Source organism: Streptomyces sp. 12E, assembly GCF_055633275.1.
In genome coordinates this window covers 1,129,459-1,184,537 of sequence record NZ_JBVNCJ010000001.1, presented here as the reverse complement: position 1 = coordinate 1,184,537, position 55,079 = coordinate 1,129,459, and the positions used below count along the sequence as shown (strand labels likewise).

Below are 55,079 nucleotides of genomic sequence, written 5' to 3'. Positions count from 1 at the left end.
GCCGTGCAGCCAGAGCGTCAGCATGTAGAGGCCCGGCACCGAGAGCAGCCGGGGCTGGTACGGCTGTGTCATGGCGTCGGCCTGGCGCAGCGCGAGCTCGGTGGAGGTGATGTAGGGGCCTTCGAAGAAGCGGGAGAACGTCCAGCCGTCGGCGGTGAGCACGGTGTCCGCGGCGGCCACCGCGCGGTCACCGGTGCGGATCAGGAAGCGCCAGCCGGTCAGCCGGGTCGTGGTCCCGCTGTCGGGGGTGGTCCGGTCCAGGACGTGCACGGGAAGGGGCAGCTCGGCCGAGGCGGGCCCCTGGGCGACGAGCAGGGAGGGGGTGCGGGCCTCGCGGACCGCGGTCGGCGACGAGAGCGCGGTCAGGACGGAACGCAGTGCGGGCGCGGGAGCCGGAGGGACATGCAGGGGCATGGTGGGTCGCCTCTCATTCGAAGGCACAGTGGCACGAGGGCGGGGCGTGGCGGGGCGGACGGCGCTGTCAGCTCGCGAAGGCCAGAGAGGCAGGGGCCGGGGGCCGAGCCCGGGGGAACGGGGGTGAGGAGTGCCGCACGCCACCTCCCGGCTGGATCACTCGAACCGCGGGCGCCAACCTTCTGCCTTGTGCGCAAAGTTTATACGACGCGTGTTCAGACTGTGTTTCGGCTAGCTGTTTCCGACCGCCGGAACAAGGGTACTTCTGGCCGGTGAAATGCGAAAATCGTCCCGATTCCAGGCGGGGGGCACGCCGATGACCTCGCAGAATGACCGCGAAGTGGTCGGCCAATTCCCGTCGGCGTTTTTCACGAGTTCGCAACCGACCCGTGAGTCGCCTTCTGTGCCATGCCCCGTGAATGTGCCACTGGTCACATCGACCAGACTAGCGGTCGACGGTGCCCTCCGGGGCGTTATCGATCGCATCGGCGGGGCATCCTTGCCTGTGGACCGGGACCCCGGCGGACGATTTTCGGTCCGCCCGTGCGAGGAAGGACGCTCCGATGGGGGAGAAGGTCGTGGCAGGTCAGTTCGACCTGTCCGATCGCCAGCGCTATCGCGAGAAGCTCCGCAGTTGTCTGACGGGCTTGGAGCGACTCCTGGCGGAGAAGCGGTTCGACCGCCCCAAGAACTTCATGGGGCTGGAGATCGAATTGAATCTCGCGGGTGCCGACGGCATGCCGAGAATGTTGAATGCCCAAGTCCTCGAACGGATCGCCAGCAGGGACTTCCAGACGGAACTCGCCATGTTCAATCTGGAAGTGAACATCGCCCCCCACCGATTGGGCGGGCGGGTATTCGACCGGCTCGACGAGGAACTGCGCACTTCGCTCGCGTACGCCGACCGCAAAGCCGGTGAGGTGGACGCGGGGATCGTGATGATCGGCATCCTGCCGACGCTGGACCGGGACGACCTGGTCTCCTCGAATCTTTCCGACGTCGACCGCTACGCATTGCTCAACGAACAGATCGTGGCCGCGCGCGGCGAGGACTTCACCCTCGACATCGACGGCGTCGAGCGCCTCAGCTGCACCTCCAAGTCCATCGCCCCGGAGGCCGCCTGCACCTCGGTGCAACTGCACCTCCAGGTCACCCCGGAGCGCTTCGCCAGTGTGTGGAACGCGGCCCAGGCCGTCGCCGCCGCCCAGATCGCCGTCGGCGCCAACTCGCCTTTCCTGTTCGGCCGCGAACTGTGGCGCGAGTCCCGGCCCCCGCTGTTCCAGCAGTCCACCGACACCCGCCCGCCCGAGCTCCAGGCCCAGGGCGTCCGGCCGCGTACCTGGTTCGGGGAGCGCTGGGTGACCTCGGCGTTCGACCTGTTCGAGGAGAACCTGCGTTACTACCCGGCCCTCCTGCCCATCTGCGACGACGAGGACCCGCACGAGGTGCTGGACCGGGGCGGAGTCCCCACGCTGGCCGAACTCGTCCTGCACAACGGCACCGTCTACCGCTGGAACCGTCCCGTCTACGGCGTCGTCGACGGCGTCCCCCACCTGCGCGTGGAGAACCGCGTGCTGCCCGCAGGCCCCACCGTCACCGACGTCGTCGCCAACGCGGCCTTCTACTACGGCGTGGTCCGCGCCCTCGCCGAGGACAGCCGGCCGGTGTGGACCCGGCTGCCGTTCGAGGCCGCGGCCGCCAACTTCGACGCCGCCTGCAAGGACGGCATCGACGCCCGCCTCACCTGGCCCCGGCGCGGCCGCCTCGGCGGTCTGGGCGAGGTGGACGCGGTCACCCTCGTACGGGACGAACTGCTGCCGCTCGCCGAGGCCGGGCTGGACGCGTGGGGGATCGAACCCGCCGACCGCGACCGGTACCTCGGGGTGATCGAGGAGCGGTGCCGGCGGAGGGTGAACGGCGCGACCTGGCAGGCCGCGACCTTCCACCGGGCCCTCGACCTGGGCCTCGGCCGGGAGGCCGCCCTGGCCGCCACCACCCTCCGCTACCGGGAGCTGATGCAGCAGGGCGATCCGGTGCACAGCTGGCCGGTGGGACTGCCGGAACCGGTGCCGACGGCCTGACCCCCTCACGGCCCGCCCCCGCACGGCCCCCCGGCCGGGCGTGCGGCCGCTGCCCTCATACTGATCGGACCGATCGGTGATGTGGAGGCAGGCGTGCAGGCGGAGGCGGGCCCGGGGGCCGATTCGTATCCTGAGCGGGGACCCTCGCGGACGACGCTCCGCGACGAGACACTGCTCGTGCTCGCGCTGTCGCTCGGCGCGAGCGGGGTGTCGGCCCTGATCAGCTTCGTCGGCTCGGTCACCGAACCGGGCGGCCTGAAGGACCAGGCGGCCACCCTCAACGCCTCGGCGGCGCCGGGCCGCCCCTGGCTGGACCTGGCCTGGCAGCTCTTCGGGATCACCACGGCTCTCGTCCCCGTCGCGCTGGTCGCGCACTTCCTGCTGCGTGAGGGCGCGGGGCTGCGCACTCTCGGCTTCGACCGCACCCGGCCCTGGTCGGACCTCGGCCGCGGAGCGGCGGTCGCGGCGGTCATCGGCAGCAGCGGCATCGCCTTCTACCTGGCCGCGCGCGGCTTCGGCTTCAACCTCACCGTGGTGCCGGAGGCGCTGCCCGAGGTGTGGTGGAAGTACCCCGTGCTGATCCTCTCGGCGCTGCAGAACTCGATCGTCGAGGAGGTCATCGTCCTCGCCTACCTGCTGCGCCGGCTCGACCGGCTGGGCTGGTCCCCGGGTGCCGCGATGGCGGGCAGCTCGGTGCTGCGCGGTTCGTACCACCTCTACCAGGGCATCGGCGGCTTCATCGGGAACATGGTGATGGGCGTGGTGTTCGTGTACCTCTACCGGCGCTGGGGGCGCGTCGGGCCGTTGGTGGTCGCGCACACGCTGCTCGACATCGGCGCGTTCGTGGGATACGCGCTGCTGGCCGGCAAGGTGGACTGGCTGCCGACGGCGTGAGGCAGCGGCACAGGGGGTCGGACCAGCAGGTCACCCTCGATGACCGTCACGGCCCGGCCGCTCAGCAGGGTGCGCTCGCCGCGCACTTCGGTGCGGACGCGGCCGGAGCGCGGTGAGGCCTGCAGGCCGGTGAGGCCCGAGCGGCCGAGGCGCTCGGACCAGTAGGGAGCCAGAGCGGCGTGCGCGCTGCCGGTGACCGGGTCCTCGTCGATACCGACGTTCGGGAAGAAGCAGCGGGAGACGAAGTCGTAGCCGAGGGCGGGGTTCTCGGCGCGGGCGGTGGCGATGACGCCGCGCTCGGAGTGGGCGGCCAGGACCTTGATGTCGGGCCGCAGGGCGTGGACGGTCCGCTCGTCGGCGACCTCGACGAGCAGGTCCCCGATGTCCGGGCCGGTGTCGAACGCCGTGAGCGGCCGGGCGCCCAGCGCCTCGGCGACGCCCTCGGGAACGTCGACCGCGGTGAGCGGGGCGGTGGGGAGGTCCAGGGTGATGGCGCCGTCCTCACCGGGCGTGGCGATGAGGACGCCGCTGCGGGTGGCGAACCGCACCGGGCCCCGGTGCGCGCCGGTGGTGCGCAGGACGTGCGCGGTGGCCAGCGTCGCGTGGCCGCACATCGCGACCTCGGTGACGGGCGTGAACCAGCGCAGTGCCCAGTCGGCCTCGCCGCCCGCCGGGAGCGGGTGGGCGAAGGCCGTCTCGGCGTGATTGACCTCCAGGGCGACGTTCTGCAGCCAGGGGTCGTCCGGGAAGGCGTCGAGCAGCAGCACTCCGGCGGGGTTGCCGGCGAAGGGCCGGTCGGTGAAGGCGTCGACGATTCGAATCCGCATGGCCTGACCGTACGGGCAGGGTGAGGCCGCGGGCCAATGCCCACGCGCGTGCGGTGGCCTGGTCGCCGGGGCCGCCGGTGGCCAGGCCAGGCGAGGAGCGCGCGAAGGCATCGGCGGCCGGCCGGCCGCGACCCCGAGGGTCCGTGATCGGCCGTGGGTGCCGAAGCCGCTGCGCCCTCGTGCCGTCCGGATCCGGCTGAGCCACTCCGTGCCCGGCAGGCGCCCGTCCGGGAACCGGTCGTCCCGGTCCCGGCGCCACGCTGTGATCATCGCCGGCGCGAGGATCCGGCGCGCGGTACGTCCCGATCGGCATCCGGGTGGTGCTCGCCGACTCCTTCGGGGCGTGGGCGAGGTCGAATGCGGCACCTCGGTGCGCTCGTCGGACGCGCTCCGCGACCGCCGTCCGCACGGAGGGCTCGTCATCGATCACACCGGCACGCTGTCCGTCGGCTGTCCGCGGCAGCAGGTGAACTCAGCCGGGCGCGGGTCCTGCCCGGCCGGACGAGGGATTGCCGGACGAACGGTCACGATATATCGTTGAAGCATCGCGACAGGTCAATGACGGAACGGAGTGGTTGCGATGCGCGCTCATGGTCACGAGCACGGACACGGTCACGGCGGCCCGTACGGCGGCCGGGGCGACTTCGAGCGGCTGCGGGCGGCCTTCGGGCCCTTCGGGCCGGGGGGTCCGGGTGGTCCCGGCGGTCTCTTCGGTCCGGGTTTCGGGCACGGCGGCCCCTGGGGCGGGCGGGGGCGTGGCGGGCCGAGGGGGAGGGCGCGGCGCGGCGACGTACGGGCCTCGATCCTGGCCCTGCTGAAGGACCGTCCGATGCACGGCTACGAGATGATCCAGGAGATCGCCGAGCGCAGCGGCGGGGCGTGGAAGCCCAGCCCCGGCTCGATGTACCCCACCCTTCAGCTGCTGGAGGACGAGGGGCTGATCGTCAGCGAGTCCGAGGGCGGGAAGAAGCTGTTCTCACTCACCGACGCCGGCCGCTCGGCGGCCGGGGAAGGCCCCGAGGCTCCCTGGGAGGAGGCCTCGCGCGGGGTCGACTGGGAGGCGCTGAACGAGATCCGGCAGGCCGGTTTCGGTCTGATGGAGGCCTTCGGGCAGGTCTGGAAGACGGGCAGCGAGGAGCAGCGGGAGAAGGCTCTCGCCGTCATCAACGAGACCCGCAAGAAGCTGTACCTGATCCTCGCGGACGAGGACTGACGGAGTCGGTGAGGACAGGTGGGGGCGCGGCGCGAACCGGCGCGCGCCCCTCGAATGAAAACACCCTGATCTCCTTCGCGAGGAGGAGATTCCGGCCCGGGGCGTCCACTTCCCGCGGGACGCCGGGATGCTTCCCGCCGGGGACGCCCCGGGCCCGCGGGACTGATGGGATGGGGACGTGCAACCCCGTATCCCCCGGCAACAGGCCCAGGAACTCCAGGAGCAGGGCGTCCACCGCGCGGAGAACGATGTCGGGCTCGGCGCCGAGCTGGCAGCGGTGGTGACCGGTGCCCGGCGCAGGGCGGTCCGGGACGGGGACCGCCAGATCGACACCGCCCATCTGCTGCACTCGCTCCTGGAGTCCGACGCAGAGGTGAGAGCCGTCTTCGGCGAAGGGCCCCGGATCGTCCGGCTGCTCGGCTACCTGGTCCAGCGCAGCATCGGCTACGGCCTGCGCTGGCAGGGAGCGGTCGAGGACTCCGGAGGCGTCCCCGTGACGGCCGAGGCCGCGGGCCTCTCGCCGCTGGCCGCGGGCTGCATGGAGGCCGCCCGCGAGCGCGCCGCCCGTCGCGGCCACGGCCCGGCGTGCGGTACGGACCTGCTCGCGGCGATCGTCGTGGACCCGCGGGCGCGTGCCGTCGAGGTCCTCGAACGCGCCGGAATCGATCCCCGTGCACTGTCCGCCCGGCTCGAGGCGCCGTCCAGTCGTTGAGACAGGTGTCATGAGGGGTGACGCTCCTGTCAGGGCCTGACATCATGTGCCGGTGCCTACCTCTGTGATGACCCCGAGCGACCACCGGAAGGGCGTCGGACTCGGCCTCGCGCTGCTGTCCGCGCTGGCCTTCGGGGGGTCCGGTGTGGCGGCCAAGCCGCTGATCGAGGCGGGTCTCGACCCGCTCCACGTCGTGTGGCTGCGGGTGGCGGGCGCGGCGCTCGTCATGCTGCCGCTGGCGGTGCGCCACCGGGGACTCCTGCGCCGCAGGCCCGGACTGCTCGCCGGGTTCGGCCTGTTCGCCGTGGCCGGTGTCCAGGCCTGCTACTTCGCAGCGATCTCCCGCATCCCCGTCGGGGTCGCGCTGTTGGTCGAGTACCTGGCGCCCGCGCTCGTGCTCGGCTGGGTGCGGTTCGTGCAGCGGCGGCCGGTGACCCGGGCCGCCGCGGTCGGCGTGGTCCTGGCGGTGGGCGGACTCGCCTGTGTCGTGGAGGTGTGGGCGGGCCTCGGCTTCGACGCGCTCGGTCTGCTGCTCGCGCTCGGCGCGGCCTGTTGCCAGGTCGGCTACTTCGTCCTGTCCGACCAGGGCAGCGACGGCGAGGAGGTCCCCGATCCGCTCGGGGTGATCGCCTACGGGCTGCTGATCGGCGCCGCCGTCCTGACCGTCGTCGCCCGCCCCTGGTCCATGGAGTGGGCCGTGCTCACCGGCAGCGCGGAGATGGACGGCACCCCGGTCGCCGCCTTCGTGCTGCTGGCCTGGATCGTCCTCGTCGCCACGGTGGCCGCGTACGTCACCGGGGTGGTGTCGGTGCGCCGGCTCTCGCCGCAGGTCGCCGGCGTCGTGGCCTGTCTGGAGGCGGTCATCGCCACCGTCCTCGCCTGGATCCTGCTCGGCGAGCACCTGTCGGCACCGCAGATCGTGGGCGGCGCGGTGGTCCTGACGGGCGCTTTCATCGCCCAGTCATCGGCACCGGCGACGGGCTCGGGGAAGCCCGTGGCGAGCGGCGGACCCGAAAAGGAGTTGTCCACGCCGGGAACGGCCGCCTAGGGTGCCGGTCATGCCTGCGCGCGCACGTGTTCTTCCGCCTCCGGCCGCCTGAGGCGGGCCCTCCGGTACATCCGCCCGGCCGGTCGCCGGGCGGATCGGCGCCGCCCGCGGACGAAGTCCGCGGATCCTGCCGGTCAGGCCCCGCAGGGGCCTGATCCGGGATCCCTTCCCGAACTCCCGCGCCCGCGCAGACGCGCGTGGTGCGCGCATCTGCGGAGAGAACACGTGTCGAACGCCGCCTTGGGCCTGCCCGTCGGGCGAGGCCTCCTCTACCTGATCGTCGCCGGTGCCGCCTGGGGCACCGCGGGGGCCGTCGCGTCACTGGTCTACCGGACCAGCGACATGGGCCCCGTCGCCCTGTCCTTCTGGCGCTGCGCGGCCGGCCTGGTGCTGCTGCTCGCCGCCCGGCCGCTGTCGCGGCGCGCCCGGATCGCCGCCCCCGAGCCGTTCGGCCGGCGCGCGCTGCGGGCCGGAGCCACCGGCATCGGGCTCGCGGTCTTCCAGACCGCCTACTTCGCGGCCGTCTCCGCCACCGGACTCGCCGTGGCCACCGTCGTCACCCTCGGCGCCGGCCCCGTACTGATCGCGCTCGGCGCGCGACTGACCCTGGGGGAGCGCCTCGGGCGCGGCGGACTGGCCGCCGTCGTGGGCGCGCTCGCCGGACTCGTCGTGCTCGTCCTCGGCGGCGGGGGCGCGACCGTGGATCCGCGGGGTGTGCTGCTCGCCCTGCTGTCCGCGGCCGGCTACTCGGCGATGACCCTGCTCACCCGGTGGTGGGGGCGCGGCGGCGCCGTGGACTCCTCAGGCACCACGGTGGGGGCGTTCGCCGTCACCAGCCTGGTGCTGCTGCCCTTCGCCGCGGTCGAAGGGCTGGTGCCGCACACCGACACCCCCGGCGCGCTGCTGTGCCTGCTGGCATATGTCGCCTCCGTGCCGACGGCGCTCGCGTACGGCCTCTACTTCGCCGGCGCGGCCGTCGTGCGGTCGGCCACCGTGTCCGTGATCATGCTGTTGGAGCCGGTGAGCGCGGCGGTGCTCGCGGTCGCCCTGCTCGGGGAGCGGCTCACGACGGCCACCCTGGCCGGCACCCTGCTGATGCTCGGCTCGGTCGCGGGGCTCGCGATGGGCGAGGTGCGGGGCGCGCGGGCCCGTGAGGAGGAGCCGGACACGGTGCCGGTGTGAGGGCGCGGTGACCCGTCCACGAAGGGGGCCCCGGTCCCGGGTCGGACCGGCTGCCGGCGCAGGACGTGCGCGCGTGCCGCCGCGTCATGTGCGCCGTCCCGGTCCGCCGGTCCGGCCGCGATGCGCTCCCGTACCGCTTGCCCGCGTGCGTGGACTTCGCCCGTACACCCGTCACTTCGAGCCGGAGTCCGCGGATCCCGGGCAGCAGCCCGCCGTGCGGGGCCCCGCCCGTCGCCGCCCGCGCGGAGTCGTCCTCCGGCTGGAAGCGGCCGGCCTGGCGGTCGAGGAGCGCGGCCTTCTGCTCCGGGTCGTCCACGAGAGGGGCGCGGCAGCACAGTCGGACGGAGGCGCAGAGGCTCGTCGGGGCACCGGGCTCGGGCGGGGCGCCGGGCCAGGCGGGTGAGCACCTCGCCCCGCGTCGTGGGTGAAGTGCGGGGCTGGACGTGCGGCGGTCCCCCGGCGGACCGCTGACCGCGAGCCGTCCGAAGTCGTGCACGGCCGGCTACCGCTGCCACTCCTCGTCGTCGCGGGGCGCGTCCCGGGGGGTGGACCGGCATCACAGCACCGCCAGGTAGCCGGGCAGTTCGGTGCCGGGCGCCAGGCCCGGGTCGGCGAGCGGGGTGTCGTAGCCCTTGCGCAGCGGGACGACGCCGGCCCAGTGGGGGAGGGAGAGGTCCTCGGGCTCGTCGTTGACGCCGCCGGTGCGGAGCTTGGCGGAGACCTCGTTCAGGTCGAGGCGGATCACCGCCGTGGCGGCCAACTCCTTCTTGCTGGCCGGCCGGGAGTCGGAGGCGCGGCCCGGTACGACGTGATCGACCAGGGCGTCGAGGGCCTGCCGCTTCTCCTCGGGGTCGGTCACGTCGTACGCCGTGCCGTGCACCACCACGGAGCGGTAGTTGATCGAGTGGTGGAAGGCCGAGCGGGCCAGTACCAGCCCGTCGACGTGGGTGACGGTCAGGCAGACCGGGAGGCCGGGGTCGGCCTGGCCCGCCGCGCGCAGCGGGCGCGAGCCGGTCGAGCCGTGGACGTAGAGGCGCTCGCCGACCCGGCCGTACAGCGTGGGCAGCACCACCGGCGCACCGTCCCGGACGAAGCCGAGATGGCACACGTAGCCCTCGTCGAGTATCGCGTGCACCAGCTCCTTGTCGTACGCGGCACGGTCGGGGGAGCGGGTGGGGACGGTGCGCTCGGTGGGCGGGTAGGTGGCGGCGGGCCGCTGCTGCGGGTTCCCCTGCATGGCGCTCTCCATTGTACTAGTGCATAATTGGCTTTGTGCTAGGAGAGTATCGGATCAGTGGACGGCGCGCAGCGGAGATTTCCGCGAGCATCGAGCGCGCGGTGGGGGACGGGGCGTTGCGGCCGGGTGAACCACTGCCGCCCATGCGGGAGTTGGCGGAGCGGCTCGGAGTGAACCCGAACACCGTGGCCGCCGCGTACCGGACCCTGCGCGAGCGCGGGGTCATCGAGACCGCGGGTCGGCGGGGAAGCCGGGTGCGGTCCAAGCCGGCCACCACCACGCGTGAACTCATCCGGGTGGAGGTCCCGCCGGGCGTGCGGAACCTGTCCGAGGGCAACCCGGATCCCGCGCTGCTGCCCGCCCTGGCCGGGGTGTTCGCGGCGGCGGCCGGGGCGGGCGACCGGGAGCCGGTGCTGTACGGGCACGCGCCCGTGGAGCCCGAGCTGGTGCGGCTGGCGCGGGCCGGGCTGGACGCCGACGGCGTTCCCGACGGGCCCGTCGCCGTCACCTCGGGCGCGCTGGACGCGATGGAACGGGTGCTCGTGGCGCACCTCAGACCCGGGGACGCGGTCGCGGTGGAGGATCCGGGGTGGGGGAGTCTGCTGGATCTGGTCCCGGCGCTGGGACTGAGGACCGTCCCCGTCGGGGTCGACGACGAGGGCCCGTCGCCCGACGACGTACGCAAGGCGCTGGCGGACGGGGCGCGGGCCCTGATCGTCACGGACCGGGCGCAGAACCCGACCGGCGCCGCGCTGAGCGCCGCACGCGCGCGTGCGCTGCGCACGGTGCTCGCCGGTCACCCGGAGACGCTGCTCGTCGAGGACGACCACGGGCACCACATCGTCGACCTCCCGCTGCACGCCTTGGCGGGTGCCACCCGTAGCTGGGCCTTCGTGCGCTCGGCGGCCAAGGCGTACGGCCCCGACCTGCGGCTCGCGGTGCTCACCGGGGACGCGGTCACCCTCGACCGGGTGCGCGGACGGCAACGGCTCGGACCGGGCTGGGTGAGCAGGATCGTCCAGCGCGCGGTGGTGCGGCTGTGGAGCGAGGGCGCGGTGGACCCGGCGGCCGTGGCCGCGCGGTACGGGCGGCGCCGGGACGCGCTGATCGGGGCGCTGGCCCGGCGCGGGATCGCGGCGCACGGACGCAGCGGCATGAACGTGTGGGTGCCGGTCCCCGACGAGACCGGCGTCGTCGCCCGCCTGCTGCACGCCGGCTGGGCGGTTGCCCCCGGCGCCCGTTTCCGCATGAACGCGCCGCCGGGCATCCGCGTCACGGTCTCGACGCTCGCCGAGGACGAGATCGAGCCCCTGGCCGAGACGGTCGCGGCGGCGCTCGGCCCGGCCGGGGAGCCGGTGCGGACATATGCCTGAGGCGGGGCGGGCCGCCGGGTGGTGCGGGTGAGGGCCGGGCGGGGTGCTCCGCAGCCCGGCGCCGGCGGGATGCCTCCCCCCTTTCGGCTTCGCTCGAGCGGGAGGTACCCCCACCGCCCGCCCGGGCCGCCCCAGCGGCACGGGCGGGCGCGGTCACGTGGGTCGCCGCCGGGGCTGCGCCGGCTTTCTCGGCCTCACCTGGGTGAGTGCCGCGCCCGCCAGGACGATCGCCGCGCCCACCGGTGTCGACCAGGTCAGCGTCTCGCCGAGGAGGACGATGCCGGCCGCGGCGGCGATCACCGGGACGAAGTAGGTGACCATCTGACCGGTCGTCGGGCCGACCTCGGCGACCAGACCGTACTGGATGAGCACGGCCAGCCCCGTGCCCAGCGTGCCCAACGCGGCGATCGCCAGCAGCGGGCCGACGGCGAGACGGGTCGGCGGGGTGGTGAACAACGGGGTGACGACGGCCAGTTGGGCCGTGGCCAACAGCAGTTGGCCGCCGGTCAGGGACAGGTTCGAGTGGCTGCTGCCCGCCAGGGTGCGGCGGACGTAGATCCAGCCGACGGGGTAGCTCAGCGAGGCCAGCAGGGCCAGCGTCGTGCCGCGCGCGTCCAGGCCCTCGAAGCCCTGCCAGGCGCCCAGCACGGTCAGCACCCCGAGGAAACCGGCGCCGAGCCCCGCCACCCGCACCCGGGTCGGCCGGTCCTCGGACAGTGCCACGAGGGACAGGGCCATGCCCCACAGCGGCGAGGTCGCGTTGCAGATGCCGGCCAGCGTGGACGGGATGGTCAGCTCCGCGAAGGCGAACAGCGAGAACGGCAGGGCGTTCAGCAGGAACCCCGCGACCGCGAGATGACCCCAGGTGCGCGCACCGCGCGGCAGCCCCTCCCGCCGCACCACCATCGCCACCGCCAGGACGGCGGTGCCGAAGGCCAGCCGGCCGAGGGTGACCTGGAAGGGCGCGTAGCCCTGGGTGCCGACCTTGATGAGGAGGAAACTGAACCCCCAGATCAGGGAGAGCGCGCCGAAACGCAGCCGCCAGTCCAGGCGGGGGCGGATGCGTTCCGGCGCAGGGCCGGTCGGGGCCGGCGTGGTGGTGGTCGTGGTGACGCTGCTCATGGACGCAACGATGCGGGACGTCCATCTCGTAGCACAATCGAGATTTCGCACGCGGTATCTCGTAGCATCGCTTACATGTTGAACCTGGAGCGCCTGCGCACCCTCGATGCCCTCGCCCGGCACGGCTCGGTCAGCGGCGCGGCCGAGGGCCTGCACATCACGACCTCGGCCGTCTCGCAGCAGATGTCCAAGCTGGAGCGCGAGGTCGGTCAGCGGCTGCTGGCCAGGAACGGACGCGGGGTCCGGCTCACGGACGCGGGCCGGCTGCTCGCCGAGCACGCGGCGCGCATCCTCTCCCAGGTCGAGCTGGCCCAGTCCGACCTGGAGGCGCAGCGCGGACAGGTCGCCGGCGAACTGCGGGTCTCGGCGTTCCCGACCGCCGCGCGGGGACTGTTCCCGGTGGCCCTGCGGGCCCTGCGCGAGCGGCATCCCGCGCTGCGGGTGCGCTCCCGAGAGCAGGAGCCGGAGCAGGGCGTCCGGGGAGTGGTGCGCGGGGACCTCGATCTCGCGGTGCTGCTCGACTGGTACAACAAGCCGATGCCGCTGCCCGACGGCCTGGTCAAGGCGCCCCTGCTGGACGACCCGGCCGATGTGGCGCTTCCGGCCGGCCACCGGTTCGCCGACCGCGACGAGGTGGACCTCGCCGACTTCGCCGAGGACGAGTGGATCACCTGGGGCGAGGGCGAGTTCTGCCACGAGTGGCTGATGTTCACCCTGCGCTCCAAGGGCATCGAGCCGGTCATCGGCCACCGCGCCGCCGAGAGCCACACCCAGCTGGGCCTGGTCGCCGCGGGGCTCGGCGTCTGCATCGCCCCGCTGCTCGGCCGCGACCCGCTGCCCGACGGGGTGGTGACCGTCCCGCTCCGGCAGCGCGTACGACGGCACGTCTTCGTCGTCTGGCGCGCGGACGCCGACCGCCGCCCGTCGATCCGGGCGGCGGTGCAGGCGCTGCGGGCGGCGGGGGAGCGGGTCGGGGAAGGCACGGAGAACGCAGAGACCGCAGAGAACGCAGAGAACGCAGAGAACTAGGACAGCGTCGACAGCTTCCTGAAGTCCCAGGACACGACCTTCTCCGGGGTCAGGCGCAGCCAGGCGTGCCGGCCGTCGTGCGGCATCTCGTCCAGGCCGAAGTTCTTGCGGGCGAACAAGGTCTCCGGCACGTCGAGTTCCGCGTGCGGTTCGCCGGTGCGCGGGATCTCGCCCACGCATTCCACCCGCCCGGACAGCTCCGCGCCGCGCAGCTCGTCGTACTCCTCGCCCGTGTCGACCACGATCGCCACCCGCGGGTCCCGCCGCAGATCCGCCCAGCGTCTGCTGCGCACCACGGAGTACAGCCACAGCGAGGTGCCGTCCCAGGCGAACCAGAGCGTGCTGACGTGCGGTGCGCCGTCGGCGGACACCGTGGCGACCCGGCAGGTGCGCTGGACGGTGAGGAAGTCGTCCAGCTCACCGGGCGTCATCATGATCTTCCGGCCCCGGCGCTGCGTGGCGGTCATACGGCCCTTTCGTCTCTCGTGTCGTGCCCGGTGCCGGCGGCTCAGGCGAGGGTGATCGAGTCCCCGCTCACCGTGATCTCCACGGCGGGCAGCGGCTTGGTCGCCGGACCGCTCTGCACACTGCCGTCGGTGATGGAGAAGTTGCTGTTGTGACAGGGGCAGTTGATGACCCCGTCGGCGATGCTCTTCACCGCGCACCCCTGGTGGGTGCAGGTCGCCGAGAACGCCTTGAACTCGCCCGCCGTCGGCTGGGTGACGACCACTTCACGGTCGGCGAAGACCTTTCCGCCGCCCTCGGGGATGTCGGCGGTCGAGGCGAGCGGGTCGGCCCCGGCGTTGTCACCGCCGCCCGGCCCTCCGCCGCTGGTGCCGCCCTCGTCCGACGGGCCGCCGGCGGAGCCGGAGCCCACGGAGGAGCCCGGCGCGTCGTCGTCGGAGCCTCCGCACGCGGTCAGCGCGACGGCGAGGCCCGCCGCTCCGGCCGCCGCCACGACGGTCCGGCGGGTGGGTCCCGTAGGGGAGGACGTGAACGATGCGCTGGTCATACCGGTGTTCCTTCCGGGGATGTGTGATCTGTCGAGAGGTACGGTCAGCGGGCCCGCGCCGTTCATGCGATGCCGAGAGCCTGACCTGTCCGCGGTCGGACGGGCGTAAACCACGGCTGTCGTTTCGCTGTCGGCCGCGGGCCGTCCCTCCCGGGCCGCCTCCGACGCGCAAAGACGCGCCAGTAGCCTGGTGCGATGCTCAAGGAAGTCACCGCGACCCGTTTCATCGCGCCGCTGCGCGAGGGCGGCTCGCTGCCGGGACTGATCGAGGCCGACGACCTCGACACCTACGTGCTGAAGTTCACCGGCGCCGGACAGGGGCGCAAGACGCTGGTCGCCGAGGTCGTCTGCGGGGAGCTCGCCCGCCGGCTGGGACTGAGGGTTCCCCGCCTGGTCACCGTCGAGCTCGACCCCGTGCTGGGGCTCGGCGAGCCCGAGCAGGAGGTGCAGCAGCTGCTGAAGTCCAGCGGTGGCACCAACCTCGGCATGGGCTTCCTCTCCGGCGCCCTCGGCTTCGACCCGCTCGCCTTCGAAGTGAGCCCCGAGGAGGCCGGGAGGATCGTCTGGTTCGACGCGCTGGTGAACAACGTCGACCGCTCCTGGCGCAACCCCAACATGCTGCGCCGGCACGGCGAACTGTGGCTCATCGACCACGGCGCGACCATGATCTGGCATCACCACTGGCCCGGCGCGGCGGCCTCCGCCGCCCGCCCCTACGACGCCTCCGACCACGCCCTGAAGCCGTTCGCGCCGGACATCGCGTCCGCCGCGGCCCGGCTCGCGCCTCAGGTCACCGAGGAACTGCTCGCCGAGGTCACCGCGGAGATCCCCGACCCCTGGCTGACCGGCGAGCCCGGTTTCGACACCCCGGACGCACTCCGGTCGGCCTACGCGCGGCCGCTGATCGCCCGCGCGGCCACCGTCCACCAGCACATCCAGGGCCTCCAGGGGGACCAGTGAGCGACCGGCACGTCTTCGAGTACGCGCTGCTGCGGGTCGTACCGCGCATCGAACGAGGTGAGTGCGTCAACGCCGGGGTGCTCGTGTACTGCCGCCCCAAGTCGTTCGTCGCGGCCCGCACCCATCTCGACGAGGCGCGGCTGCTGGCCCTCGACCCGGAGGCCGACCTGCCCGGCGTGCGGGCCGCGCTGCGCGCCGTCGAAGGCGTCTGTGCGGGCGGGGACGCGGCCGGGCAGGCGGCGAGGGACGACGCCGGGCGGCGCTTCCGCTGGCTGATCGCTCCCCGGTCCACCATCGTCCAGCCCGGCCCCGTGCACACCGGGCTCACCGCCGATCCGGCGGCGGAGGTGGAACGACTGCTCGACCTGCTCGTGCGCTGACGGCCGCCGGACCTGACACGGGCGTGGGCGGCTGCGGGCGGTCCGCGGCCGCGACCGGCCGCCCGCAGCCGCCCACGCCCGTCAGGCCCGGCGGCGTTTCACCAGGTAACCGGCCGCGGCCACGGCACCCGTCGCGAACGTCGCGCCGATGCCCAGGTCCCAGCCGCTGGGCCCGGACCCCGACGAGCCGCCCAGGCCGCCCTGCACGCCGCGCGTCGGCGCGACGGAGGTGGGGGCCGCGGGCACGGTCCGTGCCGTCGGCGCGGAGGTGGGGGTCGCGGTCCGGGTGGGCGCGAGGGCCGTGGGCGCCGGTGACCGGGTGGGCGGAGCGGTCGACGGCGACGGCGGCCGGGCCGGCGCCGGGGCGGAGGGGGCCGGACGGAAGGTGGGCGAGATGAGACCGCGCCTGGGCAGCGCCTCGCAGGCCACTCCGTCGTCCGGGCCCGGGTCCTCGTCGAGCCGGTGCGGATCGTTCCGGTCCGTGTCGAAGAAAGCCTGCGCGTCCTCCTGGTAGGTGAAGTCGCCGCAGTCCAGGTCCTGGGCGTGAGCGGGATCGGCCAGCGGCACGATCGCGGCGAGCGCGATCAGCGTGCCCATGACACCGGTGCGACGGTGCACGGAGGGCCTCCTTTCCGGTCGCGGGTGGCTCGTGCTTCGACGCTAGGGGCCGTCCGGCGCGAGGGCGCGCAGCACTGATCCGATCGGGTGCTCCACGCGGGCGCCGGGCGCGAGAGGGCCACGGCAGGCGGAAGGGGCCCCGGCGCGGGGAATGGATCACACGCGTGCGATGTGCCGTTGACACCGGGTGCCAGGGCTTCTAGCGTCACGTCTGCTGAAGGTACTAAGCGGTCGCTCACCGATTCCGGTCCGGCCGCAGGAGCCGCATCCCAAGCGCGAGGAGAAGCAGCAATGTCCACCACTGAGCAGCGGGTCGCGGTCGTCACCGGCGCCGCGCGCGGCATCGGCGCCGCCACCGCCGTACGACTGGCCGCCGAGGGCCGCGCGGTCGCCGTGCTCGACCTCGACGAGGCCGCCTGCAAGGACACCGTCGAGAAGATCACCGCCGCCGGCGGCAAGGCGATCGCAGTCGGCTGCGACGTTTCCGACGAGGCGCAGGTCGAAGCGGCCGTCGCGCGGATCGCCGAGGAGCTGGGCGCGCCCACGATCCTCGTCAACAACGCGGGCGTGCTGCGTGACAACCTGCTGTTCAAGATGAGCGTCTCCGACTGGGACACCGTCATGAACGTGCATCTGCGCGGCGCCTTCCTGATGTCCAGGGCCTGCCAGAAGCACATGGTGGATGCGGGCTTCGGCCGCATCGTCAACCTGTCCTCCTCCTCCGCGCTCGGCAACCGGGGCCAGGTCAACTACTCGGCGGCCAAGGCCGGCCTCCAGGGCTTCACCAAGACCCTCGCCAAGGAGCTCGGCAAGTTCGGCGTGACCGCCAACGCCGTCGCCCCCGGCTTCATCGCCACCGAGATGACCAAGGCCACCGCCGACCGCGTCGGCATGGGCTTCGACGACTTCAAGGCCGCCGCCGCCACCCAGATCCCGGTCGCCCGCGTCGGCGAGCCCGAGGACATCGCCAACGCGATCGCCTTCTTCACCGGCGAGGCGGCCGGCTTCGTCTCCGGCCAGGTGCTGTACGTCGCCGGCGGACCGCTCGACTAGGAAGACCGGGAACATGACTGCTGTGGAACTCTCGGGCAAGGTCGCCCTGATCACCGGCGCCAGCCGCGGCATCGGCTACGGCGTCGCCGAGGCCCTCGTCGCGCGCGGCGACCGGGTCTGCATCACCGGCCGGGGCGAGGACGCCCTCAAGGAGGCCGTCGAGAAGCTCGGTCCCGACCGGGCCGTGTACGTCGCCGGCAAGGCGCACGACGAGGCCCACCAGGCCCTCGCCGTCGAGCGTGCCATGGAGGCCTTCGGCCGCGTCGACTACCTGGTCAACAACGCCGGCACCAACCCGGTGTTCGGGCCGATCGCCGATCTCGACCTGAACGTGGCGCGCAAGGTGTTCGAGACCAACGTGATCTCGGCGCTGGGCTTCGCGCAGAAGACCTGGCACGCCTGGCAGAAGGACAACGGCGGCGCCATCGTCAACATCGCCTCCGTCGCGGGCCTCGCGCCCTCGCCGTTCATCGCCGCCTACGGCGTCAGCAAGGCCGCGCTGATCAACCTGACCCAGCAGCTGGCGCACGAGTTCGCGCCCGGGGTGCGGGTCAACGCCATCGCCCCGGCCGTGGTGAAGACCAAGTTCGCGCAGGCGCTGTACGAGGGCCGGGAGGCGGAGGCCGCCGCGGGCTACCCGCTGGGCCGGCTCGGCGTGCCCTCCGACATCGGCGGTGCCGCCGCGTTCCTCACCTCGGACCAGTCGGACTGGGTCACCGGCCAGACCCTGGTCGTCGACGGCGGCGTCTTCCTGAACGCCGGCGTCAGCTGACCCGCGGTGCGACGGGAGCGCCGCGAGGGACGGTCCCGCGTGCCGCGCGGGTGACGTGATCGTCCGCGCGGGGCCTCCGTTCCGGCGATCCGACACGGGCGTCCGTTGACGAAAACGGCGCCCGTGTCGGCGTATCGGGGCCGCGACGGTGCGTGACAACGTAGTCATCGGGGAGTTGATCTCAAGGGCCGCACAGAGGGGGGTCAACGGGGCGAGCACTGCGGTATGGTCTGCCGACTCTTGGGACGGCGGATCGAGGAGCGTGCGCGTGTTCAACCGGAACCGATGCCTGCGGCGGGTGGCGGCCATCGCGTCCATATCGTCCTTGGTGACCGGATGCGGCATCCTGTCGTCCGACGCCTCGGACGACGAGGGCCCCATCGTCGTGGGAACCACCAGCTCGCCCAGCACGCTGGATCCCGCCGCCTCCTGGGACAGCTCCTGGGAGCTCTTCCGCAACATCTACCAGACCCTGCTGAGTTACCCGGTCGGCGCGTCCACCCCCCAGCCGGACGCCGCCAGGAGCTGCGGGTTCTCCGACGGTTCCAACCAGGTGTTCCGCTGCGAGCTGCGCGAGGGGATGACGTTCTCCGACGGCAGCACCCTCGACGCCGAGGCCGTCAAGCACTCCATCGACCGGATCCGGCGGATCAACGTCAACGGCGGTCCGGCCGGTCTGCTGGGCAGCCTCGAACGGGTGCAGGCGCCCAGTGAGCGCGAGGTCGTCTTCCACCTCAACAAGCCGGACGCCACCTTCCCGTTCGTGCTCGCCACCCCTGCGATGTCCATCGTCGCCCCCGGCGCCTACCCGGCCGACGCCCTGCGCGAGGACGACGGCGTCGTCGGCTCGGGCCCCTACGCCCTCCGGTCGTACAAGGAGGGCGAGGAGGCCGAACTCACCCGCAACGACCGCTACGAGGGCTTCGCCGAACGCCGGAACGACGCGGTGACCATCCGCTACTTCCAGGACTCCGGCACCATGGTCAAGGCGTTGCGGGACGACCGGATCGACCTGACCTACCGCGGTCTGGCGGCGGGCGACATCATCGGTCTGCAGGGCAGGACCTCCAAGGAGGAGGAGCTCCAGCTGATCGACGGCACCGGGACGGACATCAACTACCTGGTGTTCAACCCGAAGGACCCGTGGGCCGGCAAGAAGGAGGTGCGCCGGGCCGTCGCCCAGGTCGTCGACCGCGCGGCGATCGCGCACAAGGTCTACAAGGACACCGTCGACCCGCTGTACTCCATGGTCCCCAAGGGCCTGACCGGGCACACCACCGGCTTCTTCGACGACTACGGCGAGCCCAGCGCGTCCAAGGCCCGGCGGATCCTCACCGGGGCCGGGATCACCGAGCCGGTCCCGCTGACCCTCTGGTACACCACGGACCGCTACGGCTCCGAGACCGCGCTGGAGTTCAAGGAGCTCGAGCGGCAGCTGGAGGCGTCGAAGCTGTTCGACATCACGCTCAAGAGCCGCCCCTGGAAGACGTACGTCGAGGGCTACCAGAAGGGCGAGTACCCGGTGTTCGGGCGCGGCTGGTTCCCCGACTTCCCGGACGCGGACAACTTCATCGCCCCGTTCGTCGGCAAGCAGAACGCGCTCGGCACGCCCTACGAGGCGACCGAGATCACGACCGAGCTGCTGCCCAGCTCCCGCCGGGAGAGCGACCGCGGCAACGTGGTGAAGCAGTTCGAGGAGGCCCAACGGATCCTCGTCGACGACGCGCGGCTGCTGCCGCTGTGGCAGGGCCGGCAGCACGTGGCGGCGAGCCGGGACATCTCGGGCGCGGAGCGGGCGCTGGACCCGTCCACGATCATGATGGTCTGGGAACTCTCCCGGAAGACCAGCTGGTAGAACCGGACACGACCGTCCGCCGTCCGCCGGGCCGGTTGTCAGTGGCCGCCTGTAGGTTCTGTGTCCTGGAAGCGACCGCACACGTAAGGACATCGACGTGACCGACATCGCCATGCTGCCCGAGTCCTGGCGCGGGGTTCTGGGCGACGAGCTGCAGCAGCCCTACTTCGAGGAGCTGACCGCGTTCGTCGAGGAGGAGCGGGCGAACGGTCCGGTCTACCCGCCCCGCGAGGAGGTCTTCGCGGCGCTGGACGCCACGCCGTACGACAAGGTGAAGGTCCTGATCCTGGGTCAGGACCCCTACCACGGCGAGGGCCAGGGACACGGCCTGTGCTTCTCCGTCCGCCCGGGAGTGAGGATCCCCCCGTCCCTGCGCAACATCTACAAGGAGATGCACGCCGAGCTGGGCACGCCCGTCCCGGACAACGGCTATCTGATGCCGTGGGCCGAACAGGGCGTGCTGCTGCTCAACGCGGTGCTCACGGTCCGCGCCGGTGAGGCCAACTCCCACAAGGGCCGCGGCTGGGAGCGCTTCACCGACGCGGTGATCCGCGCGGTGGCGGACCGCCCCGACCCGGCGGTCTTCGTGCTGTGGGGCAACTACGCGCAGAAGAAGCTGCCGCTGATCGACGAGAGCCGGCACGTGGTGGTCAAGGGGGCGCACCCCTCGCCGCTGTCCGCGAAGAAGTTCTTCGGGTCCAGGCCGTTCACACAGATCAACGAGGCGGTGGCCGCGCAGGGCCACGAGCCGATCGACTGGACCGTCCCGAACCTGGGGTGACGCCGCCCCGCCGGGTGCGGGGCCGTTCCACCGGCCCCGCGCCCGGCCCGCTCGAGGTACCACGGAGCGGCTTGCCCCGTATCGCCCCGGCCTGCGATTAGCGTCGGGGGTGACAGCCGGCGAGCGGTGCGGAGGACGTGGTGACGGAGGCACGGGAGCAGTCGGCGTCGAACGCCGTGCTCACACGGATCGGCCAGGTCGTGATGCTGCACCACGCGGGGGACCGCGAGGAGGCCCGGCACCGGCTGCTCGGCCTGTGGGCGGAGGTCGGCGAGCACGGGGACCCGCTGCACCGCTGCACGCTGGCCCACTACCTCGCCGACACGCAGGACGACCCCGAGGACGAACTGGCCTGGGACCTGCGGGCGCTGACGGCGGCCGAGGAGGTCGCGGACCGCGTCGGCGCGTACGGGGAATCCCTCGCCGTGCGCGCGCTCTACCCGTCCCCGCAGCTGAACCTGGCCGCCGACTACGCCCGCCTCGGCCGCCCCGACGCCGCCCGCGCCCACCTCCACCGGGCCCGGGGCGCGGCCCGCGCGCTGGCCGACGACCGCTACGGCGAGGGCGTACGGTCCGCCATCCGGCGGCTGGAGATCCGGCTGGACGAGGACCAGGCGCCCGAGGGCTGGGGGCCGCCGGGACCACGTTCCTAGGAGCCCGGCGTCCGTGACGCTCGGGAACGCTCGGGCCGGTTCACCCCCCGTACGTCTTCCTGCAGATGACCGCCTCCGGGCTGCCCGGGCGCCAGCCGCCGTACTGTCTGCCCAGCGCGCACACGTCCGCTCCGCCCGAGGCGCCACGGCGCATCGACTCCGCGATGTCGGGGAGGTCCGTCGCGGGAGGCCGCGGCCGGCCGCTCCCGCCGGTCCCCGGGCGGGCCGGCCGGGCCTGCCCGTTCCGGTCGTCGGGCGGTGTCCTTTGCTCCGGCGTGGCCCCGGGAGCGGCACGGTGCGACGGAGGCGCGGGCGTCTTCTTCGGGGGCCGGGACGGGCCGATCATCTCCAGGGCCTCGCGTGCCGGCGCCTGGACGACCTCCGTCTCGTCCCCTCCGACCCGATGGGGATCCGATCCCCGGGACGGTGCCGTCGCCGGTCCGGGCGCGAGGGGACGGTGGACCGTCACACAGCCCGAGAGGGCCGAGACGGCCACGGTCACCAGAAGCGTTGCTGCGGTCGTCGTTCGATGCACCCGCGCCACTCTGCTGGCTCCGGCCGCCCGGAGGGGGCCGGACGGGCACAGCATGCCCCGCACGAGTGATCCCCCGCCCCGTACGGAGGCCCCGGCGGTGCCGTGGGTGACGTCATTCGCCGGTGGCTCCGTCGATCCGTTCGCGGATCAGATCGGCGTGGCCGTTGTGACGCGCGTACTCCTCGATCATGTGGGTGTAGATCCAGCGCAGGCTGTACGGGTCCGCGCTGAACCGATGACGGCCCCGGGACGGATCGTCGAGGGCGAAGCCGGCCGCGTTGCTCCGCGCGGCGGCGATCTCGGCCTGCCAGGTGCCGTACGCCTCCTCCCAGGTGTCCGTCCCCGTCGGGTGGAACTCGCCGTCCGGATCGGTCTCGCCGTAATAGAGGGGACCGGCGTCCTCGTCCGCGAGCACCCTGCGGAACCAGCTGCGCTCCACCTCCGACATGTGCCGCACCAGGCCCATCAGGGACAGGTCCGAGGGCGGCACCGACGCGGTGCGCAACTGCTCGTCGGTCAGTCCTTCGCACTTGCGGGCGAGGGTGTCGCGGTGGTGATCGAGCCACCCCTCCAGCATGGTGCGTTCGTCGGCGTCGTTGGCGGGTTCGGTGCGCTCGGTCGTCATGCCGTCATCCTGACCCGGAACTGATCCACTTCACCAGGGTTTTCCGGCCTCGAGCATTCCGGTCAGCAGTTCCTCCAGGTCCGAGCGGACCTCGGCGAGGCCCGGCACGCGCGCGCTGAACGAGCCGGCCACGCAGGAGAACATCAGGCCGTCCGCCCAGGCGATCAGTGACAGCGAGTGGCGCTCGGGGTCCGTGGAACCGAGTCCGGTGACGAGGGCTGTCAGCTGATCGCGGAACCTGGCGCCGGCCGCGTCGAAGTACGCCCGCAGCTCGGGGCGGCGGGTGGCTTCCAGGGCCAGCTCGTAGCGGGCGAGGGTCAGCTCCCGGTTGCCGGTCAGCGCGCGGTGGACGGTCAGCGCGAGGGCGTCCACCAGGGAGCCGGCGCCGGCCCGCGGATCGGGCATCTCGTGCAGCGCGAGCACCCGTGCCTCCCGCTCGGCGAGCCGTCGTACCGCCAGTTCCAGCAGGGCCTGCCGGGTGCGCGCCAGGTTCGAGGTGGACCCCTGGGGGAGTCCGGCCGCCTCGTCGACCGCCCGGTGGGTGAGGCCGCGCATCCCGCGTTCGGCGAGCAGGGCGAGGGCGGCGTCGGCGACGAGATCGGCACGGGCGGCGCCCGGGGTGCGTACGGACATGGGGGTCAAACTACCCGTCGCACTACGGCTGTAGTACGTTGGACCCCGAAATGCACTACAGGTGTAGTTTCGGCAGGAGGAGGAGCCATGGCACGTCTCGAGCGGGCGATCGTGATCGGCGGCGGGATCGGCGGCCTGACCGCGGCCGTCGCCCTGCACCGGCGCGGTGCGCGGGTGACGGTGCTGGAGCGGGCCGGGTCCCTGGAACCGGTCGGCGCCGCCATCTCCCTGTCGCCCAACGCGCTCCGCGCGCTGGACGTCATCGGGCTCGGCGACGGCATCCGCGCCCTGTCGGCCTGGCAGGGCGACGGCGGACTGCGCGCACCCGGCGGCCGGTGGCTGTCCCGCACCGACGCCGCCGAGGCGGCCGAGCGCTTCGGCGGGCCGCTCGTCCTGCTCCCCCGCGCCACCCTCATCGATCACCTGGCCGCACGGCTCCCGTCCGGCGCCGTTCGCACCGGCACCGCGGCCCGCCTCCTCGACCCGGGCGCCCCGGGCCGTCCCGCCCGGGTCGGCACTCCCGCCGGCGAACTGGAGGCCGATCTGGTGGTGGCCGCCGACGGCATCCACTCCGCCGTACGCCGCGAGCTCTTTCCCGCACACCCCGGACCGGTGTACTCCGGCTTCACCACCTGGCGACTGATGATCCCCCTGCCCGGCGTGGAGTTCGCCTCGCACGAGACCTGGGGCCGGGGCCGCATCTGGGGCACGCACCCGCTCAAGGACGGCCGCGTCTACGCCTACGCCGCCGCCCTCACGTCTCCGGGCGAGCACGCCCCGGACGACGAGCGGGCCGAACTGCTGCGGCTCTACGGCGACTGGCACACCCCCGTCCCCGAGGTGCTGGCCGCCGCCCGCCCCGAGGACGTGCTCCGCCACGACGTCCACCACATCGCCGAACCACTGCCCGCCTTCCACCACGGCCGGGTGGCGCTGGCCGGCGACGCCGCACACGCCATGCCGCCCACCCTCGGCCAGGGCGGCAACCAGGCGATCGAGGACGCGATCACCCTCGCCCACCACGCCGGCGACCTGCCCGCCTACACCGCGGCCCGGCTGCCCCGCACCACCGCGATCGCCCGCCGAGCGGTGCGGGTGGCCCGCCTCAACATGGGGACCGGGCGCGTCGGCACCGCCGTGCGCGACAACGCGCTCGCCGCGCTGTCGAAGGCCGCTCCCGCGCTGTTCCTGCGTGGCTTCGAAGGGATCGCCGACTGGCGTCCGCCGCAGCAGCCGTATGCTTCCCGGACCACGGCGGGCAAGGACTAGAGGAGCACACACGGTGAAGGTCGGCTGCATCGGACTCGGCGACATCGCGCAGAAGGCCTATCTCCCGGTGCTCGCCCACCAGCCCGGAGCGGAGCTGCACCTGCAGACCCGCACCCCCGCGACGCTCGACCGGGTCGCCGACGGCCTCCACCTGCCGCCCGGGCAGCGCCACGCGGACCTCGGTTCCCTGATCGCCCAGGACCTGGACGCGGCCTTCGTGCACGCGCCGACCGAGGTCCACCCGGAGATCGTCACCCGGCTCCTGGAGGCGGGCGTACCGACGTACGTCGACAAGCCGCTCGCCTACGAACTCGCCGTCTCCGAGCGGCTGGTGGAGCTCGCCGAGGAGCGCGGCACGAGCCTCGCCGTCGGCTTCAACCGGCGCTTCGCCCCCGGCTACGTCCAGTGCGCGGACCACCCGCGCGAGCTGATCCTCATGCAGAAGAACCGCGTCGGGCTGCCCGAGGAACCCCGCACGACGATCCTCGACGACTTCATCCACGTCGTCGACACCCTGCGCTTCCTGGCGCCCGGCCCGGTCGACGACGTGACCGTGCGCGCCCGCACGGAGGACGGGCTGCTGCACCACGTGGTGCTCCAGCTCTCCGGGGACGGTTTCACCGCGCTCGGCGTGATGAACCGGCTCAGCGGCTCGGCCGAGGAGATCCTCGAGGTCTCCGGACAGGACACCAAGCGGCAGGTGGTCAACCTCGCCGAGGTGATCGACCACAAGGGACAGCCCACCGTGCGACGGCGCGGCGACTGGGTCCCGGTGGCGCGGCAGCGCGGCATCGAGCAGGCGGCGCTCGCCTTCCTGGACGCCGTCCGCGCGGGCGAGGTGCTCAGCGCCCGGGACGCGCTGGCGACCCATGAGCTGTGCGAGCGGGTGGTGCGAGCGGTGCACGAGCGCCCCGCCCGACCCGTACCGCCCCGGTGACGGCCCAGACCCCGAGGACCAGCAGCGCCGTGTGCAGCGGCCAGTCGCCGAAGCGGACGTAGGGCGTGGTGCCGTGCGCCGGCGGAACCTCGTACACCCGCGCGGCGGCGGTGTCCGTGCCGAGCCGCGGGCCGACGGGCTCCCCGCCCGGCCCGTACACGGCGGAGACGCCCGTCAGGGTCGCGTGCACCATCGGGCGGCCGGTCTCGGCGGCGCGCAGCGCGCCGAGCGAGGCGTGCTGTCCGGGGGCCCAGCTCCGTTGGAACGTCGACGTGGAGGACTGGGCGAGCAGCACGTCGGCGCCGTCCTCGGCGAGATGCCGGCTCATGTCGGGGAACGCGGACTCGAAGCACACCATCGGGCCGATCCGCAGTCCGTTCCCCATGTCCATCACCACCTGCCCGGAGCCCTGCCGGCGGTCCTCGCCGGCCGCCTCGCCGACGGAAGTCGCCCAGCCCAGCAGGGAACGGGCCGGGACGTACTCGCCGAAGGGGACCAGCCGCATCTTGTCGTACCGGTCGCCGGTCGGACCGTCCGGGCCGATCAGCACCGAGCTCTTGTAGATGCCGGGCCTGTCCGACCGCCGGGCGTCCACGTTGACCAGGATCCCTGCGCCCGTCTCGCGGGAGAGCGCGGCGAGCCGCCGTGCGAGGTCGGGCCGGTCCCCGAGGTCGAAGCCGACGCTGCTCTCGCCCCAGACGATCAGGCCGACGTCCTGCCCGGCGAGCTCACGCGTGAGCCGTTCCTCGCGGTCGAAACGCCGGTCCGCGCTGTCGGGCCCGGTGACGACGCCCGGCTGCACCAGGGCGATCCGGACCCGGTCGTCGGTGTCGGGCCGGGGCGCGTACACCCAGGCGGCGGAGGTGACGGCGGCCGTGGCGACGAGCCCGGCCAGGGCGGGCACCCGGGCCCGCCGGACCGCGACCAGCACGGCCACGGCGACGTTGAGGACCACCACCAGGAAGCTGAGCAGCCATGTTCCCCCGACCGAGGCCAGCCGCAGCGCGGCCTCCACCTGCCACTGGCTCGCGCCCAGTACGCCCCAGGGACCACCGAGCCCCTGCCAGGAACGGACGAGTTCGATCGCCAGCCACCCCGACGGCACCACGGCGAGCGCGGCCGCGGCCCGCCCGCGCGACGGCGTCCCGCCGAGCAGCCGCCGCACCAGCCATCCCCACGGCGCCCACAGCGCGCCCAGCAGGGCGGCGATGACGAAGGTGAACACGTGCAGGTTCGGCAGCAGCCAGTGGTGCATGGCCAGCATGAAGCCGAACCCGCCGCACCAGCCGTCGAAGGCCGCCCGTCTCCCCGTGGGAGCGGTACGGGCCAGCAGCACCCACGGGACCAGGGCGACGTAGGCGAACCACCACAGCGAAGGGGCCGGAAAGGCCAGGACGGGCAGGGCGCCCACGACCGCGGCGACGGTCGAGCGCCGCCAGGGGGAGGCGAGCCAGTGGCCGAGCGTCTTCATAGGCGCCTCCCTACCCCGTGGTGCCTCCAGTGTGCGTCCCCTCGGTGATCCGGGACAGCGCGCGCCGGGGCCGGCCGATCACAGGGCGCCGGTCACGGCACGTGCGCGGCCGAGGAGCGTGCGCGGAGGTCCACCCGCTTTCGGCGCCTGCCGCGGCCGCCGTTCGGATCACCCGAGGTGGCCCTTCAGGTGATTGCCGGACGCCTCACGAGCCGGACAGCCGCCGCAGGGGTACGACGTCCCGGCAGAGGACGAACCCGGAACGCCGTGAGGAGCTTGGGGATGTACGCAGCAGTCCGGCGGTACGAAGGAGTGACCGATGCGGCCGAGGCGGCACGTCTGGTGAACGAGGGGTTCGTGCCGCTCATGCGCCAGGTCGCCGGCTTCGTGGCCTACTACTGGATCGACGCCGGGGACGGGGTGATGGTCTCGGCCAGCGTCTTCCAGGACCGGGCCGGCGCCGAGGAATCGATCCTGAGGGCCGCGGGCTTCGTGCGGGACAACCTCGCGTCCCTGCTTCCCGGCCCTCCCGAGGTCATGGCCGGTGAGGTGGTGGCTTCCGCGTGACGGCGCCCGGAGACCGGCCGCACGAGGCGGTCCCCGCAAGGCCGCACCGCACACGACCGGTCTTCCCGGCGCCGGTCCCGTGAGGTGCCTTCGGCCCGCGAAGGAGAGGGTGAACGAGGCCTGACGCGCTGCGTCGAGCCGCGCTCACGAACCCGTTCGTGACGGGTTCCCGGGCGCGTGCGCACGCGCCTGTGCGCCGGCCCGCCTGTCGTGCGGGGGAGGCGCGGGAGGGAGAGCTCGACCGTGCTGCTGCCCGGGGAGCGCCCCCTCGACGACGACGTGCCCGCGCGTCTGCGAGCCTGAGGACCTTCGTCCCGCGCTCTTCGCCCGGAGGTACTCATGAAGCGTCTCGTCACGGTGGTCACCGGCGGCAGCCGGGGGATCGGCGCCGCGATCTGTCTGCGGCTCGCGGCGGAGGGGCACGACGTGGCGGTGAACTACGTCCGGGACGCCGGGGCCGCCGAGGACGTGGCGGAGAGGGTGCGGGCGGCCGGGACGCGGGCCGTGACCGTGCGCGCGGACACGGCCGTCGAGGCGGACGTCGAGCGGCTCTTCGAGGTGGCGGAGCGGGAGCTCGGACCGGTGACGGGGCTGGTGAACAACGCGGCGGTCACCGGGCCGCTGGGGCGGTTCACCGAGGTCGGCACGGACGTCCTGCGGCGGGTCGTCGACGTCAACCTCATGGGGACGCTGCTGTGTGCGCGGCGGGCCGCGCAGCTCATGACACACCGGGGCGAGGGCGTGATCGTGAACATCTCGTCGGGCGCCGCCACGCTGGGCAGTCCGGACGAGTACGTGCACTACGCGGCCACCAAGGCCGCCGTCGACACCCTGACCCTGGGCCTGGCGAAGGAGCTCGGTCCGGACGGCGTCCGGGTCAACGCGATCGCCCCGGGCCTGATCGACACGGAGATGCACGCCGCGATGGGGGCCCCGGACCGGGTCCGGGACATGGCCGGGGGCATTCCGCTGCGGCGGGCGGGGCGGGCCGAGGAGATCGCGGCGGCCGTGGCGTGGCTGATGTCGCCGGACGCCTCGTACACCACGGGGGCGGTGCTGAGAGTGGCGGGCGGTCGCTGAGCCGTACCGCGTGGGCGGGGGAGGATCAGGCGGCCTTGACGACCCGGCCGCGGATCGCCGCCGCCCACTCGACCACCAGCAGTTCGTACTGCTCGCGCTCCTGGGCGGACAGGGACCCGCCCGCGCGCAGCCACAGCGCGCGGATCTGCTCGTTGACCTCGGCGGCGGACCGCACGGAACCAGGGGTCACTAAATCGGGGGACATGCGGACAAGCCTAGGGCCAGGAACTGACGGTGCGCTACCGGACGGCTACGCGCACCGTATGTCTTCGGTCACGTGCCCAGGTCACGTTCCCGCCACCGCGGGCGTGTTCCCGCCCCGGCGGCGTTCCCGCCGGGGCTAGCCCGCCGACTCCGCCGCGTGCGGGCTGAGGGCACCCGTGGCGACCAGCGCGAGGATGACGATGCCGAGCGCGACGCGGTACCAGACGAACGGCATGAAGCTCTTGGTCGAGATGAACTTCATGAACCAGGCGATCACCGCGTACCCGGTCACGAAGGCGATCACCGTCGCGAAGAACGTCGGACCCCACGAGACGTGCCCGCCCTCGGCGGCGTCCTTCAGTTCGAACGCCCCGGAGGCCAGCACCGCGGGGATGGCGAGGAGGAAGGAGTAGCGGGCCGCCGCCTCGCGCCGGTAGCCCATGAACAGACCGCCGCTGATGGTGGCGCCGGAGCGGGAGACGCCCGGGATGAGGGCCATGGCCTGGCAGATGCCGTAGATCAGACCGTCCTTGACGCTCAGATCCTTGAGTTCCTTGCGCTGCTTGGCCACGCGGTGCCGCCCGCCGCTCTCGCTCCGCGCCGCGAGACGGTCGGCGACGCCGAGCACGATGCCCATGCCGATCAGCATCGCCGCGGTGAGCCGCAGGTCGCGGAACGGACCCTCGATCTGGTCCTTGAGCGTCACTCCGAGCACACCGATCGGGATCGAGCCGACGATGACGAGCCAGCCCATGCGCGCGTCCTGGTCGCGGCGCATCTCCTTGTTCGTCAGCGAGCGGGTCCAGGCCGACAGGATCCGGCCGATGTCCTTGCGGAAGTAGATCAGGACCGCGGTCTCCGTGCCGATCTGGGTGATCGCGGTGAAGGCCGCGCCCGGGTCCTCCCAGCCGGAGAAGGCCGCGGTCAGCCGCAGGTGCGCGCTGGAGGAGACGGGCAGGAACTCGGTCAGCCCCTGGACGAGTCCGAGGATGAGTGATTCGAACCAAGACATGAGGCAGCGAAGTCCAAGTGCCGATCGTGGGACGGGCGACGGGGCGCACCGCACCGCCGGTGCGGTGATCGATGATCGGGTGCGCCGAGGGGGGAAGCGTAGCGCCCCAAGGTGAACCCCAGGTGTATCGGCTTGTCGCCCACCCGTGAGCAGATGGACGCCTTCACCGTCTCCTCGCACCGCAAGGCCGCGGAAGCCCGGGACTCCGGACCGCCCGACGCCCGGGTCGCGCCCCTGGACGGCGTCACCCGCGACGAGTGCGTACGGCCGGACAGCACCACCGAGACCCTGGCCGGCCTGCGGTCCGCCCACCACGACCCGGTCTTCGCCGAGCGCTTCCCGCGGATCGAGTGGAACGTCACCGCGGGCGACGCCGGCCCGGTCGACGACGGCGCCTCCGCCGTGCTCGTCACGTCGAGCGGGACCGCCGCCCGCCTCGGCCCGCGCCCGCCCGCCCGGCCGCACAGCTTCGCCGTCACCGGGTCCGGCCCGCCGCTGATGCTCACCGGTGTCGTCCCGGCCACCGGGAAGGTGCTGCGCCGCGCCGGTCTCCCGCTCGACGACGTCGACCCGTTCGAGGTGAACGAGGCGCTCTCCGGCGTGGCCCCGGCCCTCGGTCACCCGCTCGGCGCCGGCGGCGCCCGGCTGACGACGACCCCGGTCCACACGACGCGCGGACGCGCCGCCCGCTACGCCCTGCGGACCATGTGCGAGGCCGGCGGACTCGCCGACGCGATGGTGCTCGAACGCGTCTGGCGCGCCGCCGGCCGGCTCACCGTCCGCGCAACCGGTGCCGCTTGCGCCACGCCACCACCGCACCCACCAGACCCGGTACGGCGATGCAGGCCAGCGCGATCAGGAAGGCCGGGGACGTCGGTGTCGACGCGCGGGCGCCGGCCACCACGTAGGCGGCGGTGTTCGGGAGCGACCCGAGCGCCGTCGCCAGCAGGAAGGGCAACAGGCCCATGCGGGAGACGGCGGCGCAGTAGTTCGACGCGGCGAACGGAATGCCCGGGAACAGCCGGGCCGCCAGCATCGAGCGGAAGCCGTGCCGGCTCAGCTGGTCGTCCGCGGCCTTCAGCCAGCGTCCGCGCAGCAGCGGACGGAGCGCCTCCTGGCCGAGCGCCCGTCCCAGACAGAAGGCCAGCCCGGCGCCCAGCACCGTGCCGCCCAGCGCCGCGCCCAGGCCGAGCTGGGAGCCGAACAGCGCGCCCGCGGCGAGGTTCAGCAGCGGACGCGGCACGAACGCCACCGTGCACACCCCGTAGGCCACCGCGTACGCCACGACCGCCGCGGTCCCGCCGAGCCGGCCCGGCCAGCCGTCGGTCAGCAGCCGCTGCGGCTCGAAGGCCAGCACCAGCGACGCGGCGGTGAGGAGCAGGGCGACCAGCAGGGACAGCCGTGACCACGGCGACAGCAGGAATCTGACGCAGCGGGCGGCGATCCCCGTGGCGGGGGCCGGCGGGAGCGGTACCGGGAGGTTCGTGGCGGTGGCCCGGGGAGGGGCCGTGGCGGTGCCCCCAGAGCGGGTGGTGGCATCGAGCATTCGGTGACACTAACCGACAAATATGTGTGATCGCCGTAGTGTTCGTCTCATGCGCGTCACAGAGGAGGGTACGGCGGCACCGCGCGTGCCGGTCAGCCCGCTCGCCGACACGGTGCTGGAGCGGCTCACCGCCACGTACGACCCGCGGCCGATCCGGAGCGGGCCGTGGCCACGCGGGCGTACATGAAGGACGTCGCCCCCTTCCTCGGCCTGCCCGCCCCGGTCCGCCGCACCCTGTCCCGCGGCGTCGTGGCGGGCCTGTCCCGCCCCGACGAGGCCGACTGCGCGGCCGTGGCCCTGCGCTGCTGGGAGCTGTCCGAGCGCGAGGACCAGTACTTCGCCGTGGACCACCTGCGCCGCCACGTGCGCCACTGCTCCTCCGGCTTCCTGCCGACGGTCCGGCACCTCGTCGCCACGGTCCCCTGGCGGGACACCGTCGACCTCCTCGCGCGCACGTCGCCGGGGCGCTGGTCGCGGCCGACCGGGGTCTCACCGCCGAGATGGACGAGTGGATCGGCGACGACGACCGGTGGCTCGTCCGCACCGCCCTGCTCCACCAACTGCGCTTCAAGGAACGCACCGACACCGCGCGCCTCTTCGACCACTGCCTGCGCCGGTCCGGCCACCCGGACTTCTTCGTCCGCAAGGCCATCGGCTGGTGCCTGCGCGAGTACGCCAGGACCGACCCGGACGCCGTACGGGCCTTCCTGGCGCGCGAGCAGGGACGGTTCGCGCCGCTGTCGGTGCGGGAGGCGCTGAGGAACACCGGCGCCCGGTAGCCCGGCCCGGCGCGGAAAACCGTTCGACGCGGGGCGGGCCGTCGGCAAGGATGGACCCCATGTTCCGGTACGCCTTCCTCCTCGCAGCATCCGCGGTCGCGGATGCCCCGAAGGCTGCCGTTCCCGCTTTCCACGCCGCGGTCGACGGCGCCCGAAGCTGACCCTCCCCGGATCGTCCGGCGGACCCCCCAGGGGGAGGGTCGGCCGGTTTCCCGGGGTCCCCGTCCCGGCCGCGCGCCGATCCACCGCGCCCGGGGCCGTCACGCGTCACCACCGAGAGGCTTCGAGGTACCGCCATGTCCAAGACGGCGTACGTCCGTACCAAACCGCATCTGAACATCGGCACGATGGGCCATGTCGACCACGGCAAGACCACCCTGACCGCCGCCATCACCAAGGTCCTGGCCGAGCGCGGCTCCGGCAGTTTCGTCCCGTTCGACCGTATCGACCGGGCGCCGGAGGAGGCCGCCCGCGGCATCACCATCAACATCGCGCACGTCGAGTACGAGACCGACACCCGGCACTACGCGCACGTCGACATGCCCGGCCACGCCGACTACGTCAAGAACATGGTCACCGGCGCCGCGCAGCTCGACGGGGCGATCCTCGTCGTCTCCGCGCTCGACGGGATCATGCCGCAGACCGCCGAGCACGTGCTGCTCGCCCGTCAGGTGGGGGTCGACCACATCGTGGTCGCGCTCAACAAGGCGGACGCCGTCGAGGACGGCGAGGACGCCGTGCTGACCGACCTGGTCGAGCTGGAGGTCCGCGACCTGCTCTCCGCGCACGGCTACGGCGGCGGGTCCGCGCCCGTCGTACGGGTCTCCGGCCTGAAGGCGCTCCAGGGCGACCCGCACTGGACGGCGTCGATCGACGCGCTGCTCGACGCGGTGGACACCTATGTGCCCATGCCCGAGCGGTACCTGGACGCGCCGTTCCTGCTGCCGGTGGAGAACGTGCTCACCATCACCGGCCGGGGCACCGTCGTGACCGGCGCGGTGGAGCGGGGCACGGTCCGCGTCGGCGACCGGGTCGAGGTGCTCGGCGCGGAGGCGGAGACCGTGGTGACCGGCCTGGAGACCTTCGGCAAGCCGATGGAGGAGGCGCAGGCCGGCGACAACGTGGCGCTGCTGCTGCGCGGGGTGCCGCGCGACGCGGTGCGACGCGGACACGTGGTGGCCGCGCCGGGCAGCGTGGTGCCGAGCCGGCGCTTCACCGCGCGGGTGTACGTGCTGTCGGCCCGCGAGGGCGGCCGTACGACACCGGTGTCGACCGGGTACCGGCCGCAGTTCTACATCCGCACGGCGGACGTCGTGGGCGACGTCGACCTCGGCGAGGCGGCGGTGGCGCGGCCCGGGGAGACGGTCACCATGACCGTGGAGCTGGGACGCGAGGTGCCGCTGGAGGCCGGGCTCGGATTCGCCGTCCGTGAGGGCGGACGCACGGTCGGCGCCGGCACGGTGACGGAGGTCGGCTGAGCGGCGGCCGACCGCCCGTTCCCGCACAGGGGGCGGGCGGCCGGCCGCACGGGCGACGGCACACAATGGGACGGTGAGCGAGCCCCTTCCCGTGACCCGCGTCGTCGATCACGGCACCGCCAAGCTGATGCCCGACGTGGACCGGGAGCGGGCCTGGCTGCTGACCGTCGACGGGGCACCGCAGTCGTACGTCGACCTGGACGAGCCGGCGCACCTGGAGTTCGAGTACGTGCGGCGGCTCGGGCACGTCCTCGACACGGTGGCGGAACCGGGGCGCCCCCTGGACGTCCTGCACCTCGGCGGCGGGGCGCTCACCCTGCCCCGCTACCTGGCCGCCACCCGCCCCGGCTCCCGGCAGCACGTCGTGGAGTTCGACCGGGGACTGCTGGAACTGGTCGCCGAGCACCTGCCCCTTCCCGCCGACGCCGACGTCACCCTGCACGCGGCGGACGCCCGCGCCTGGCTGGAGGCGGCTCCCGACGACAGCGCGGACGTCCTGGTCGCCGATGTCTTCGGCGGCTCGCGGGTCCCGGCGCACCTGACCTCCGTCGCCTACGCGCAGGAGGCCGCGCGCGTCCTGCGGCCCGGCGGGGTCTACCTCGCCAACCTCGCGGACGCTGCTCCGTTCGCCTTCCTCCGCTCCCAGATCGCCACCCTGGGGACGCGGTTCGAGGCGCTGGCACTCATCGCCGAGCCGGGAGTGCTGCGCGGCCGCCGCTTCGGCAACGCGGTCGTGGCCGCCGCCCGGCAGCCCCTGGACGTCGCCGCCCTGTCCCGCGCCACCGCCGCCGACGCCTTCCCCGCGAGGGTCGAGCACGGCGCGGCCCTGCGGGACTTCACGCGCGGTGCGCGTCCGGTGCGCGACGAGGACGCCGTGCCGTCGCCCGAGCCCCCCGCGGGGGCGTTCGGCATCGGCTGACGCACCGTCCGGGCCGGCGCCGCCGGCGCGGAGGTCCGCAGGCACGGACCGGGGCTCAGTCCTGCGACGGTTTCCCGGGCTCCCCGGCGGGGCTCCCGGCACCGGCCGGTGCGGCGGACGCGCCGGTGACCCGGCGGGTCCGCCGGCGCAGGTTCCGTACGTCCGGGACGCACAGCACCGCCGCCGTGACGACCACGACCAGCGCCGCGCACCCCCACAGCGCCTCCGGGCGGCCGAACGCCGTCTCCGCCGGGCCCGCCAGGGCCATCGCCGCGGGCACCAGCGCGACCGAGCCGAACCAGTCGTACGCCGAGACCCGGGACAGCTTCTCCTCCGGTATCTCCTGGTGCAGCGCGGTCATCCACGAGACGCCGAACACCTCCAGCGACACTCCGGTCACGAACATCACCGCGCACAGCACGGCGACCGGCGCCGGCACGGCGAGCGCGGCGGACGGCAGGGCCAGCGGGAACACGCACAGGGTGCCGACGAACAGCAGACGGCGCGGCTGCCAGCGGGTCATCAGCAGCGCGCCCACCACCGTGCCCCCGCCGAAGAACGCCAGTGCCACGCCCCACGGACCGGCGCCGCCCAGATGGTCCCGGGCGACCAGCGGCCCGTAGACCGCGTCGGCCGCGCCGACGACCGCGTTGGCGACGGAGAACTGGACGACGATGCCCCACAGCCAGGGTCGGCCGGCGAACTCCCGCCAGCCCTCCTTCAGATCGGCGAGCATGCCGCCGCCGGGGGCGCGCGGCGGTATGTGCCGCACATCGAGGAACGCCCGCAGCGCCGCCGCGACCGCGAAGGCCGCCGCGTCCGCCGCCAGCACCCAGCCGGGCCCGATCGCGGCGACCATGGCCCCGCCCAGCGCGGCCCCGCCGAGGGTCGCTCCGTGCATCGCCATCCGGAACACCGCGAACGCCCGGCCGGCCTGCTCGCCCTCGACCGAGGACAGCAGCATGCCCTCGGCGGCCGGGTTGAAGAACGCCTGACCGGTGCCGCCGAGCGCGCTGAGCAGCATCATCTGCCACAGGTGCGCCTCACCCGTCAGGACCAGCGCCGCGAACGCGGCCTGCGAGACACAGTTCAGGGCGTTGGCCGCGACCATCACCCGGTGCCGCGGCAGCCGGTCCGCGACGGCGCCGCCGATCAGCAGGAACAGCACCAGCGGCAGAGTGCGGGCGGCGGCCACCAGACCCACGTCGCCGCCGTCGCCGCCCGCGCCCAGCACGGCGAACGCGGCGGCGATCAGCGCGCCGTGACTGCCCAGGTTGGTCACCACGGCGGCGGCGGTCAGCAGGGAGTAGTTGCGGCCGGCCCAGGCGGGGCGGCGGGAGACGGTGGTCGGCACCCCGTGACTATCGCCGGGCCGGGGCCGAGTTGCCAAATGGGCCGTCTCCCCGCCCGCCCGCTACGACTCCGTCGGCGGGTCCTCCGTGAGGCGCACCGTGCTGAGGATCTTCTGCACGGTCTCCTCCGGGATCTCGTCCTTGACGCCCCTGGCGCCGTACAGGTTCCAGGTGACGAAGTCCCCGGCGCCGTTCTTGAAGGCGAACGTGATCGCCTTGCCGTCGCTGTCGCACTTGCCGTTCTGCGGAGTGTTCTCCGAGCGCGCCGTGGCCACGCTGCCCTTGAGGCCGGACGCGGTGGTGTACGCCTTCGGCTTCTCGTACTTGAGGCTCTTCTTGTCGGGCTGCGTGTACCCGCCGTAGATCCACCACGGCACCCGGGTCTCGGCCGCCATGTCCGTGTCCTTGGCGCCGTTCTCGCCGCGGGTACCGGCGGTGGCGAGGGCGGTGTCCTCCTCGCGGCCGTCCTTGTTCTCGTCGCTCGTGCACCACTGGGACTTCAGATACGCGGGGGCGGTGACGCTGGTGCGGCCCAGCTCGCCGTCCTCCTCCTCCCACTCGAAGCCCACGCTGGTGTCGGGCGTCTCGATCTCCCAGTCGGCCGGGACGTCGAACTTGGTGCCGAAGCGGGTGTTGACGACGACCTGCCAGCCGGGGACGGTCGCCTTCTCCTCCTCGCCGCCGCGCGGGTTGCCGTCCGAGGCGGAGACGCTCGGTTCCGCGGAGACGTCCTTGGACGCGGTCGCGGTCGCGGTCGGCTTGGCGTCCTTCCCGCCGTCGGCCTCGTCGTCCTTGTCACCGCCGAGCACCAGGAACCCGGTGACACCGGCGGCCACGACGACGGCCGTCGCCGCCACGATCGCCACCAGCTTCGTCCTGTTCCCGCCGCCTCCGCCCTGCGGCGGCTGGAGCCCGCCCGCCACGGTCGGCGCCCCCCACCCCGGCTGCTGCTGGTACGGGTTCGGCTGCTGATAGCCGGGCTGCTGGTACGGATTCGGCTGCTGGTACCCCGGCTGCTGGTACGGGTTGTCCGACTGCGGGTTCTGCTCGCCCCCGGGCGGCTGCTGTCCTGGCCACATGGGCAGCAACCCTAGCCGCGCCACGGACACGATTGGGTCACCGCCCTTTGACAGGGGCGTAGCAAACCGGATGCCGTGCGGCACGGCGACTTGCTTCCACCGGCGAGTAACGCGTCACTCGCGGGCGTGGACCGGACGGCCGTCGGCGAGCCGCCCGCCGCGGCGCCCAGGGCCCGGACCCTCGCCCTCCCCTTCCTGGAGACCACGCCCGGGCGGGCCGTGGCGGCCCTGCCGGACCAGACCGGCCACCGGCTCCGCGGCCGGACCGTGCGCACGGCACGACCCGGTGGGCTTCCCGCTCGCGCGCCGGGTCCCGCGCGTGAACGGCGGACCGGGAGGACGGGGCGCCGCACGTGCAGGAGCGGCTCGGGACCGTACCCGCGGTCGCGGTGTACGCCCTGGTGGGGACGGTCATCGGGCGGGACGGCCCGGGCATCCCGCGCCGGCGTCGCCGGCGACCGTCATGCCCCGTGCTCTTTTCGGTGGGCCTTCGCCAGCTCCGCGTACATCGTGCCGTTGAGCGTGAGCCCCTCACGCTCCTCGGAGGTCAGCTCCCGCCTCACCTTCGCGGGAACCCCCGCGACGAGCGAGCCAGGGGGCACCTCCATCCCCTGCGGCACCAACGCCTGGGCGGCGACCAGCGACCCCGCACCGATCACGGCGCCGTTCAGCACCGTCGCCCCCATGCCGATCAGACAGTCGTCCTCGACGGTCGCCCCGTGCACCACGGCGTTGTGCCCGATCGACACCCGCTCGCCCACGCTGACCGGAAACCCCGGATCGGCGTGCAACGTGCAGTTGTCCTGCACGTTGCTGCTCGCCCCGACGGTGATCCGCTCCACGTCACCGCGCAGCACCGCCCCGTACCAGACGCTCGCGCCCGCGTGCAGCGTCACGTCCCCGATCACCGAGGCCGTGGGCGCCACGAAGGCGCCCCCGTCGACCTTCGGCTCCCTGCCTCCGATACCCGTGATCAGCGCGCGGTGCGTCATCGTCCTCCCCTTCGCCGGCGTCGTGGACACCACGCACCGTACGCCGACCCGGTGGGGTGAAGATCACAGGGTCGGCGGCCGGTCGGCGAGCCGCCCGCCGACTACGGTGAGCGGGTGCCGAAGCGCAAGAACACGTTCTCGTCCTGGCCGCGCCGCCTCGCTCAGCGCGCGGTCCACGCGGGCTGGTCCTGGGCGCAGCGCACGGGTTCGGTGACCGCCGAACACCCCGGCCGCTTCCGCTTCGGGGCGATGGGAACAGGTACCAGGCTCGCCTTCCCGCTCGGCACGGTCTTCGGTGAACCCTGGATCCGGATCGGCGCGCACTGCATCGTCGGCGAGCAGGTCACCCTCACCGCCGGCCTGATGCCGGGCCTCGACCTCGGCCCCGAGCCGATCCTGCGCATCGGCGACGGGGTCGTGCTGGGCCGCGGCAGCCACGTCATCGCCGACACGACGGTCACCATCGGCAGCGACTGCTACTTCGGGCCGTACGTCTACGTCACCTCCACCAACCACTCCTACGACGATCCGCACGAGCCCATCGGCAAGCAGTGGCCGCGGATGGAGCCGGTGGAGATCGGCCCCGGCTGCTGGGTCGGCACCGGTGCGGTGATCCTGCCGGGGGCGCGCGTCGGGCGGAACGTGGTGGTGGCCGCGGGCGCGGTGGTCCGGGGCACGGTGCCCGACCACTCCGTGGTCGCGGGCGCTCCGGCCCGTGTCGTACGCCGCTGGACCCCCGCCGACGGCTGGCAGCCGCCGCTGCGCACCCCGGCGCCCGTACCGATCCCGGAGGGCGTCACCCCGGAGCAGCTGCGGGCGCTGTCGGAAGTGGACGAGGAGAGCGCCGCGCGGCTCGCGGAACTGGACGGGGCGGACGGGGCCCGGATCGCCGAGCTGGAACCCGAGGGCTGAGCGGCCGATCGCCGTCGCAGTACAGTGCGGTGGACGACCGGGTTCACCCCACGGGAGCCGGACGTGGAACCCCGTCGCCCGTGACGCCGGACGAATTGGACGGAACGTGTCGGACCTCGACCTGCTGACCCAGTCCCTGGCGCGCAACGTCAGACGCTGGCGCACCGAGCGCGGCTTCACCCTGGACACGCTCGCCGTGCGGGCGGGTGTCAGCCGCGGCATGCTCATCCAGATCGAACAGGCCCGCACCAACCCGAGCATCGGCACGGTCGTCAAGATCGGCGACGCGCTCGGCGTCGGCGTCCCCACCCTGCTCGACTACGAGCGGGGCCCGAAGGTCCGGATCGTGCCCGCCGACCGGGCCGTGCGGCTCTGGCACACCGAGGGCGGCAGCTACAGCCGGCTGCTCGCCGGCGCCGAGGCGCCCGGCCCGCTGGAGATGTGGGACTGGCGGCTCATGCCGGGCGAGAGCAGCGACTCCGACCCCCACCCCGCCGGCACGGTCGAACTCGTCCACGTCACCTCCGGGGAACTGACCCTCACCGTCGACGGGGCGGAGCACCGGGTGCCGGCCGGCGCCAGCGCCTCCTTCGAGGCCGCCGCACCGCACACGTACGGCAATCAGGGCGATGCCCCGATGGAGATGATCATGACCGTCTCGGTGCCGCCCGTGCGCTGAGGCGCCCCTGTTACGGTGCGGCCATGCGCGCACCCATCGGAGACTTCGACCACGCCACCCCCGCCCCCGACTGCCTCGACGAGCTGACCGCCCCGGTCGCCGCCGCCGTCCGCTCCTGGAGCGGCAGCGTCCCCGCCGACCAGGTGCTCTACGTCGACACCGACCCGCGCTGGGCGGACACCACCGTCTTCGTCGAGCACTACGGCCGGGACCTGCTGGAGCGGTCGGCGAACTGCGTGGTGGTGGCGGGCAAGCGGGGCGGCGCGACCACACTGGCCGCGTGCGTCGTCCTGTCCACCACCCGGCTCGACGTCAACGGGCTCGTACGGCGTCATCTCGGCGCCCGCAAGGCGTCCTTCGCCCCGATGGACACGGCCACGGGGGAGACCGGCATGGAGTACGGCGGCATCACGCCGGTCGGGCTGCCCGGTGACTGGCCGCTGCTGGTGGACGCGGCCGTCGTGGACCTGCCGTACGTGCTCGTCGGCAGCGGCCGGCGGCGCGGCAAGCTGCTGGTCCCGGGCAAGGCGTTCGCGGAGCTGCCCGGAGCGGTCGTACTGGAAGGGCTGGGAACGGCCTGACCTCGCCTCACCGCGTGGTGGGCGGGCGGCAGGTGCGGGTCCGCCGTGCCGGGCACCGGCTCCGGGCCGGCGTGGACCAGGGCCGCGGTCAGCCGGGGGACGCGGCCGCCGTTCGACGAAGTCCCGGGTCCCGGGTCCCGGTCTCCAGGACCAGGCACTCCACACCGGCCGCCCGCAGGATGCTGCCCACGGTGAGCCCGGCGGGCCCGGCGCCCACGACCGGAAAGCGTTGCCGGGAAAGGGAGTCGAGGCGGGGGAAACTCTCGTCCATCGCGCCGTCATGGCGGCACGGCGCCCGGGACAGGCCTCAGCCGAGCCGGGGTATCTCGATCGCCGGGCAGCGGTCCATCACCATCTCCAGGCCCGCCGCGCGGGTCCGCTCATAGGCCGCCTCGTCGACGACGCCGAGCTGGAACCACACCGCCCTGGCGCCCTTGGCCACCGCCTCGTCCGCGACGGCCCCGGCCAGGTCGCTGTTGACGAACACGTCCACGACGTCCACCTCGAAGGGGATGTCCGCGAGGGAGGCGTAGCCCCGCTCGCCGTGCACGGTCTCGGCCTTCGGGTGAACCGGCACCACGCGCTTGCCGAACCGCTGGAGCACCTCGGCCACGCCGTACGCCGCGCGCCGCCGGTTCGGCGACAGGCCCACCACGGCCCAGGTGTCACCGAGTCCGGTGAGGATCCTGCGGACCGTCGCCTCGTCGCCGTACACCGTCGGCCTCCCGGGAGTCGTGAGAAAGCTGTCGATCCGCACAACGACGCGGGACGCGTGATGATTCCCGGCAGGGGCCCGCCCACCCCGGGAAAGCGGTGGACTGTACCGGCAGCCGGGCCGTCCGGCGCCGGGAACCGCACACGGCGACCCGAAAAGCGGCCCGGATACCTGCGCACGCCCGCTCACGCGCCTACGCTCACCTCGTGCTGCGCATCACCGACGCCCGAACCGGCGAACCCGTGGACGCCGCCCCCGCCCGGCGGGGCCTGACCCGGGTCGAGGCCCACCCACGGGGGTCCGACCCGACGAACCTGCGTGTGCTGCTCGTCGCCGACCTGCTCGTACGGGCCCTGGAACTCGGCGGCACGCCGGTCTGGGCGCTGCTCGCCGGCGAGCGGCGGCAGGCGGAACTGCGCGCGGCGGGCGCGGCCCTCGGGGTCCGGCCCTTCGAGGACGGCGGGGACGCCGGCACCGGTCTGGGCGAGGCCCAGGTGCTGCACGTGGTGAGCGAGGGCGGCACGGCACCCGGCGGGGTGCGCGTCGCCGTGGCCCCCGTGCACGGGGAGGTACCCGGTCCGGCGGACGGCGCCGACCCCGCCGCCCTGCGCCTGGCCCTGCTCGCCCGCCCCAGGAGCGAACCGGTGACGGTCGGCCCGGCCGCCCTGGACGCCGCCGCCACTACCCTCGACCGCTGGCGCCGCGCGGTCGCCGACTGGGCGCGACGGCCCTCGCGGCCGGTCCCCGACGCGGTGCGCGCCGAGCTGCGCACCGCGTGGGAGGACGATCTGGACACGGCCGGCGTGCTGGCCGTCCTCCGCGCGGTGGAGACGGACCCCGGCCTGGCGGACGGCGCCCGCTTCGAGACGTACGCCTACGCCGACCGGCTGCTCGGCCTCGACCTCACCCGCGATCTGGGAGCCCCGGGGTGATCGAGCGGGCAGGGCCGGGACCGCTGCGCCGCCTGGTCGTCCTGCGCCACGCCAAGTCCGCCCGGCCGGAGGGCGTCGCCGACCACGAGCGTCCCCTCGGCCCGCGCGGCCGCCGGGACGCCCCCGCCGCCGGACGCGCGCTCGCCGAGGCCGACTGCCTGCCCGGCCTCGCGCTGTGCTCCACCGCCGTCCGGGCCCGCCGCACCTGGGAGCTGGCCGCCGCGCAGTGGGGCACGCCCCCGCCGGTCCGCCACGACCCCCGCCTCTACCACGCCGACGTCCCCGAGCTGCTGGACGTGGTGCACGAGGCACCGGCCGGGGTCGAGACGCTGCTGCTGGTCGGACACAACCCGGGACTGGAGGACCTCGTCCTGACCCTGGCCGGCGACGGCCTGGACGACACCCTGGAGCGGGTCCGCGCCAAGTTCCCCACCTCCGCGGTCGCCGTCCTGTCCTGGCGCGGTGCCGCCTGGCGGGACCTCGCTCCGGGCACTGCCCTCCTGACGTCGCTGACCGTGCCCCGGGGCGGGCGCCGGTAGCCCGCGCGGGGACGCATAGGCTGGCCGGATGCAGGACGAGTACCGCACCGTCGCCCGCGCGGGCGTGCACGAGACCGAGATCAACCGCTCCCGCTTCCTGTGCGCCCTCGCCCCGGCGGCCACCGAGCAGGAGGCGCAGGACTTCGTCGCCGCCGTCCGCAAGGAGCACGCCGACGCCACCCACAACTGCTGGGCGTACGTCATCGGCGCCGACGCCTCCGCCCAGAAGGCCAGCGACGACGGCGAACCCGGCGGCACCGCGGGCGTCCCCATGCTCCAGATGCTGCTCCGCCGCGACATGCGGTACGTCGTCGCCGTCGTCACCCGCTACTACGGCGGCGTCAAGCTCGGCGCCGGCGGCCTCATCCGCGCGTACGGCGGCGCCGTCGGCGAGGCGCTGGACACCCTCGGCACGATCACCCGGCGCCGTTTCCGGCTGGCCACGGTGACCGTCGGCCACCAGCGGGCCGGCAGGCTCCAGAACGACCTGCGCGCCACCGGACGCGAGGTGCGCGACGTGCGCTACGGCGAGGAGGTCGTGATCGAGATCGGCCTTCCGGACGCCGACGTGCCCGCCTTCCGCGCCTGGCTCGCCGACGCGACCGCGGGGACGGCCGGGTTCGAGCTGGGCGGGGAGGCGTACGGCGACGCGTGAGCGGACCGTCACGGGCGATGACGGGCGCACACGGACCGGGTCACGACGGAGCGATACGGGAGTGACCGCCCGTGCCGTCGCACTCTCCGGTTGCGCTGCGGGGATCATGGGACTGCTGCACAAATTTTCGAATCATCACTTGTCGTAACTTCGACGATTCGGCAAAGGTGCAGGCCAGGTGAGTGTTGCTCTCTCAGTGAGAGGATCGCGCATGGTGCCGGTGCTGGTTCGGTGCTGACCTGTGGGCGCCTCTCGTCAGCCCTGGTGACCTGTCCCGTGCTGGTTCCGTGCTGGGTGGGGAGAGCTTTGAGTCCCAGTGGGGCGGGTCCGGCGAGGCGGCTTCCTGTGGACCGGTATTCATCTGCCTGCACCGGCAACGCCCACGCCACGACAGTTGCCCCTGGTAGGCGGTGCTGTGAGCGGCGTTCCGATTCGTGTTGATTGTGCTGGGTGGGGTGGCGGAGGACCCGACGGCAACTCAGGGGTGCTTCTCCGGATGACGGAGCGTTGGAGCAATAGGCTTTCGTGCCTCGGTCTAAATGAGGCGGACGACGCGGGCGGCGACTGTCGCGCGACCACCCTTGCCGCGGCTGCCAGCGCCCTCGCCGCGGCCGGTTTCCCGTTCCTGGCGTCGACGCGGTAGGCGCCGAAGGCGATTTCTCCGAACAGACGCAGCCGTATGTCTTCGCGGCCGTCGATCATGACCACGGGGTCGGTGAAGCGTGGCTGCCGGCAGTCGGCCTGACGGTGGGGCTTGCGGAGGGCGTCCGGTGCGCGGAGCGCCGGCCGGCTCCCGGCGCAGGGCCCTGCGTCCCGGCGCGTACAGGGCCTGGTGGACGGGGTCGTGGACTACGTGCGTCTCCGGCCGGTCGGGGAACTGTCTGCGCAGAGCGTGACAGATCTGTTCCGGGATCCACTGCTCGTCCAGTACCGCCTGGACGGCGGTCCGCAGCTCCGGGTTCTGGCTGATCTTTCGGGGCCTGGAGCGGGGACGGCGGTCGTCCGCGCGGGCCTGTGCGGCGAAGGGGCGGTACTGGCCGTTGCCGGGGTGCCGGCTGCGGCGGACCTCCCGGCTGACGGTGGAGGGGCCGCGGCCCGGTTCGGCGACGACCGCCCGGACTGTGGCCTTCCCCGGAACCTGTCGGCGACGTGGATCCGGTCGGCTTCACGCGGGTACCGGGACGCACCAGAAGGCGGCACCACCGGTCTGGCCGGTGGTGCCGCCTTCTGCCGATCGGAGGGGTTCCGGCCGTTGCGCCGTCACTTTCCCGTGCGGAGGTTGGTGCCGACGGCCTCGGGGCCTCCATGCAACTCACGCCTTGCTGCACGAGCCGGAAGCGTCCCTCCCGCTCACGGGTCGGCTTCCTACGGTCCTGAGCCACCGTCCGGGTCTTGCGGACCTCGCACATCGCACCCGTTGAGCTGAGGTGTCGCGACGATGGCTAGAACTCAAGCTTCTTCTCGAGGGGCGTTACAGAACCTGCTCCGTCCCGAGGGTGTCGTGCTCTACCTGCCGGCGCTCTCTGTGTATGCCGGGCCCCGTCCCTGTTTCAGGCGAGCTTCGCCGTCAGGGTGATGGTCGTGCCGGTCAGGGCCTGGCTGACCGGGCAGTTCGTCTTGGCATCCTCGGCAGCGGCGGCGAACGCGTCGTTGTCGAGACCGGGGACGGTGCCCTCCACGGTGAGGTGGATGCCCGTGATGCCCTCGCCGGGCTGGAAGGTGACGTCGGCGGAGGTGGTGAGCTTGGTGGGCGGGGTGCCGGCGCCGGTCAGGCCGTGCGACAGCGCCATGGAGAAGCAACTGGAGTGGGCGGCGGCGATCAGCTCTTCGGGGCTGGTCCTGCCGTTCGCCTGTTCGGCGCGCGACGGCCACGACACCGGCTGCTCGCCGATGTCGGACGAGTCGAAGGTGACGGCTCCCCTGCCTTCGAGCAGGTTGCCTTCCCAAACGGTGTGTGCGGAGCGCGTGGTCGCCACGGTGGTTCCCTTCGTTGAGCCTTCGGCCCTCTCATCGGGGCAGCGAACCCATCCGATCACAGGGGGGTGTGGCACGGCGGCACGATGGCCGACGGGGATATGGGCGGTCGTGCGGGTTCGACACCGCCCGACATGCAGACCCTCGCCCCGGACGCCACCCTTCATGAGGATTGACCGTGATTCACTTGTGCGTATACACGAACCACATGCTGTAGGGATGTGTGGGGTAGTAAAGTCAAGGAGATGAACTGCGGAAGGCGGTTCCTCAGTTGCTGAAGCAACCCTTCAGGGCGGGCTTGATCAGTCACTGGGCCGGAACAGCGTGCCGTCCCGTCGGTCCGCGCCGGCTGCGTCCCCCCTGCGCGGATCGGCCCAGCGCGTCCCGAATGACCCGTGCAGATATTGTGATCTGTCGTCATCGAGAGGCAGAGCAGCTCCTCGTACTCGGCACATCGCTCGGGGAGGTGGTCGGCCGCTCGTTTCACCCGCACCGGACGCCGGTGCACCCCACGAAGGAAGCCTTCCCCATGGAGTCCGTCCGCGTTCTGCTGGTCGACGACCAGCAGATGATCCGCACCGGTTTCCGTCTCATCCTCGAATGCGAACCGGACATCGCCGTCGTCGGCGAGGCGTCCGACGGAGACTCCGCTGTCGAGCAGGTCCTCGCCCTGCGGCCGGACGTCGTCCTGATGGACGTCCGCATGCCCGGCACGGACGGTGTCGAGGCCACCCGGCGCATCGTGGAATCCGGTGCGGAATCCCAGGTCGTGATGTTGACCACGTTCGACCTGGATCGGCACGTCCTGGACGCTCTCAGGGCCGGGGCCGTCGGCTTCCTGCTCAAGGACGGACCGGCCCAGTCCCTGGTGGAGGCGGTACGGATGGTGGCCGCCGGTGATGCCGTCCTCTCCCCGCGCGTCACTCGGCGGCTGCTGGACCGCTTCGCCCGCCTGCCTCAGCCGGCCGTCGGGTCCGCGCCCAGGCGGCTGGACCATCTCACGGCCCGTGAGGTCGACGTGTTGCGTGCGCTGAGCCGGGGGCTGTCCAACGAGGAGATCGCCCAGGAACTGGACGTCAGCAAGAACACGGTCAGGACGCACATCGCTCACATCCTGGAGAAGTGCCATCTGCGCGACCGGGTACAAGCAGTGATCCTGGCCTACGATGCCGGCTTGGTCGCACCGGTCGGGCATGCCCGTACTGTGTGCTGACGGTCTGCTCTTCCCCGACGGTCACCCACGAACGGGTCGCCGGCGCATCCAAGGCATGACATCAGAGGCTCAACGGCGACTGCTCGGGCAGCTCTTCGTATGGCACGGCCTCACGCACACCCGTGTACCTGGTCCGGCCCCATCGGTGTACGGCGCCGACGGAGACCCCGTACGGCGCCAGACGTCCGTTCAGCCGCATCACCCGGGCTTGCAGCGCCCGTTTGCTCACCGGCTCCCCGGCGGTGCCGAGCAGCAGTCCCAGATCGTGGCAACACCACTGACGGGCGGGCAGGCTCAGAAGCTCCAACAACACTTGTTGAGACGCCTGGTGGGGCACGGCCTGCGGACGACTCGGGACCGGTGCCCGCAGGCGGTGTTGCCTCCCGGAGAGATCGAGCCACCTGCGTTCGGCGACGATCCGGCCGGCCAACTCCCTGGGAGGGGTGTCCCGGGGGAGCACGTTGACGGCCCCCGCGCGCAGCGTGGCGACCACGTTCGCGTCCCGGGGAGCCAGCACCACGACCGAGGAGATCGTGCTGAGCACGCGCACGCGCTGCTCGAGTCGGCCCGTTCCGCCGTCCTCGGGCACATCGAGGACGACCAGTCCGTCGGGCCTGCGCAGCAGCGACATGTAGGCCGGTGCGGAGCCCCATGGGTGGGACAGGGCCGGCAGCACGTGGTACGGGCGCATGGTGCGCAGCAGACGGGCTGTTCTCTCCCGGCGCAGCGAGAGGACGACGTCGACGGGGCAGGCGGCTGCGTCCTCGGAGACGGGGACCGTCGCGGGGAAGTCGGAGAAGGAGGAGATTTCGGCTGTGGGCATGGGCACGGGGGATGGCGGACGTCTGGCGGGGTCTCTCCCATGCTCGGCACACCCGCCAGCCACCGACTGCCCAGGCGGTGGTCGGCGTGTGCTCACTTGTGCTCACGGGTGGCCGTCACGTACACGGGCCGAGGAACGGCCGCCCCCTCGTGGGCGGCCGTCCGCGGTGATCCACGGACGCCTATGCTGAAGTCGGGGTACTCCCTTCGCGGCCGCGCTCCGTGCTGTCGCGGTCAGCGGCCCGGCCGCGTCGGGCGGGACGGGAGAGGCGGAGTGAGTGAGCACGCGCGGAGGCAGCCTGGGCGAGCGGTTGGAACGGGTCCGGGAGCGGTCCTTTGTCGGGCGAGAGAGTGAACTCCGGTCTTTCCGTGAGGCGTTGGACAGGGCGCCCGGCGCCGCGTCCGTTATCTACCTGCACGGGCAGAGCGGCACGGGCAAGTCGATGCTCTTGCGCCGGTTCGCGCTGGAGGCCCGTGCCGCGGGCCGGATCGTCGTACGGGTCGACGGGCGGACCACGCCGGCGACCGCCGACGCGTTCACCCGTGCCGTACGCCCCGTCACGCAGGAGCCCGGAGGCGTTCTGCTCGTCGATTCCTTCGAGCACTGCCGGTCTTTGGAGGGCTGGCTGCGCGAGGAGTGCCTGCCCCGCCTCCCCCGTGGCACCGTGGCCGTGGTGGCGAGCCGCCACGAGCCTGACCCGCACTGGCCGGCCGACCCCGGCTGGACGGGGCTGCTGCGCGTACTGCCCCTGGGCGGTCTGAGCGAGTCCGACGCAGCGGCGCTCCTCCGGCAGCGAGGCGTGCTCCCTCACCTGCACGACGCCCTGCTGGAGTTCGCCGGAGGGCGCCCCCTGGCTCTCGCCCTGGCCGCGAAGGCGGCGGCGCGCACGGAGACCGAGGGCGGTGCCGGTTTCGCGGAACTTCCGCTGGGCCAGGACGCCGTCGCCGCTCTGTTGCGCCGGCTCGTCGGTACCCCGCCCGACGAGGCTCACCAGGCAGCCCTGGACGTGTGCGCCCAGGCCCGTGTCACCTCGGTGGAGTTGTTGCGGGCGGTCCTCGGCGACCAGGGCGAGGAACTCTTCCTCTGGCTGCGCGACCAGCCGTTCGTCGAGACCTCCCGGCTCGGTGTGTTCCCCCATGACGTCGTACGCGAGGCGCTGAAGGCAGATCTGTGCTGGCGTGATCCGGCCGGCTTCGCGGAACTGCACCGGAGGATCCGGGGCCACCTGCTCGAACGGACGCGGCTCGCGCCCGCTTCCCGCGTCCTCGAGACCGTGGGGGACCTGCGGTTCCTCCACCGCTCCGGGCGCTTTCTGGCCGAGGCGCGCGGCCGGCCGTCAGGCGGCCGGGCCGAAGAGCTGCCCCGCGCGGTCGGGCACGAGACGACGCTGATCCGCCGGATACGCCGCCAGGAGGGACCGGAGTCGGCGCGCATAGCCGCGCACTGGCTGCGCGAGCAGCCCGAGAACTTCCTTCTGCAACGCCTCGGACCCGGTGAGGGGGCCGTCGGATGTTCGGCGTGGTTGGAGCTCACGCCCTTCGACGGTGAGGCGGAGGACCCGGTCGTCGCCGCCGCCTGGGCGCACACCAGGAAGCACGGGCCGGTGCGGGCCGGCGAGCACATCGCGCTGGCGCGGTTTCACGTCGGCGAGTACGGCGATCACCGTCCCTCCTCCGTGATGGACGCGTCCCTCGGGCGCATGGTGGGGGAGATCATCCGCGACGACAGGCTGGCCTGGGCGTTCGCCGTCCTGCGCGACGACGGCTTCTGGGACTCTCATCTGCGCCACCACGCCATGGAGCCGACGGCCGGCACGGTGACGGTCGACGGCCACCGTCACCGTCTCTTCGCCTGCGACCGGCGTGCCCTGCCCGCGGTGTTCGGGGGCGCGGCGAACGCTCCCTTGCTCACCGGCGCCGCTCCTGGTCCAGCCCGCTCCGGGCAGGATCCGTTCACGGCGGCGGATGTCCTGGTGCTGGGCGAGGAGGAGTTCGCCGTCGCCGTGCTGGCCGCCCTGCGAGCCCTGCGTCGGCCACGTGAGCTGGCGCTCAACCCGCTCCAGCGCAGTCGTCTCGTCCTGGCGCACGGCATGGGCCTCGAAGACGTGGTCACCAGCGCGATCGGCAGCCTGCCGCTCGAGCGCGGTGGTGACAAGGGCTACCGGGCGGCGACCGCCGCCTACGTCGAAGGGGCCTCGACGCAGGCGGCCGCCGCTCGGCGCCTGGGGCTTCCCTTCAGCACCTACCGCCGCCACCTGGCGTGGGCGACACGCCGGATCACGCGGATCATGTGGGAGCACGAACTGTCCGGAACCCCGCTGCTGTCACCCACGGGCCGGTCGCGGCGTTGACTCAGGTGACCGGGAGAGCGAGGACGGTCCCGGCCTCGTTGTCGTGGGACCCGGTGCCGTCCTCGTGGCGAACGGGCTCGGCGAGGACGCAGGAGCTCCGGTCGTCCGGCGGGGGCGGGCCGTACGCGGACGGAAGGGGGAGGGCGGCATGCACACAGTAACCGCCTCCGGGACGGTGGCCGGTGTGCAGTGTGCCGCCCATGGCCGCGACCCGCTCCCGGATCCCGATCAGCCCGTGCCCCGCCCCCCGGTCGAAGACGTGGGCCGGCGAAGGTGCGGCCTGCTCGCTCGGGCCCGCGTCGCAGATCCTCAGGGACAGCCGGTGACGGTCGTGCTCCCACACCAGCGTGACCGCGGTGCGGGTGCGGCCCGCGTGCTTGAGCGTGTTGGTGAGGGCTTCCTGCACGATCCGGTAGACCGCCAGTTGCGAGCCGGCCGACAGGCCGACCGGTTCCCCGCTGATGGTGCAGTGGACCTGGAGACCGGCGGCACGTACCGACTCCAGCAGCGCAGGGATGGCGTCGATGGTGGGCTGCGGTGGCTGCTTGCTGGGGTCGGTGTCGTCCTCGTCGTCGGTGCGGAGCACGTCCAGCAGTTGCCGTAGCTCGGTGACGGTGGCCCGGCCGGTCTCCTCGATGGTGCGGTGCAGTTCGTGCGCCTTCTGCGGGTCGCGGGCCTGGACCCGGTCGGCGGCGATGGTCTGCACGACCATGAGGCTGACGTTGTGGGCGACGATGTCGTGCAGTTCCCGGGCGATGCGCGCGCGTTCCTCCATGACGGCGGCACGGGCGTTGGCGAGCTGTTCACCCTCCAGCGCCTTGGCGCGCTCCAGCGCCTGATCCTGCATAGCGGTCCGGGTTCGTACCAGCCGGCCGAGGGACCAGGCCGCGGCCGTCAGCACCGCCTCGGTCGTGCCCGCGGCAAGCCGGTGACCCGCGGGTGCCAGCACGGCTTCCGTCACGGACAGCGCCGGAACGTGGAGGAGCGCCACAAGAGCGGCGGTGCGGTGTTCGGTCCGCACGGCGGTCAGGAACAGGGCCGTCGCGGCGCACAGGTAGGTGGGGCTGATCGCGGTCCCCTGCGGCCCCACGAGGTGGGGGACGTAACGCAGCGCCTGGAGGATGCTGCAGGCGACCGCGACAACCACGAGGCTCGCCAGCGGGAACCGGTGATGAACGGTGATGGGCGCACCGCAGACCAGGATGAGCGCGACCCACCAGCCGCCCGGCGCGTTGTGCAGGGCCTCGCTCGCAGGGACCAGGGAGGGCAGGGCCAGGCACCAGCCTGTCAGGAGAACGCCCAGGGCCAGGTCGGTCAGGGCGGGGGGCAGACGGCGGCGCGGCCACGAGTCCAGTGCGCTCATGACGGTCCACGGTAGACCGCGCCACCCGACAGCGGCCCGCCGGGACACCGGAAGACGGCGTCCCCCTCGTCCGTGGGACGGCGCGAGCACGGACAGTCCGGATGCCTGTGCAGGAGCGGCCGGGTGCACGTACTCGTTCTCCAGGACGAGCAGGAGAGTGACCTCGTCCGGTCGGCCGATCCGCGAGTTCGCCTCGAAGGCGGAGCTCGCGGACGACCGGGACGGTTGGACTGGAGGGGTTGACCGATCCCTTCGCAGAGGAGTTCCGGTGAGTCCGGGACCAGTCCCCACCCGAGCCGACCCAGTGAGCGGCAGCAACGCCACGGGCCCCGCCGGCTCCTGTGGTGGCGGTCTGCTCGGCGAGCAGGTGGCCGCCGCACGCGCCCGGGCCTTCGTCGGCAGGGCGGCCGAGCGGGACGCGTTCCGAGCGGCGCTGGCGGGAGAAGCCGAAGCCCGGCCCGTCCTCTTCGTGCACGGGCCCGGCGGTATCGGTAAGTCCGCCTTGCTGCACCGCCTGTCCCTGGACGCGACCGCCGCCGGCAGGACGGTGGTGCGGGTGGACGGTGCGAGGACACCGGCGGACGCCTGCGGTCGCCTGGATGTGTTCCGTGATGTCCTTGACGATCCCGCAACAGTCCTGTTGGTCGACTCCCTGGAGCGGTGCACCGGGCTGGAGGCGTGGCTGCGCGAGAGCTTCCTGCCCGACGTACCGAGTGATGCGGTCGTGGTCATGGCGTCAAGAACCCCGCCGCAGCTCGGCTGGAGAACCGATCCCGGCTGGGCCGCCTGCGCCCGGTCCATGAAGCTGCCCGCGCTGAACGCGGAGGAGACCACCAAGGTCCTGGGCGACCAGGGCGTGCCGCCGCCCCTGCACGTTCCCGTGCGGGAGTTCGCGGGCGGCAATCCCCTGGCTCTGTCCCTGGTCGCGGCCGCCGCCCGCACCGGTGGGGAAGCAGGGTGGTCCACGGACGGGGGCGTCTCCCGACGGCTGACCGCGGTCCTGTTCCACCGTCTCGTCGGCAGTCTCCCCACCGAGCAGCACCGACGGGCTCTGCAGGTGACCGCCCGGGCAGGTACCGTCACGGAGGAGTTGCTGCGCGCCGAACTCGGCGCCGGCGCGGCGGCCCGGTCGTTCGCGTGGCTGCGCGCGCAGCCCTGGGTGACGGCCGTCGGGTGCGGCCTGCTGCTGGACGAGGCGGTACGCAACACGGTCGAGCACGACGCCAGATGGAACGACCCCGACGGGTTCGCCGCTCTGCACGAGCGCCTGCACGACCACCTGGTGGAGCAGATACGCACCGTGCCTTTCGACCGCGCCCTGGACGCTGCGGGAGCCCTGCACCGCCTGTACCGGGGCATCACGGTGCTGCCACCCGTCCATGAGGGGACCGTGCGGGGCAGCCACGAGGACGAGGCGTGCAAGCCTGTGGACGAGGCCACCGTGCTCGGCCTGATCGAGGACTGCGAGGGGCCGGAGTCCGCGGAGAACGCACGGTTCTGGCTGCATCACCAGCCGGAGGCGTTCAGGGTCCGGAGGCCGCTCCCGTACGGCCCTCCGCGAGCCTGTTCGGCCTGGCTGCGGCTGACGGCGTACGAAGGGGAGACAGCAGATCCCGTGGTCGCCGCCGTCTGGGACCACGTGCGGCGGCACGGGCCGCTGCGGGCGAGCGAGCGGATCTCGGTGGCCCGCTTCCACGCCGGCCCGCAGGAGCGATGGGACGCCTCATCGGCCATGGCGCTGTCGCTGCGGGGCCTCGTCGCGGAGACGGTGCGGACCGGCGGACCGGCCTGGGTGTTCTTCGTGCTCCGGGACGACGGCGTCTGGGACGGGGCGCTGCGCCGGCACGGGCTGCTTCCCACGGAGCACCGCTGGGACGTCGGCGGTGTTCTCCAGCGTCTGTTCGCCCGTGACGTGCGGGTCTTCCCCGCTTCCGACTGGCTGCGCGGGCTGCTGCACTCCGTGTCGGGTGAGGGCGACGGCCGTGGCCCCTGCCATCGCGTGAACGGTGCCGGCCTCGTCCGCACGGACGAGGCGCGGACGCCGACAGGGGTCCTGTCCGAGCAGGAGTTCGCCGACGCCGTGCACGCGGGGCTGCGGGCGTTGCGGCGGCCGTCGGAGCTCGCGCTGAATCCGTTGCGGCGCAGCCGGGTGGCTGCCGTGGGCGGTGAAGACCTGGCGGCCGTGCTCCGACAGGCCGTGAACAAGCTGGCCGAGGAGCAAGGCGGGCACGGACCGCACAAGGCCGCGGTGACCGCGTTCGTCGAAGGGACGACCACGCACCGGGCAGCGGCCGAACGACTGGGCGTGTCACTGAGCACCTACCGCCGTCATCTCAGGACTGCGGTCGAGCGCGTCTCGGCTCGTCTGTGGCATGAGGAGGTGTACCCGTCCGGTGTGCCGGACGGTACACCTCCTCCGTGAGCGACAGGGAACGGAGTCGCGGGGACCGCTGACGCACGAGGGCGGCAGCCGGAAGGGCCGGCACCCTCGTGCGGGTCTATGCTTCGCGGACTAGGCGAAATTCCTCCTGGTGGCCGAGATCGCAGCGGATTCCGCGCGAAAGGATCGGCCCATGGATCGCATACACGTCCTCGTCGCCCTGATCGCTGTCGTGGCCCTTGCCCTCACCGCATGGACCAAGCCCCTCAAGGTGTTGTCCTTCTGGCCCCTCGTCATCGTCTGCATGATCTCCTACCCCGTGGGCGCACGGTTGTTCTCAGCGTTCGAGGAGGGGCGGTCCGGCGGTGCGTGGGCCGAATGGACCTTCCTGATCAGCGTCGCCCTTCTGATCACCGTGCTCGTCGCGTCGGCCCTCCGGTTCCTCACGTCCTCTCGACGCCCACACACCGACCGCCACGCCTACCACCAGGACCTCGACGCGTGAGCGTCCCTCTCACGCGGTCCGGCGAACCTTGATCTGTGACGGCCCGGGGTTTCCCTGAGTTCAGAACGCTGCTGCGGCCCCCGGACCGACAGGTCCGTGTCGGTGAGCGGGGCGCGGGCCGCCTGTTCCGAACGGCTCCGTGTTGTTCGACAGCGCCGCCAACACGGCCGTTCAGCCCAGTTCTTCGACGTTCGGCTCCGTCATGGACGACAGCCTCCCCCTCCGGCCGGGCACGCACGGGAATGACTCCCCTCCAACGGGTCGGGATCCTGTCACGGGGGACGCCGCCGCAACTGGCGGTGACGGGCCCCGGCCGGTGGCCCCGCAGGGGCTACCGGCGGTTGCCGCGCTCCTGCACCGTGTCTTGCCCCCCGCCTTCCCTGACTCCAAGCCGAGGACCACTGTGCCCGCCCCCGCCCCGACGACCACCGCACCCCGTCGCCCCCGCCTGCCGCACACCGGGACCCGCACCATCACCCGCCCCGCGACGCTCGATGACTTCGACGCGGTGAACGCGCTGCACGACCGCTGCTCGCTCGAGACGCGCTTCGCGCGCTACCAGGCCGCCGGGCGTTCCCTGCGCTGGGTCGAGTTCCACCACCTGACCCGCCCCGACCTCAGCCTCACCTGGGTCACCCGCCCAGAGGACGATCCACAGCAATTCATCGCGACCACCAATCTGGTCCGCACGACCGAGCCCAGCACCGCCGAACTCGGCATCATGATCGAGGACCCGTGGCAGAGCCGTGGCCCGGGCACCACGCTGGCGCAGTACGCCCGTGCGCAGGCCCGCACCTTCGGCTGCTGCTCCATGAATGTCATGACCGGCTCGGACAACGTGCGCATGCTCAAGATCATGAGGACGCTCGGTGCCTCCCGGCCGGCCGTTCACCGCTCGACCGTCGACCTCACAGTCCCCGTCGAGCAGCCCCCGATGGACCTGACCGAGGCAGCAGATCTTCTCCACTGACGGACCGGACGGTGCCTGCCTTGCCGTCCACTGGCGGGAGCCGAGCACGCCACCTGTGGACGGGGCCGGTCCGTGGACGGGGACGGCCGGTGTTGATCATCGGTGTGTGAGCAGGGCTGAACCACGGCGCCTGGCACGGGCGTTCGTGCCCGGGTTGCTGTCTGGCCCGCCACACAAGAACTGCTGGACGCTCGCCGAGCACGTCGCCGGGGACGCGAACCGTACGGCTAGCAACACCTGTTGTCGGGGCCAAGTGGACGCTGACGCGGTATGCGACGACATCCGCGGCTTCGTCGTCGGGCAACTGCTCGACACCGCGGCGGTGCTGTCCGCCGAGGAGGCTGTGACCTCAAGGAGGGCGCCGCCGCGGTTGGTGTGCGGTGTCAGTACATCGGGACCGCAGGACGCATCGAGAACAGCCAGGCCGTCGGCATGCCGCGATCTTGCCGTGATGAGCTCAGCGGGACACCCTGGCCCGCCTGCCAGCGGACCAGGGTGTCTTTGGTGCTCTGTCTGCGGATCGCGATTTTCATGCCTGAGCGGCTTGTCGCCGGCAGTGGCTGACCTGGGCTCGGTCCTGGCGGCGGGCGGTCGGAGGGGTCAAGACACCGCCCTGGACTTGTGGATCAGAAGATCCGCAGGCGAGTCAGCTTCTTGTTCTGGCCTTCGACGTCCACCTTGGTCGCCCACTTGTCCATCGTGTAGATGTCCCCACCCACGACGAAGCGGATGCGGTTGTTGCCGGACGAGACCTTTACGGCGTTGGGCAAGTCAACGTCCTGGACACCCGCGTT

At 73.0% G+C, this 55,079-nt stretch carries 52 protein-coding genes and 7 pseudogenes (2 of these 59 only partly in view); 36 read left to right on the top strand and 23 right to left on the bottom strand.

Going from position 1 to position 55,079, the window contains the following annotated elements; genetic code table 11:
• Window positions 1-414 carry the 5' portion of a hypothetical protein gene (locus tag ACZ8ZB_RS05590; protein ID WP_470736602.1) on the bottom strand. The gene continues 171 nt to the left of window position 1, outside the view, so 414 of the gene's 585 nt are visible here — the first part of the coding sequence; its start codon is at window positions 412-414; its stop codon lies off the left edge, out of view.
• A gap of 563 nt (window positions 415-977) precedes the next feature.
• Here ACZ8ZB_RS05590 and ACZ8ZB_RS05585 point away from each other — a divergent pair.
• Both ACZ8ZB_RS05585 and ACZ8ZB_RS05580 read left to right on the top strand, forming a co-directional pair.
• The gene (locus ACZ8ZB_RS05585; RefSeq protein ID WP_470736601.1) at window positions 978-2,495 is read left to right on the top strand and encodes a glutamate-cysteine ligase family protein; all 1,518 of its coding nucleotides are present in this window, start codon (window positions 978-980) and stop codon (window positions 2,493-2,495) included.
• A 93-nt stretch (window positions 2,496-2,588) separates the two neighbouring features.
• Window positions 2,589-3,389, top strand: coding sequence for a CPBP family intramembrane glutamic endopeptidase (locus ACZ8ZB_RS05580; RefSeq protein ID WP_470736600.1), 801 nt, complete (start codon window positions 2,589-2,591; stop codon window positions 3,387-3,389).
• Between the two features lie 20 nt (window positions 3,390-3,409).
• Here ACZ8ZB_RS05580 and ACZ8ZB_RS05575 read toward each other — a convergent pair.
• Window positions 3,410-4,216: pseudogene (locus ACZ8ZB_RS05575) on the bottom strand (PhzF family phenazine biosynthesis protein); the annotation flags it as partial.
• Between the two features lie 580 nt (window positions 4,217-4,796).
• Between ACZ8ZB_RS05575 and ACZ8ZB_RS05570 the strand changes: the two are divergent.
• From ACZ8ZB_RS05570 to ACZ8ZB_RS05555, 4 genes are all read left to right on the top strand, one after another.
• Window positions 4,797-5,429, top strand: a complete 633-nt coding sequence (locus tag ACZ8ZB_RS05570; RefSeq protein ID WP_470736599.1) for a PadR family transcriptional regulator — start codon at window positions 4,797-4,799, stop codon at window positions 5,427-5,429.
• A 178-nt stretch (window positions 5,430-5,607) separates the two neighbouring features.
• Complete coding sequence (locus tag ACZ8ZB_RS05565) at window positions 5,608-6,141, top strand: Clp protease N-terminal domain-containing protein (RefSeq protein ID WP_470736598.1); 534 nt, start codon at window positions 5,608-5,610, stop codon at window positions 6,139-6,141.
• A 67-nt stretch (window positions 6,142-6,208) separates the two neighbouring features.
• On the top strand, window positions 6,209-7,189 hold the full coding sequence (locus ACZ8ZB_RS05560) for an EamA family transporter (protein WP_470741425.1): 981 nt from the start codon (window positions 6,209-6,211) through the stop codon (window positions 7,187-7,189).
• A gap of 225 nt (window positions 7,190-7,414) precedes the next feature.
• On the top strand, window positions 7,415-8,371 hold the full coding sequence (locus ACZ8ZB_RS05555) for a DMT family transporter (protein ID WP_470736597.1): 957 nt from the start codon (window positions 7,415-7,417) through the stop codon (window positions 8,369-8,371).
• A 556-nt stretch (window positions 8,372-8,927) separates the two neighbouring features.
• Here ACZ8ZB_RS05555 and ACZ8ZB_RS05550 read toward each other — a convergent pair.
• A complete protein-coding gene (locus ACZ8ZB_RS05550; protein WP_470736596.1) occupies window positions 8,928-9,608 on the bottom strand; it encodes a pyridoxamine 5'-phosphate oxidase family protein in 681 nt (226 codons plus the stop codon).
• Between the two features lie 35 nt (window positions 9,609-9,643).
• On the opposite strand from ACZ8ZB_RS05550, the gene ACZ8ZB_RS05545 reads away from it, so the two are divergent.
• Window positions 9,644-10,981 carry an aminotransferase class I/II-fold pyridoxal phosphate-dependent enzyme gene (locus ACZ8ZB_RS05545; protein WP_470736595.1) on the top strand — a complete coding sequence of 446 codons (1,338 nt, stop codon included), beginning with the start codon at window positions 9,644-9,646 and terminating at the stop codon, window positions 10,979-10,981.
• A gap of 153 nt (window positions 10,982-11,134) precedes the next feature.
• Here the strand turns inward: ACZ8ZB_RS05545 and ACZ8ZB_RS05540 are convergent, their stop codons facing one another.
• Window positions 11,135-12,103 (bottom strand): DMT family transporter, encoded by a 969-nt coding sequence (locus ACZ8ZB_RS05540; RefSeq protein WP_470736594.1) that lies wholly within the window; start codon window positions 12,101-12,103, stop codon window positions 11,135-11,137.
• A gap of 75 nt (window positions 12,104-12,178) precedes the next feature.
• Here ACZ8ZB_RS05540 and ACZ8ZB_RS05535 point away from each other — a divergent pair, with 75 nt between their 5' ends.
• On the top strand, window positions 12,179-13,132 hold the full coding sequence (locus ACZ8ZB_RS05535) for a LysR family transcriptional regulator (RefSeq protein ID WP_470736593.1): 954 nt from the start codon (window positions 12,179-12,181) through the stop codon (window positions 13,130-13,132).
• On the opposite strand, the gene ACZ8ZB_RS05530 is transcribed toward ACZ8ZB_RS05535, so the two are convergent.
• Both ACZ8ZB_RS05530 and ACZ8ZB_RS05525 read right to left on the bottom strand, forming a co-directional pair.
• Window positions 13,129-13,599, bottom strand: coding sequence for a pyridoxamine 5'-phosphate oxidase family protein (locus tag ACZ8ZB_RS05530; protein ID WP_470736592.1), 471 nt, complete (start codon window positions 13,597-13,599; stop codon window positions 13,129-13,131). The two genes, ACZ8ZB_RS05535 and ACZ8ZB_RS05530, sit on opposite strands and share 4 nt — an antisense overlap.
• A gap of 41 nt (window positions 13,600-13,640) precedes the next feature.
• The gene (locus ACZ8ZB_RS05525; RefSeq protein ID WP_470736591.1) at window positions 13,641-14,144 is read right to left on the bottom strand and encodes a Rieske (2Fe-2S) protein; all 504 of its coding nucleotides are present in this window, start codon (window positions 14,142-14,144) and stop codon (window positions 13,641-13,643) included.
• Window positions 14,145-14,339: 195 nt separating this feature from the next.
• Here ACZ8ZB_RS05525 and ACZ8ZB_RS05520 point away from each other — a divergent pair, with 195 nt between their 5' ends.
• Together ACZ8ZB_RS05520 and ACZ8ZB_RS05515 are read left to right on the top strand one after the other, a co-directional pair.
• A complete protein-coding gene (locus tag ACZ8ZB_RS05520) occupies window positions 14,340-15,104 on the top strand; it encodes a HipA family kinase (RefSeq protein WP_470736590.1) in 765 nt (254 codons plus the stop codon).
• On the top strand, window positions 15,101-15,484 hold the full coding sequence (locus ACZ8ZB_RS05515; protein WP_381226355.1) for a DUF3037 domain-containing protein: 384 nt from the start codon (window positions 15,101-15,103) through the stop codon (window positions 15,482-15,484). Before ACZ8ZB_RS05520 ends, ACZ8ZB_RS05515 begins: the two co-directional genes overlap by 4 nt.
• An 81-nt stretch (window positions 15,485-15,565) precedes the next feature.
• Here ACZ8ZB_RS05515 and ACZ8ZB_RS05510 read toward each other — a convergent pair whose 3' ends face one another.
• Complete coding sequence (locus tag ACZ8ZB_RS05510; protein ID WP_470736589.1) at window positions 15,566-16,102, bottom strand: excalibur calcium-binding protein; 537 nt, start codon at window positions 16,100-16,102, stop codon at window positions 15,566-15,568.
• A 291-nt stretch (window positions 16,103-16,393) separates the two neighbouring features.
• On the opposite strand from ACZ8ZB_RS05510, the gene fabG reads away from it, so the two are divergent.
• From fabG to ACZ8ZB_RS05485, 5 genes are all read left to right on the top strand, one after another.
• Entirely contained in the window at window positions 16,394-17,155 is a 762-nt protein-coding gene (gene fabG, locus ACZ8ZB_RS05505; protein WP_470736588.1) for a 3-oxoacyl-ACP reductase FabG, read from the top strand.
• Window positions 17,156-17,168: 13 nt separating this feature from the next.
• Window positions 17,169-17,927 carry an SDR family oxidoreductase gene (locus ACZ8ZB_RS05500; protein WP_470736587.1) on the top strand — a complete coding sequence of 253 codons (759 nt, stop codon included), beginning with the start codon at window positions 17,169-17,171 and terminating at the stop codon, window positions 17,925-17,927.
• A gap of 268 nt (window positions 17,928-18,195) precedes the next feature.
• Window positions 18,196-19,782, top strand: a complete 1,587-nt coding sequence (locus ACZ8ZB_RS05495; protein WP_470736586.1) for an ABC transporter substrate-binding protein — start codon at window positions 18,196-18,198, stop codon at window positions 19,780-19,782.
• Window positions 19,783-19,879: 97 nt separating this feature from the next.
• Window positions 19,880-20,563 (top strand): uracil-DNA glycosylase, encoded by a 684-nt coding sequence (ung, locus tag ACZ8ZB_RS05490; protein WP_470736585.1) that lies wholly within the window; start codon window positions 19,880-19,882, stop codon window positions 20,561-20,563.
• Window positions 20,564-20,703: 140 nt separating this feature from the next.
• A complete protein-coding gene (locus ACZ8ZB_RS05485) occupies window positions 20,704-21,216 on the top strand; it encodes a hypothetical protein (protein ID WP_470736584.1) in 513 nt (170 codons plus the stop codon).
• Between the two features lie 647 nt (window positions 21,217-21,863).
• On the opposite strand, the gene ACZ8ZB_RS05480 is transcribed toward ACZ8ZB_RS05485, so the two are convergent.
• Together ACZ8ZB_RS05480 and ACZ8ZB_RS05475 are read right to left on the bottom strand one after the other, a co-directional pair.
• Window positions 21,864-22,376, bottom strand: coding sequence for a DinB family protein (locus ACZ8ZB_RS05480; protein WP_470736583.1), 513 nt, complete (start codon window positions 22,374-22,376; stop codon window positions 21,864-21,866).
• A gap of 30 nt (window positions 22,377-22,406) precedes the next feature.
• Window positions 22,407-23,009: a TetR/AcrR family transcriptional regulator gene (locus tag ACZ8ZB_RS05475; protein WP_470736582.1), complete on the bottom strand. Its 603-nt coding sequence runs from the start codon at window positions 23,007-23,009 to the stop codon at window positions 22,407-22,409.
• Window positions 23,010-23,096: 87 nt separating this feature from the next.
• Here ACZ8ZB_RS05475 and ACZ8ZB_RS05470 point away from each other — a divergent pair, with 87 nt between their 5' ends.
• A complete protein-coding gene (locus ACZ8ZB_RS05470; protein WP_470736581.1) occupies window positions 23,097-24,278 on the top strand; it encodes an FAD-dependent monooxygenase in 1,182 nt (393 codons plus the stop codon).
• Window positions 24,279-24,291: 13 nt separating this feature from the next.
• Window positions 24,292-25,215 carry a Gfo/Idh/MocA family protein gene (locus tag ACZ8ZB_RS05465; protein ID WP_470736580.1) on the top strand — a complete coding sequence of 308 codons (924 nt, stop codon included), beginning with the start codon at window positions 24,292-24,294 and terminating at the stop codon, window positions 25,213-25,215.
• Here the strand turns inward: ACZ8ZB_RS05465 and lnt are convergent.
• Window positions 25,121-26,686, bottom strand: coding sequence for an apolipoprotein N-acyltransferase (gene lnt / locus ACZ8ZB_RS05460; RefSeq protein ID WP_470736579.1), 1,566 nt, complete (start codon window positions 26,684-26,686; stop codon window positions 25,121-25,123). The genes ACZ8ZB_RS05465 and lnt overlap by 95 nt on opposite strands.
• 282 nt (window positions 26,687-26,968) lie before the next feature.
• On the opposite strand from lnt, the gene ACZ8ZB_RS05455 reads away from it, so the two are divergent.
• Together ACZ8ZB_RS05455 and ACZ8ZB_RS05450 are read left to right on the top strand one after the other, a co-directional pair.
• Complete coding sequence (locus tag ACZ8ZB_RS05455) at window positions 26,969-27,253, top strand: hypothetical protein (RefSeq protein ID WP_470736578.1); 285 nt, start codon at window positions 26,969-26,971, stop codon at window positions 27,251-27,253.
• A gap of 339 nt (window positions 27,254-27,592) precedes the next feature.
• A complete protein-coding gene (locus tag ACZ8ZB_RS05450) occupies window positions 27,593-28,333 on the top strand; it encodes an SDR family NAD(P)-dependent oxidoreductase (RefSeq protein ID WP_470736577.1) in 741 nt (246 codons plus the stop codon).
• A gap of 25 nt (window positions 28,334-28,358) precedes the next feature.
• Here ACZ8ZB_RS05450 and ACZ8ZB_RS05445 read toward each other — a convergent pair whose 3' ends face one another.
• Both ACZ8ZB_RS05445 and ACZ8ZB_RS05440 read right to left on the bottom strand, forming a co-directional pair.
• Complete coding sequence (locus ACZ8ZB_RS05445) at window positions 28,359-28,538, bottom strand: hypothetical protein (protein ID WP_073934613.1); 180 nt, start codon at window positions 28,536-28,538, stop codon at window positions 28,359-28,361.
• A 135-nt stretch (window positions 28,539-28,673) separates the two neighbouring features.
• Window positions 28,674-29,549 carry an undecaprenyl-diphosphate phosphatase gene (locus tag ACZ8ZB_RS05440; RefSeq protein ID WP_470736576.1) on the bottom strand — a complete coding sequence of 292 codons (876 nt, stop codon included), beginning with the start codon at window positions 29,547-29,549 and terminating at the stop codon, window positions 28,674-28,676.
• Window positions 29,550-29,684: 135 nt separating this feature from the next.
• Between ACZ8ZB_RS05440 and ACZ8ZB_RS05435 the strand changes: the two are divergent.
• Window positions 29,685-30,302 (top strand): annotated as a pseudogene (locus tag ACZ8ZB_RS05435) (thiolase family protein); the annotation flags it as partial.
• 19 nt (window positions 30,303-30,321) lie between these two features.
• On the opposite strand, the gene ACZ8ZB_RS05430 reads toward ACZ8ZB_RS05435, so the two are convergent.
• Complete coding sequence (locus tag ACZ8ZB_RS05430; protein ID WP_470736575.1) at window positions 30,322-31,095, bottom strand: TVP38/TMEM64 family protein; 774 nt, start codon at window positions 31,093-31,095, stop codon at window positions 30,322-30,324.
• Window positions 31,096-31,278: 183 nt separating this feature from the next.
• Between ACZ8ZB_RS05430 and ACZ8ZB_RS05425 the strand changes: the two are divergent.
• From ACZ8ZB_RS05425 to ACZ8ZB_RS05415, 3 genes and pseudogenes are all read left to right on the top strand, one after another.
• A pseudogene (locus ACZ8ZB_RS05425) lies at window positions 31,279-31,874 on the top strand (DNA alkylation repair protein).
• Window positions 31,875-32,170: 296 nt separating this feature from the next.
• Window positions 32,171-33,352, top strand: coding sequence for an elongation factor Tu (tuf, locus tag ACZ8ZB_RS05420; RefSeq protein WP_470736574.1), 1,182 nt, complete (start codon window positions 32,171-32,173; stop codon window positions 33,350-33,352).
• A 73-nt stretch (window positions 33,353-33,425) separates the two neighbouring features.
• Window positions 33,426-34,271, top strand: a complete 846-nt coding sequence (locus tag ACZ8ZB_RS05415) for a spermidine synthase (protein WP_470736573.1) — start codon at window positions 33,426-33,428, stop codon at window positions 34,269-34,271.
• Window positions 34,272-34,326: 55 nt separating this feature from the next.
• Here the strand turns inward: ACZ8ZB_RS05415 and ACZ8ZB_RS05410 are convergent, their stop codons facing one another.
• Window positions 34,327-35,625: an MFS transporter gene (locus ACZ8ZB_RS05410; RefSeq protein ID WP_470736572.1), complete on the bottom strand. Its 1,299-nt coding sequence runs from the start codon at window positions 35,623-35,625 to the stop codon at window positions 34,327-34,329.
• A 60-nt stretch (window positions 35,626-35,685) separates the two neighbouring features.
• Complete coding sequence (locus ACZ8ZB_RS05405; protein WP_470736571.1) at window positions 35,686-36,702, bottom strand: DUF8017 domain-containing protein; 1,017 nt, start codon at window positions 36,700-36,702, stop codon at window positions 35,686-35,688.
• 353 nt (window positions 36,703-37,055) lie between these two features.
• On the opposite strand from ACZ8ZB_RS05405, the pseudogene ACZ8ZB_RS05400 reads away from it, so the two are divergent.
• Window positions 37,056-37,142: pseudogene (locus ACZ8ZB_RS05400) on the top strand (DedA family protein); the annotation flags it as partial.
• A 21-nt stretch (window positions 37,143-37,163) separates the two neighbouring features.
• On the opposite strand, the gene ACZ8ZB_RS05395 reads toward ACZ8ZB_RS05400, so the two are convergent.
• Window positions 37,164-37,694, bottom strand: a complete 531-nt coding sequence (locus ACZ8ZB_RS05395) for a gamma carbonic anhydrase family protein (RefSeq protein WP_470736570.1) — start codon at window positions 37,692-37,694, stop codon at window positions 37,164-37,166.
• Window positions 37,695-37,808: 114 nt separating this feature from the next.
• Between ACZ8ZB_RS05395 and ACZ8ZB_RS05390 the strand changes: the two genes are divergently transcribed.
• The 3 genes from ACZ8ZB_RS05390 to ACZ8ZB_RS05380 all read left to right on the top strand — a co-directional run bounded on the left by ACZ8ZB_RS05390 (window position 37,809) and on the right by ACZ8ZB_RS05380 (window position 39,866).
• Entirely contained in the window at window positions 37,809-38,606 is a 798-nt protein-coding gene (locus ACZ8ZB_RS05390) for an acyltransferase (protein ID WP_470736569.1), read from the top strand.
• A gap of 106 nt (window positions 38,607-38,712) precedes the next feature.
• Window positions 38,713-39,285 carry a helix-turn-helix domain-containing protein gene (locus ACZ8ZB_RS05385; RefSeq protein WP_470736568.1) on the top strand — a complete coding sequence of 191 codons (573 nt, stop codon included), beginning with the start codon at window positions 38,713-38,715 and terminating at the stop codon, window positions 39,283-39,285.
• Between the two features lie 23 nt (window positions 39,286-39,308).
• Window positions 39,309-39,866: a YbaK/EbsC family protein gene (locus ACZ8ZB_RS05380; protein WP_470736567.1), complete on the top strand. Its 558-nt coding sequence runs from the start codon at window positions 39,309-39,311 to the stop codon at window positions 39,864-39,866.
• A 130-nt stretch (window positions 39,867-39,996) separates the two neighbouring features.
• Here the strand turns inward: ACZ8ZB_RS05380 and ACZ8ZB_RS05375 are convergent.
• Window positions 39,997-40,137: pseudogene (locus ACZ8ZB_RS05375) on the bottom strand (FAD-dependent monooxygenase); the annotation flags it as partial.
• Window positions 40,138-40,173: 36 nt separating this feature from the next.
• On the bottom strand, window positions 40,174-40,581 hold the full coding sequence (locus ACZ8ZB_RS05370; protein ID WP_470736566.1) for a CoA-binding protein: 408 nt from the start codon (window positions 40,579-40,581) through the stop codon (window positions 40,174-40,176).
• Between the two features lie 206 nt (window positions 40,582-40,787).
• Between ACZ8ZB_RS05370 and ACZ8ZB_RS05365 the strand changes: the two genes are divergently transcribed.
• From ACZ8ZB_RS05365 to ACZ8ZB_RS05355, 3 genes are read left to right on the top strand one after another with little or no spacing between them, the layout of a single operon-like run.
• Window positions 40,788-41,513: a hypothetical protein gene (locus ACZ8ZB_RS05365; RefSeq protein ID WP_470736565.1), complete on the top strand. Its 726-nt coding sequence runs from the start codon at window positions 40,788-40,790 to the stop codon at window positions 41,511-41,513.
• On the top strand, window positions 41,510-42,052 hold the full coding sequence (locus ACZ8ZB_RS05360; protein WP_470736564.1) for a SixA phosphatase family protein: 543 nt from the start codon (window positions 41,510-41,512) through the stop codon (window positions 42,050-42,052). The genes ACZ8ZB_RS05365 and ACZ8ZB_RS05360 overlap by 4 nt, the downstream gene beginning before the upstream one ends.
• Before the next feature lie 28 nt (window positions 42,053-42,080).
• Window positions 42,081-42,707: a YigZ family protein gene (locus ACZ8ZB_RS05355; protein WP_470736563.1), complete on the top strand. Its 627-nt coding sequence runs from the start codon at window positions 42,081-42,083 to the stop codon at window positions 42,705-42,707.
• Window positions 42,708-43,394: 687 nt separating this feature from the next.
• Here ACZ8ZB_RS05355 and ACZ8ZB_RS05350 read toward each other — a convergent pair.
• Both ACZ8ZB_RS05350 and ACZ8ZB_RS05345 read right to left on the bottom strand, forming a co-directional pair.
• A pseudogene (locus ACZ8ZB_RS05350) lies at window positions 43,395-44,116 on the bottom strand (transposase); the annotation flags it as partial.
• Window positions 44,117-44,257: 141 nt separating this feature from the next.
• Entirely contained in the window at window positions 44,258-44,683 is a 426-nt protein-coding gene (locus ACZ8ZB_RS05345) for an OsmC family peroxiredoxin (protein WP_470736562.1), read from the bottom strand.
• Window positions 44,684-45,210: 527 nt separating this feature from the next.
• Between ACZ8ZB_RS05345 and ACZ8ZB_RS05340 the strand changes: the two genes are divergently transcribed.
• A complete protein-coding gene (locus ACZ8ZB_RS05340; RefSeq protein WP_470736561.1) occupies window positions 45,211-45,894 on the top strand; it encodes a response regulator in 684 nt (227 codons plus the stop codon).
• A 61-nt stretch (window positions 45,895-45,955) separates the two neighbouring features.
• Here ACZ8ZB_RS05340 and ACZ8ZB_RS05335 read toward each other — a convergent pair whose 3' ends face one another.
• Window positions 45,956-46,717, bottom strand: coding sequence for a hypothetical protein (locus ACZ8ZB_RS05335; RefSeq protein WP_470736560.1), 762 nt, complete (start codon window positions 46,715-46,717; stop codon window positions 45,956-45,958).
• 277 nt (window positions 46,718-46,994) lie between these two features.
• On the opposite strand from ACZ8ZB_RS05335, the gene ACZ8ZB_RS05330 reads away from it, so the two are divergent.
• On the top strand, window positions 46,995-49,067 hold the full coding sequence (locus ACZ8ZB_RS05330; RefSeq protein ID WP_470736559.1) for an ATP-binding protein: 2,073 nt from the start codon (window positions 46,995-46,997) through the stop codon (window positions 49,065-49,067).
• Between the two features lies 1 nt (window position 49,068).
• On the opposite strand, the gene ACZ8ZB_RS05325 is transcribed toward ACZ8ZB_RS05330, so the two are convergent.
• A complete protein-coding gene (locus tag ACZ8ZB_RS05325) occupies window positions 49,069-50,430 on the bottom strand; it encodes a sensor histidine kinase (protein ID WP_470736558.1) in 1,362 nt (453 codons plus the stop codon).
• Between the two features lie 268 nt (window positions 50,431-50,698).
• Between ACZ8ZB_RS05325 and ACZ8ZB_RS05320 the strand changes: the two genes are divergently transcribed.
• The 4 genes and pseudogenes from ACZ8ZB_RS05320 to ACZ8ZB_RS05305 form a co-directional block, all read left to right on the top strand.
• A complete protein-coding gene (locus ACZ8ZB_RS05320; protein WP_470736557.1) occupies window positions 50,699-52,852 on the top strand; it encodes an AAA family ATPase in 2,154 nt (717 codons plus the stop codon).
• Between the two features lie 151 nt (window positions 52,853-53,003).
• Window positions 53,004-53,315, top strand: coding sequence for a hypothetical protein (locus ACZ8ZB_RS05315; RefSeq protein ID WP_470736556.1), 312 nt, complete (start codon window positions 53,004-53,006; stop codon window positions 53,313-53,315).
• Window positions 53,316-53,718: 403 nt separating this feature from the next.
• Window positions 53,719-54,285 (top strand): GNAT family N-acetyltransferase, encoded by a 567-nt coding sequence (locus ACZ8ZB_RS05310; protein WP_470736555.1) that lies wholly within the window; start codon window positions 53,719-53,721, stop codon window positions 54,283-54,285.
• Between the two features lie 106 nt (window positions 54,286-54,391).
• Window positions 54,392-54,708 (top strand): annotated as a pseudogene (locus ACZ8ZB_RS05305) (IS701 family transposase); the annotation flags it as partial.
• Between the two features lie 203 nt (window positions 54,709-54,911).
• On the opposite strand, the gene ACZ8ZB_RS05300 reads toward ACZ8ZB_RS05305, so the two are convergent.
• Window positions 54,912-55,079 carry the 3' portion of a beta/gamma crystallin domain-containing protein gene (locus tag ACZ8ZB_RS05300; RefSeq protein WP_470736554.1) on the bottom strand. Its footprint extends 168 nt past the window's final position, so 168 of the gene's 336 nt are visible here — the last part of the coding sequence; the start codon falls outside the window, past its right edge — the gene reads right to left on this strand; it ends in the stop codon at window positions 54,912-54,914.

Coding starts and splice junctions, on each gene's coding strand:
- ACZ8ZB_RS05585 (WP_470736601.1), top strand. CDS start 978: ATGGGGGAGAAGGTCGTGGCAGGTCAGTTCGACCTGTCCGATCGCCAG.
- ACZ8ZB_RS05570 (WP_470736599.1), top strand. CDS start 4,797: ATGCGCGCTCATGGTCACGAGCACGGACACGGTCACGGCGGCCCGTAC.
- ACZ8ZB_RS05560 (WP_470741425.1), top strand. CDS start 6,209: ATGACCCCGAGCGACCACCGGAAGGGCGTCGGACTCGGCCTCGCGCTG.
- ACZ8ZB_RS05550 (WP_470736596.1), bottom strand. CDS start 9,608: ATGCAGGGGAACCCGCAGCAGCGGCCCGCCGCCACCTACCCGCCCACC.
- ACZ8ZB_RS05540 (WP_470736594.1), bottom strand. CDS start 12,103: ATGAGCAGCGTCACCACGACCACCACCACGCCGGCCCCGACCGGCCCT.
- ACZ8ZB_RS05535 (WP_470736593.1), top strand. CDS start 12,179: ATGTTGAACCTGGAGCGCCTGCGCACCCTCGATGCCCTCGCCCGGCAC.
- ACZ8ZB_RS05530 (WP_470736592.1), bottom strand. CDS start 13,599: ATGACCGCCACGCAGCGCCGGGGCCGGAAGATCATGATGACGCCCGGT.
- ACZ8ZB_RS05525 (WP_470736591.1), bottom strand. CDS start 14,144: ATGACCAGCGCATCGTTCACGTCCTCCCCTACGGGACCCACCCGCCGG.
- ACZ8ZB_RS05520 (WP_470736590.1), top strand. CDS start 14,340: ATGCTCAAGGAAGTCACCGCGACCCGTTTCATCGCGCCGCTGCGCGAG.
- fabG (WP_470736588.1), top strand. CDS start 16,394: ATGTCCACCACTGAGCAGCGGGTCGCGGTCGTCACCGGCGCCGCGCGC.
- ACZ8ZB_RS05500 (WP_470736587.1), top strand. CDS start 17,169: ATGACTGCTGTGGAACTCTCGGGCAAGGTCGCCCTGATCACCGGCGCC.
- ACZ8ZB_RS05480 (WP_470736583.1), bottom strand. CDS start 22,376: ATGACGACCGAGCGCACCGAACCCGCCAACGACGCCGACGAACGCACC.
- ACZ8ZB_RS05475 (WP_470736582.1), bottom strand. CDS start 23,009: ATGTCCGTACGCACCCCGGGCGCCGCCCGTGCCGATCTCGTCGCCGAC.
- ACZ8ZB_RS05470 (WP_470736581.1), top strand. CDS start 23,097: ATGGCACGTCTCGAGCGGGCGATCGTGATCGGCGGCGGGATCGGCGGC.
- lnt (WP_470736579.1), bottom strand. CDS start 26,686: ATGAAGACGCTCGGCCACTGGCTCGCCTCCCCCTGGCGGCGCTCGACC.
- ACZ8ZB_RS05455 (WP_470736578.1), top strand. CDS start 26,969: ATGTACGCAGCAGTCCGGCGGTACGAAGGAGTGACCGATGCGGCCGAG.
- ACZ8ZB_RS05450 (WP_470736577.1), top strand. CDS start 27,593: ATGAAGCGTCTCGTCACGGTGGTCACCGGCGGCAGCCGGGGGATCGGC.
- ACZ8ZB_RS05445 (WP_073934613.1), bottom strand. CDS start 28,538: ATGTCCCCCGATTTAGTGACCCCTGGTTCCGTGCGGTCCGCCGCCGAG.
- ACZ8ZB_RS05440 (WP_470736576.1), bottom strand. CDS start 29,549: ATGTCTTGGTTCGAATCACTCATCCTCGGACTCGTCCAGGGGCTGACC.
- ACZ8ZB_RS05430 (WP_470736575.1), bottom strand. CDS start 31,095: ATGCTCGATGCCACCACCCGCTCTGGGGGCACCGCCACGGCCCCTCCC.
- tuf (WP_470736574.1), top strand. CDS start 32,171: ATGTCCAAGACGGCGTACGTCCGTACCAAACCGCATCTGAACATCGGC.
- ACZ8ZB_RS05405 (WP_470736571.1), bottom strand. CDS start 36,702: ATGTGGCCAGGACAGCAGCCGCCCGGGGGCGAGCAGAACCCGCAGTCG.
- ACZ8ZB_RS05395 (WP_470736570.1), bottom strand. CDS start 37,694: ATGACGCACCGCGCGCTGATCACGGGTATCGGAGGCAGGGAGCCGAAG.
- ACZ8ZB_RS05380 (WP_470736567.1), top strand. CDS start 39,309: ATGCGCGCACCCATCGGAGACTTCGACCACGCCACCCCCGCCCCCGAC.
- ACZ8ZB_RS05355 (WP_470736563.1), top strand. CDS start 42,081: ATGCAGGACGAGTACCGCACCGTCGCCCGCGCGGGCGTGCACGAGACC.
- ACZ8ZB_RS05340 (WP_470736561.1), top strand. CDS start 45,211: ATGGAGTCCGTCCGCGTTCTGCTGGTCGACGACCAGCAGATGATCCGC.
- ACZ8ZB_RS05335 (WP_470736560.1), bottom strand. CDS start 46,717: ATGCCCACAGCCGAAATCTCCTCCTTCTCCGACTTCCCCGCGACGGTC.
- ACZ8ZB_RS05325 (WP_470736558.1), bottom strand. CDS start 50,430: ATGAGCGCACTGGACTCGTGGCCGCGCCGCCGTCTGCCCCCCGCCCTG.
- ACZ8ZB_RS05315 (WP_470736556.1), top strand. CDS start 53,004: ATGGATCGCATACACGTCCTCGTCGCCCTGATCGCTGTCGTGGCCCTT.